At 69.6% G+C, this 56,478-nt stretch carries 52 protein-coding genes and 2 tRNA genes (2 of these 54 only partly in view); 29 read left to right on the forward strand and 25 right to left on the reverse strand.

What is annotated here, in order from left to right:
* Positions 1-366 carry the 5' portion of a response regulator gene (locus tag OK345_RS00495; protein ID WP_265126238.1) on the reverse strand. Its footprint begins 336 nt before the window's first position, so only the first 366 of its 702 coding nucleotides appear in the window; the start codon lies at positions 364-366; the stop codon falls past the left edge of the window.
* A gap of 232 nt (positions 367-598) precedes the next feature.
* Between OK345_RS00495 and OK345_RS00500 the strand changes: the two genes are divergently transcribed.
* From OK345_RS00500 to OK345_RS00510, 3 genes are read left to right on the forward strand one after another with little or no spacing between them, the layout of a single operon-like run.
* Positions 599-1,951 (forward strand): efflux RND transporter periplasmic adaptor subunit, encoded by a 1,353-nt coding sequence (locus OK345_RS00500; protein WP_265125229.1) that lies wholly within the window; start codon positions 599-601, stop codon positions 1,949-1,951.
* Entirely contained in the window at positions 1,948-3,900 is a 1,953-nt protein-coding gene (locus tag OK345_RS00505) for a MacB family efflux pump subunit (protein ID WP_265125231.1), read from the forward strand. Before OK345_RS00500 ends, OK345_RS00505 begins: the two co-directional genes overlap by 4 nt.
* Positions 3,897-5,321, forward strand: coding sequence for an efflux transporter outer membrane subunit (locus OK345_RS00510; protein ID WP_265125233.1), 1,425 nt, complete (start codon positions 3,897-3,899; stop codon positions 5,319-5,321). Before OK345_RS00505 ends, OK345_RS00510 begins: the two co-directional genes overlap by 4 nt.
* Before the next feature lie 203 nt (positions 5,322-5,524).
* On the opposite strand, the gene OK345_RS00515 is transcribed toward OK345_RS00510, so the two are convergent.
* Positions 5,525-6,673, reverse strand: coding sequence for a pyridoxal phosphate-dependent aminotransferase (locus tag OK345_RS00515; protein WP_265125235.1), 1,149 nt, complete (start codon positions 6,671-6,673; stop codon positions 5,525-5,527).
* A 135-nt stretch (positions 6,674-6,808) separates the two neighbouring features.
* Here OK345_RS00515 and ccmA point away from each other — a divergent pair, with 135 nt between their 5' ends.
* From ccmA to metX, 10 genes are all read left to right on the forward strand, one after another.
* A complete protein-coding gene (ccmA, locus tag OK345_RS00520; protein WP_265125237.1) occupies positions 6,809-7,453 on the forward strand; it encodes a heme ABC exporter ATP-binding protein CcmA in 645 nt (214 codons plus the stop codon).
* Positions 7,450-8,145, forward strand: a complete 696-nt coding sequence (ccmB, locus tag OK345_RS00525) for a heme exporter protein CcmB (RefSeq protein WP_265125239.1) — start codon at positions 7,450-7,452, stop codon at positions 8,143-8,145. The genes ccmA and ccmB overlap by 4 nt, the downstream gene beginning before the upstream one ends.
* A gap of 48 nt (positions 8,146-8,193) precedes the next feature.
* On the forward strand, positions 8,194-8,958 hold the full coding sequence (gene ccmC, locus OK345_RS00530) for a heme ABC transporter permease CcmC (RefSeq protein WP_265125241.1): 765 nt from the start codon (positions 8,194-8,196) through the stop codon (positions 8,956-8,958).
* Positions 8,955-9,140, forward strand: coding sequence for a heme exporter protein CcmD (locus tag OK345_RS00535; protein WP_265125243.1), 186 nt, complete (start codon positions 8,955-8,957; stop codon positions 9,138-9,140). Before ccmC ends, OK345_RS00535 begins: the two co-directional genes overlap by 4 nt.
* Positions 9,137-9,601, forward strand: coding sequence for a cytochrome c maturation protein CcmE (gene ccmE, locus OK345_RS00540; protein WP_265125245.1), 465 nt, complete (start codon positions 9,137-9,139; stop codon positions 9,599-9,601). Before OK345_RS00535 ends, ccmE begins: the two co-directional genes overlap by 4 nt.
* On the forward strand, positions 9,602-11,539 hold the full coding sequence (locus tag OK345_RS00545; protein ID WP_265125247.1) for a heme lyase CcmF/NrfE family subunit: 1,938 nt from the start codon (positions 9,602-9,604) through the stop codon (positions 11,537-11,539).
* Positions 11,532-12,146, forward strand: a complete 615-nt coding sequence (locus OK345_RS00550) for a DsbE family thiol:disulfide interchange protein (RefSeq protein WP_265125250.1) — start codon at positions 11,532-11,534, stop codon at positions 12,144-12,146. Before OK345_RS00545 ends, OK345_RS00550 begins: the two co-directional genes overlap by 8 nt.
* Entirely contained in the window at positions 12,143-12,589 is a 447-nt protein-coding gene (locus OK345_RS00555) for a cytochrome c-type biogenesis protein (protein WP_265125252.1), read from the forward strand. The genes OK345_RS00550 and OK345_RS00555 overlap by 4 nt, the downstream gene beginning before the upstream one ends.
* The gene (locus tag OK345_RS00560) at positions 12,583-13,590 is read left to right on the forward strand and encodes a tetratricopeptide repeat protein (RefSeq protein WP_265125254.1); all 1,008 of its coding nucleotides are present in this window, start codon (positions 12,583-12,585) and stop codon (positions 13,588-13,590) included. Before OK345_RS00555 ends, OK345_RS00560 begins: the two co-directional genes overlap by 7 nt.
* A gap of 67 nt (positions 13,591-13,657) precedes the next feature.
* Entirely contained in the window at positions 13,658-14,785 is a 1,128-nt protein-coding gene (gene metX, locus OK345_RS00565; RefSeq protein WP_265125256.1) for a homoserine O-acetyltransferase MetX, read from the forward strand.
* 231 nt (positions 14,786-15,016) lie between these two features.
* On the opposite strand, the gene OK345_RS00570 is transcribed toward metX, so the two are convergent.
* Positions 15,017-15,421, reverse strand: coding sequence for a hypothetical protein (locus tag OK345_RS00570; RefSeq protein ID WP_265125258.1), 405 nt, complete (start codon positions 15,419-15,421; stop codon positions 15,017-15,019).
* Positions 15,422-15,435: 14 nt separating this feature from the next.
* Positions 15,436-15,879 carry a hypothetical protein gene (locus OK345_RS00575; protein ID WP_265125260.1) on the reverse strand — a complete coding sequence of 148 codons (444 nt, stop codon included), beginning with the start codon at positions 15,877-15,879 and terminating at the stop codon, positions 15,436-15,438.
* A 670-nt stretch (positions 15,880-16,549) separates the two neighbouring features.
* On the opposite strand from OK345_RS00575, the gene OK345_RS00580 reads away from it, so the two are divergent.
* Complete coding sequence (locus tag OK345_RS00580; protein ID WP_265125262.1) at positions 16,550-17,410, forward strand: DNA ligase; 861 nt, start codon at positions 16,550-16,552, stop codon at positions 17,408-17,410.
* Positions 17,411-17,493: 83 nt separating this feature from the next.
* Positions 17,494-18,111 (forward strand): DUF1294 domain-containing protein, encoded by a 618-nt coding sequence (locus OK345_RS00585; protein ID WP_265125263.1) that lies wholly within the window; start codon positions 17,494-17,496, stop codon positions 18,109-18,111.
* Positions 18,112-18,628: 517 nt separating this feature from the next.
* On the opposite strand, the gene cydC is transcribed toward OK345_RS00585, so the two are convergent.
* Positions 18,629-20,311, reverse strand: a complete 1,683-nt coding sequence (gene cydC / locus OK345_RS00590; RefSeq protein ID WP_265125265.1) for a thiol reductant ABC exporter subunit CydC — start codon at positions 20,309-20,311, stop codon at positions 18,629-18,631.
* On the reverse strand, positions 20,308-22,020 hold the full coding sequence (gene cydD, locus OK345_RS00595) for a thiol reductant ABC exporter subunit CydD (protein WP_265125267.1): 1,713 nt from the start codon (positions 22,018-22,020) through the stop codon (positions 20,308-20,310). The genes cydC and cydD overlap by 4 nt, the downstream gene beginning before the upstream one ends.
* Before the next feature lie 195 nt (positions 22,021-22,215).
* On the opposite strand from cydD, the gene OK345_RS00600 reads away from it, so the two are divergent.
* The 6 genes from OK345_RS00600 (at position 22,216) to OK345_RS00625 (ending at position 26,963) form a co-directional block, all read left to right on the forward strand.
* Positions 22,216-23,802, forward strand: coding sequence for a cytochrome ubiquinol oxidase subunit I (locus OK345_RS00600; protein WP_265125269.1), 1,587 nt, complete (start codon positions 22,216-22,218; stop codon positions 23,800-23,802).
* Positions 23,803-23,817: 15 nt separating this feature from the next.
* Positions 23,818-24,969: a cytochrome d ubiquinol oxidase subunit II gene (gene cydB, locus OK345_RS00605; protein ID WP_265125271.1), complete on the forward strand. Its 1,152-nt coding sequence runs from the start codon at positions 23,818-23,820 to the stop codon at positions 24,967-24,969.
* 26 nt (positions 24,970-24,995) lie between these two features.
* The gene (cydX, locus tag OK345_RS00610) at positions 24,996-25,106 is read left to right on the forward strand and encodes a cytochrome bd-I oxidase subunit CydX (protein WP_265125273.1); all 111 of its coding nucleotides are present in this window, start codon (positions 24,996-24,998) and stop codon (positions 25,104-25,106) included.
* Between the two features lie 58 nt (positions 25,107-25,164).
* Positions 25,165-25,241, forward strand: a tRNA-Pro gene (locus tag OK345_RS00615).
* Positions 25,242-25,557: 316 nt separating this feature from the next.
* Positions 25,558-25,634, forward strand: a tRNA-Pro gene (locus tag OK345_RS00620).
* Between the two features lie 105 nt (positions 25,635-25,739).
* Positions 25,740-26,963, forward strand: coding sequence for a CynX/NimT family MFS transporter (locus OK345_RS00625; RefSeq protein WP_265125275.1), 1,224 nt, complete (start codon positions 25,740-25,742; stop codon positions 26,961-26,963).
* A 41-nt stretch (positions 26,964-27,004) separates the two neighbouring features.
* Here OK345_RS00625 and OK345_RS00630 read toward each other — a convergent pair whose 3' ends face one another.
* From OK345_RS00630 to OK345_RS00685, 12 genes are all read right to left on the reverse strand, one after another.
* Positions 27,005-28,261, reverse strand: coding sequence for a glutamate-5-semialdehyde dehydrogenase (locus tag OK345_RS00630; RefSeq protein WP_265125277.1), 1,257 nt, complete (start codon positions 28,259-28,261; stop codon positions 27,005-27,007).
* A complete protein-coding gene (gene proB / locus OK345_RS00635) occupies positions 28,258-29,445 on the reverse strand; it encodes a glutamate 5-kinase (protein ID WP_265125279.1) in 1,188 nt (395 codons plus the stop codon). The genes OK345_RS00630 and proB overlap by 4 nt, the downstream gene beginning before the upstream one ends.
* A 4-nt stretch (positions 29,446-29,449) precedes the next feature.
* Positions 29,450-29,686: a YciI family protein gene (locus OK345_RS00640; protein WP_265126239.1), complete on the reverse strand. Its 237-nt coding sequence runs from the start codon at positions 29,684-29,686 to the stop codon at positions 29,450-29,452.
* A 215-nt stretch (positions 29,687-29,901) separates the two neighbouring features.
* Positions 29,902-31,200, reverse strand: a complete 1,299-nt coding sequence (gene argH, locus OK345_RS00645) for an argininosuccinate lyase (RefSeq protein WP_265125281.1) — start codon at positions 31,198-31,200, stop codon at positions 29,902-29,904.
* 109 nt (positions 31,201-31,309) lie between these two features.
* Complete coding sequence (argC, locus tag OK345_RS00650; protein WP_265125282.1) at positions 31,310-32,263, reverse strand: N-acetyl-gamma-glutamyl-phosphate reductase; 954 nt, start codon at positions 32,261-32,263, stop codon at positions 31,310-31,312.
* Positions 32,260-32,868: a GNAT family N-acetyltransferase gene (locus tag OK345_RS00655; RefSeq protein WP_265125284.1), complete on the reverse strand. Its 609-nt coding sequence runs from the start codon at positions 32,866-32,868 to the stop codon at positions 32,260-32,262. Before OK345_RS00655 ends, argC begins: the two co-directional genes overlap by 4 nt.
* Positions 32,869-32,871: 3 nt before the next feature.
* On the reverse strand, positions 32,872-34,200 hold the full coding sequence (locus tag OK345_RS00660) for an acetylglutamate kinase (protein ID WP_265125286.1): 1,329 nt from the start codon (positions 34,198-34,200) through the stop codon (positions 32,872-32,874).
* Between the two features lie 70 nt (positions 34,201-34,270).
* The gene (locus OK345_RS00665) at positions 34,271-35,368 is read right to left on the reverse strand and encodes an acetylornithine deacetylase (RefSeq protein ID WP_265125288.1); all 1,098 of its coding nucleotides are present in this window, start codon (positions 35,366-35,368) and stop codon (positions 34,271-34,273) included.
* A gap of 10 nt (positions 35,369-35,378) precedes the next feature.
* Positions 35,379-35,822 (reverse strand): GNAT family N-acetyltransferase, encoded by a 444-nt coding sequence (locus OK345_RS00670; RefSeq protein ID WP_265125290.1) that lies wholly within the window; start codon positions 35,820-35,822, stop codon positions 35,379-35,381.
* A gap of 60 nt (positions 35,823-35,882) precedes the next feature.
* The gene (locus OK345_RS00675) at positions 35,883-37,076 is read right to left on the reverse strand and encodes an argininosuccinate synthase (protein ID WP_265125292.1); all 1,194 of its coding nucleotides are present in this window, start codon (positions 37,074-37,076) and stop codon (positions 35,883-35,885) included.
* 28 nt (positions 37,077-37,104) lie between these two features.
* Positions 37,105-38,115, reverse strand: coding sequence for an N-acetylornithine carbamoyltransferase (locus OK345_RS00680; RefSeq protein WP_265125294.1), 1,011 nt, complete (start codon positions 38,113-38,115; stop codon positions 37,105-37,107).
* Between the two features lie 305 nt (positions 38,116-38,420).
* Entirely contained in the window at positions 38,421-38,996 is a 576-nt protein-coding gene (locus OK345_RS00685) for a hypothetical protein (protein ID WP_265125296.1), read from the reverse strand.
* Between the two features lie 155 nt (positions 38,997-39,151).
* Between OK345_RS00685 and cysS the strand changes: the two genes are divergently transcribed.
* The 3 genes from cysS (at position 39,152) to OK345_RS00700 (ending at position 42,323) form a co-directional block, all read left to right on the forward strand.
* The gene (gene cysS / locus OK345_RS00690) at positions 39,152-40,525 is read left to right on the forward strand and encodes a cysteine--tRNA ligase (RefSeq protein ID WP_265125298.1); all 1,374 of its coding nucleotides are present in this window, start codon (positions 39,152-39,154) and stop codon (positions 40,523-40,525) included.
* A 116-nt stretch (positions 40,526-40,641) separates the two neighbouring features.
* Entirely contained in the window at positions 40,642-41,079 is a 438-nt protein-coding gene (locus OK345_RS00695) for a SufE family protein (RefSeq protein WP_265125300.1), read from the forward strand.
* Positions 41,076-42,323 carry an MFS transporter gene (locus OK345_RS00700; protein ID WP_265125302.1) on the forward strand — a complete coding sequence of 416 codons (1,248 nt, stop codon included), beginning with the start codon at positions 41,076-41,078 and terminating at the stop codon, positions 42,321-42,323. The genes OK345_RS00695 and OK345_RS00700 overlap by 4 nt, the downstream gene beginning before the upstream one ends.
* A 51-nt stretch (positions 42,324-42,374) precedes the next feature.
* Here OK345_RS00700 and OK345_RS00705 read toward each other — a convergent pair whose 3' ends face one another.
* The 3 genes from OK345_RS00705 to dksA form a co-directional block, all read right to left on the reverse strand.
* Positions 42,375-44,231 (reverse strand): DUF262 domain-containing protein, encoded by a 1,857-nt coding sequence (locus OK345_RS00705; protein ID WP_265125304.1) that lies wholly within the window; start codon positions 44,229-44,231, stop codon positions 42,375-42,377.
* Positions 44,232-44,376: 145 nt separating this feature from the next.
* Complete coding sequence (locus OK345_RS00710; protein WP_265125306.1) at positions 44,377-45,258, reverse strand: DUF72 domain-containing protein; 882 nt, start codon at positions 45,256-45,258, stop codon at positions 44,377-44,379.
* 213 nt (positions 45,259-45,471) lie between these two features.
* Positions 45,472-46,614 (reverse strand): RNA polymerase-binding protein DksA, encoded by a 1,143-nt coding sequence (gene dksA, locus OK345_RS00715; RefSeq protein WP_265125308.1) that lies wholly within the window; start codon positions 46,612-46,614, stop codon positions 45,472-45,474.
* A 260-nt stretch (positions 46,615-46,874) separates the two neighbouring features.
* Between dksA and yidD the strand changes: the two genes are divergently transcribed.
* The 5 genes from yidD (at position 46,875) to OK345_RS00740 (ending at position 53,480) form a co-directional block, all read left to right on the forward strand.
* Positions 46,875-47,144, forward strand: coding sequence for a membrane protein insertion efficiency factor YidD (gene yidD, locus OK345_RS00720; protein ID WP_265126240.1), 270 nt, complete (start codon positions 46,875-46,877; stop codon positions 47,142-47,144).
* A gap of 1 nt (position 47,145) precedes the next feature.
* The gene (locus OK345_RS00725; RefSeq protein ID WP_265125310.1) at positions 47,146-48,492 is read left to right on the forward strand and encodes a dihydroorotase; all 1,347 of its coding nucleotides are present in this window, start codon (positions 47,146-47,148) and stop codon (positions 48,490-48,492) included.
* A complete protein-coding gene (locus tag OK345_RS00730) occupies positions 48,492-49,343 on the forward strand; it encodes a M23 family metallopeptidase (protein WP_265125311.1) in 852 nt (283 codons plus the stop codon). Before OK345_RS00725 ends, OK345_RS00730 begins: the two co-directional genes overlap by 1 nt.
* A 93-nt stretch (positions 49,344-49,436) precedes the next feature.
* Complete coding sequence (locus OK345_RS00735) at positions 49,437-49,844, forward strand: hypothetical protein (RefSeq protein WP_265125313.1); 408 nt, start codon at positions 49,437-49,439, stop codon at positions 49,842-49,844.
* 324 nt (positions 49,845-50,168) lie between these two features.
* A complete protein-coding gene (locus tag OK345_RS00740) occupies positions 50,169-53,480 on the forward strand; it encodes an autotransporter domain-containing protein (RefSeq protein WP_265125315.1) in 3,312 nt (1,103 codons plus the stop codon).
* Positions 53,481-53,810: 330 nt separating this feature from the next.
* Here OK345_RS00740 and OK345_RS00745 read toward each other — a convergent pair whose 3' ends face one another.
* The 4 genes in view from OK345_RS00745 to OK345_RS00760 are tightly spaced (at most 50 nt apart) and all read right to left on the reverse strand, a layout consistent with a single transcriptional unit that may run on beyond the window.
* On the reverse strand, positions 53,811-54,518 hold the full coding sequence (locus OK345_RS00745) for a squalene/phytoene synthase family protein (RefSeq protein ID WP_265125317.1): 708 nt from the start codon (positions 54,516-54,518) through the stop codon (positions 53,811-53,813).
* Positions 54,519-54,533: 15 nt separating this feature from the next.
* Positions 54,534-55,223 carry a phosphoglycolate phosphatase gene (locus OK345_RS00750; RefSeq protein ID WP_265125319.1) on the reverse strand — a complete coding sequence of 230 codons (690 nt, stop codon included), beginning with the start codon at positions 55,221-55,223 and terminating at the stop codon, positions 54,534-54,536.
* Positions 55,216-55,953, reverse strand: a complete 738-nt coding sequence (gene ubiG, locus OK345_RS00755) for a bifunctional 2-polyprenyl-6-hydroxyphenol methylase/3-demethylubiquinol 3-O-methyltransferase UbiG (protein WP_265125321.1) — start codon at positions 55,951-55,953, stop codon at positions 55,216-55,218. Before ubiG ends, OK345_RS00750 begins: the two co-directional genes overlap by 8 nt.
* A gap of 50 nt (positions 55,954-56,003) precedes the next feature.
* On the reverse strand, positions 56,004-56,478 hold the 3' portion of the coding sequence (locus OK345_RS00760; protein ID WP_265125323.1) for a TRZ/ATZ family hydrolase. The gene runs 863 nt beyond the window's last position; only the last 475 of its 1,338 coding nucleotides appear in the window; its start codon lies off the right edge, out of view — the gene reads right to left on this strand; it ends in the stop codon at positions 56,004-56,006.

Consider the following 56,478-nt stretch of genomic DNA (forward strand, 5'->3'; position numbering starts at 1 on the left):
CAGCGCCTCGGTCCGGCGCAGCACGTTGCGGATGCGCGCCAGCAGTTCGCGCGGCTCGAACGGCTTGGCCAGGTAGTCGTCGGCGCCCATCTCCAGCCCCAGCACGCGGTCGATCGGTTCGCTGCGCGCGGTGAGCATGATCACCGGCGTGGCCGAACGCGCGCGCAGGTCGCGGCACAGGGTCAGGCCGTCCTCGCGCGGCAGGTTGAGGTCGAGCACGATCAGGTCGATGTGCTCGCGCTCCAGCACCCGGCGCATTTCGCTGCCGTCGCCGGCGGTGCTGACCTGGTAGCCGGCGCGCCCCAGCTGCTCGGCCAGCAGCGTGCGGATGTCGATGTCGTCGTCGACCACCAACAGGCGGTGCATGGTCTGGATTTCCGTCATGGCTGAATGATCCATCGTATCCGATCGCCCTGCGCGCCCCCTCCTGCGTCGCAAGGTATCGACCACCGCCACCGACACATTGCGACACAATCGGCCAGTCGTCCGATACAGGCCGACACACGCCGTGCATTGAGCCGTGCGCGGCAACTGCCCACACTGAACGCATCGCCGCCGTCGCGGCCAGCCATGAGTCGACCCCAACGTGAAGCTCCCAATGCCCAGGACCCGGCGCGGCCGCATCCTCCTCGCCGCCGCCATCGTGCTGCTGATCGCCGGTATCGCGGCGTGGACGCTGCGCAAGCCCGCCGCTCCGCCCCTGGCGACCTCGCCGGTGACGCGCGGCGACCTGGAGCAGACCGTCGATGCCACCGGCGTGATCGATGCCTACAAGCTGGTCAGCGTCGGTGCGCAGGCCTCGGGCCAGATCAAGTCGTTGAGGGTGCAACTGGGCGACGTGGTCAAGGAGGGCGACCTGATCGCCGAGATCGACTCCACCACCCAGCAGAACAGCCTGCAGAACGCAGAGGCGGCGCTGGAGAACATCCGCGCCCAGCGCGCGGTGCAGCAGGCCACGCTGCGCGAGGCCGAGCTGGCGTTCCAGCGGCAGAAGCAGATGCTGGCCGAAGAAGCCACCTCGCGCGCGGAGTACGAGGGCGCCGAAGCCAAGCTGGCCACCTCGCAGGCGCAGGTGCGCGCGCTCGACGCACAGATCAAGCAGCGCGAGACCGAGCTGGGCACCGCCCGCGCCAACCTGGGCTACACCCGCATCACCGCGCCGATCGACGGCACCGTGGTCGCGGTGGTGGCCGAGGAAGGCCGCACCGTCAACGCCAACCAGTCGGCGCCGACCATCGTCAAGCTGGCGCGGCTGGACCTGGTCACCGTCAACGCCGAGATCTCCGAAGCCGACGTGGTCAAGGTCAAGCCCGGCATGCCGGTGTACTTCACCATCCTCGGCCAGCCCGACCGCAAGTACCACGCCACCCTGCGCACGGTGAACCCGGCGCCGTCCTCCATCGCCAGCGAGAGCACCACCAGCACTTCCTCGTCCAGCTCCAGCACCGCGGTCTACTACAACGCCCTGTTCGACGTGGAGAATCCCGACGGCACCCTGCGCATCGACATGACCGCGCAGGTCTCGGTACTGCTGTCGCAGGCCAAGGACGCGCTGCTGATCCCGGCCGTGGCGCTGGGTGCGAAGATCCCCGCCCGCGGCGAACGCCCCGCCGGCCAGAGCCGTGGCGCAGGTGCCGGACAGGCCGGCGGCGACGGCAGCCGCCCGGCCCGCACGCGCCCGGCCAGCGACGACGGCGCCTCCACCGCTGCGGCCACCGCCGAGGAAAGCGGCGACTGGTACATGGTGCGGGTGGTCGGCAAGGACGGACAGCCGGAACCGCGCCGGATCCGGACCGGCCTCAACAACGGCAGCAGCGTCGAAGTGCTCGAGGGCCTGGCCGAAAGCGACCGGGTCGTGGTCGGCGAGGTGACCGCCGCCGAGCGCGCCGCCGCGGCCGCGCGCGGCAACCGCAGCCCGATGGCGCCGATGATGGGCGGGCCGCGTCGATGAGCATCCCCCTGCTGCGGGTACGCGACCTGCGTCGCGAGTTCCCCGCCGGCGAGGAGACCATCGCCGTGCTCAAGGACATCAACCTGGACATCGCCGCCGGCGAGATGGTCGCCATCGTCGGCCAGTCCGGTTCGGGCAAGTCGACGCTGATGAACATCCTCGGCTGCCTGGACCGGCCCACCACCGGCAGCTACCAGGTGGCCGGCCGCGAGACCGGGAAGATGGAACCGGACGAGCTGGCCGAGCTGCGGCGCGAGCACTTCGGCTTCATCTTCCAGCGCTACCACCTGCTCGGCGACCTGGACGCGCGCGGCAACGTCGAGGTGCCGGCGATCTACGCCGGCGTGCCCGGCGACAAGCGCAACGCCCGCGCCGAACACCTGCTCGAGCGGCTGGGACTGTCCGACCGCATGGGCCACAAGCCCGGGCAGCTGTCCGGCGGCCAGCAGCAGCGCGTGTCCATCGCCCGCGCGCTGATGAACGGCGGCGAGGTGATCCTGGCCGACGAGCCCACCGGCGCGCTGGACACCCACTCCGGCGAGGAAGTGATGAAGATCCTCGGCGAGCTGCATGCCGAGGGCCACACCATCATCATCGTCACCCACGACATGCAGGTGGCCGAGCACGCCCAGCGCATCATCGAGATCCGCGACGGCGAGATCATCGCCGACCGCCGCAACGAAGCCGCGCCCAGCCATCGCGGCGAACGCCGGGCGGCGCCGCTCAAGCCCGGCGGCAACGCCTTCCAGGCCGCGCGCGACCGCTTCTTCGAATCGTTCCGGATGGCCCTGCTGGCGATGAACGCGCACCGCCTGCGCACCTTCCTGACCATGCTCGGCATCATCATCGGCATCGCCTCGGTGGTGTCGGTGGTGGCGATGGGCAACGGTTCGCAGCAGCAGATCCTGCAGAACATCAGCGCGCTGGGCACCAACACCATCGACGTCTACCCCGGCCGCGGCTTCGGCGACATGCGCTCGGGCCGGGTGCAGACGCTCAAGGCCAGCGACGCCGAGGCGCTGGCGCAGCAGAGCTACGTCGACAGCGCCACCCCCAACGTCTCCACCTCGGTGACCGCGCGGGTCGGCAACAAGGCCGCCAGCGCCCAGGTCAGCGGCGTCGGCGAGCAGTACTTCCGGGTCAAGGGCGTGTCGCTGGTGTCCGGGCGCTTCTTCGAGGCCGACGAGGTCAAGTCGCTGGCCCAGGTGGCGCTGATCGACGAGAACACCCGCACCCAGCTGTTCGGCCGCGACGACCCGCTGGGCCAGGTGGTGCTGCTGGGCAACGTGCCGGTGCGCGTGGTCGGCGTGGCCAAGCGCCAGACCATGGGCATGGGCAGCAGCACCAACCTGACCGTGTGGGCGCCGCACACCACGGTGATGTCGCGCATGCTCGGGCAGAGCCACATCTCCGGCATCACCGTGCGGGTCAAGGACGACACGCCGATGGCCGCGGCGCAGTCGGCGATCACCCGGCTGCTGCTGATGCGCCACGGCACCGAGGACTTCTTCCTCAACAACACCGCCGAGATCCGCGAGACCATCGAGTCGACCACCAAGACCATGACCCTGCTGATCGGCGCCATCGCCGCCATCGCGCTGGTGGTGGGCGGCATCGGGGTGATGAACATCATGCTGGTGTCGGTGACCGAGCGTACCCGCGAGATCGGCGTGCGCATGGCCGTGGGCGCGCGCCAGAGCGACATCCGCCAGCAGTTCCTGATCGAGGCGGTGCTGGTGTGCCTGCTCGGCGGCATCCTCGGCATCCTGCTCGCGCTGGCCGTGGGCTGGGCGTTCAAGACCTTCGGCGGCAGCTTCACCCTGCTGTTCTCCACCGCGTCCATCGTGGCCGCATTTGCCTGTTCAACCCTGATCGGCGTCGCGTTCGGCTTCCTGCCGGCGCGCAACGCCGCGCAACTCGATCCCGTGGAGGCGCTGGCGCGCGAATGAAGAAGATCCCGAGCAATTTGCGTCCCCTGCTGCTGTCCTGCGCGCTGGCCGCCGTGGTGGCCGGCTGCGCCACCCCCGGCGCCTCGCCGGTGGCCGACCTGCGCGTCCCGGCCCAGTACGGGCGCGGCGACGCCGTGGCCAACGCCCCGGTGGAACGCATCGACACCGAAGTCACCGCCCCGGCCGGCGACGTGCTCGCCGACAGCTGGTGGCGCGGCTTCGGCGACGCCCGCCTGGATGCGCTGGTCGAGCGCACGCTGGAGGTCAACACTGACCTGGCCGCCGCCGGCCTGCGCCTGCAGCGCGCCCGCGCGCAGGCCGGGCTGGCCTCGGCCGAACTGTGGCCGCAGGCCTCCGGCTCGGTCGGCGCCAGCGGCAGCCGCGCCATCGACAGCAGCGACGACTGGTCGCGCAACCACAGCGCCAGCGTCTCGCTGGGCTGGGAAATCGACCTGTGGGGCAAGCTGCGCACCCAGCGCGACATCGCCCGCTGGGAGGCCGATGCCACCGCGCAGGACCTGCAGAACACCCAGCTGCTGCTGATCGGCCAGGCCTGCGAGCTGTACTGGCAGCTGGGCTACCTCAACCTGTCCATCGCCACCGGCGAGGCCAACCTCGAACGCCTGCAGCGCACCGCCACGCTGGTGCAGGCACAGTTCGACGCCGGCGCGGTGTCGCGGCTGGAAGTGCGCCAGGCGCAGCAGAACATCGAAAGCCAGCGCGCCGCCCAGGCCCAGCTCGAACAGCAGCGGGTGGAAGCGCGCAACGCCCTGACCGTGCTGCTCGATGGCCAGCCCTGGCCGGCCGACGGGGAACCGCAGGGGCTGGACGGCTTCGTGCATCCGGCGGTGAGCGAGGGCCTGCCGGCCGAACTGCTGGCGCGCCGCCCCGACCTGCGCGCGGCCGAACTGCGGCTGCGGCAGTCGCTGGCCAACATCAAGGTCACCGCCACCAGCTACTACCCCAGCCTGAGCCTGACCGGTTCGGTGGGCAGCTCCAGTCCGTCGCTGGGCGACGTGCTGCGCAACCCGGTGGCCAGCCTCGGCGCCGGCCTGAGCCTGCCGTTCCTGCGCTTCCGGCAGATGCAGCTGAACATCGACTCGGCCGACCTGTCCTACCAGATCGCCGCCAACGAGTTCCGCAAGACGCTCTACACCGCGCTGGCCGAGGTGGACAACGCGCTGTCCGCGCGCCAGCGCCTGGCCGAACAGGTGGAGGCCGCCGAGCGTTCGCACGCCGAGGCGGTGGAGATCGAGCGCCTGTACGAAGTGCGCTACCGCGCCGGCGCCACCGACCTGCGCAACTGGCTGGACGCGCAGCAGACCCGGCGCAACGCCGAGCTGTCGCTGGCCCAGGCCCGGCGCAGCCAGCTGGGCAACGACGTCACCCTGGTCAAGGCGCTGGGCGGCGGGGCCGGCTGAGCCGGACTTGTGGCGACAGAAGGCGCTTCACCCATCCGCGGAAGCGCCCTTCCGGATCGATCGTCGCCCCTTTGGCGAGGGTCGCGACTGACGTCGCTCCTACAACGTCTTCCCGCGGTTGTAGGAGCGACGTCAGTCGCGACGGGGACTTCCCGGCAATGCCCCGTCGCGACTGACGTCGCTCCTACAAGGGCATCTGGGCGCTAGAGATTCTTCAACCGCTCGATCGCCGCGTCCAGCGTGGCCTCGTTCTTGGCGAAGCACAGCCGCACCAGGCGCTGGCCGCCCGGCGCGGTTTCGTAGAACGGCGACAGCGGGATCGCCGCCACGCCCTTCTCCACCGTCAGCCACTTCACGAACTCGTGGTCGGGCAGGTCGCTGATCGCCGAGTAGTCCACCAGCTGGAAATAGCCGCCCGGCACCGGCAGCGGCTTCAGGCGGGTGGCCAGCAGCTGCTCGCGGAAGCGGTCGCGCTTGGCCTGGTAGAACGCGCCCAACTGCTCGTGGTGCTCCGGCTCGTCGCGGATCATCGCCGCGAACGCATACTGCGCCGGGCCGAAGCTGGTGAAGGTGTTGTACTGGTGGACCTTGCGGAACTCGGCGCTCATCGCCGGCGGCGCGATCGCGTAGCCGATCTTCCAGCCGGTGCAGTGGTAGGTCTTGCCGAAGCTGGAGATCACGAACGCGCGCTCGCGCAGTTCCGGGTAGCGCAGCGCCGATTCGTGGCGGCGGCCGTCGTAGATGATGTGCTCGTAGACCTCGTCGGAGATCAGGTAGATGCCGGTGCCGCGCAGCACGTCGGCCAGCGCCCGCATGTCGGCCTCGTCCAGCATCGCGCCGGACGGGTTGTGCGGGGTGTTGACCATCAGCAGCCGGGTCCTGGGCGTGATCGCCGCGCGCACCCGGTCCCAGTCCACCGCGAAGGTCTGCGGGTCCAGCGGCACGTGCACCGCGCGCGCGCCGGCCAGGTCGATCGCCGGCTCGTAGCAGTCGTAGGCCGGGTCGAGCACGATCACTTCCTCGCCGGCCCGCACCACCGCGTGGATGGCGTTGAAGATCGCCTCGGTGGCGCCACTGGTGACGGTGATCTCGCTGTCCGGGTCGACCTGCGCGCCGTAGCAGTCCAGCGCCTTGCGCGCGATCGCCTGGCGCAGCGGCGCCACGCCGGTCATCGGCGGGTACTGGTTGAGGCCTTCGGCCATGGCCTTGCCGGCGGCGTCGAGCAGCCGCTGCGGCGCCGGGAAATCGGGGAAACCCTGCCCCAGGTTGACCGCGCCGTGCTCGGCGGCGAGTTGCGACATCACGGTGAAGATGGTGGTACCGACCTTGGGCAGCTTGGTTTGCGGTTGCATGGACACGGGCGTCGGGGAAAAACGCGAGTGTACGCAATGCCGCCGGGCAGGCGGCGACGGCCGGCGCAAAACAGCGTTCCCGACCGCGCCGCATGCCGGCGCGGGCCGATACAATCGCGGGCCATCCCGCATCGCATGGCGACCGCGCCCTTGAACCTTCCCCCGTTGCTGGCCGCCCATGGCCTCGGCTTCACCCGCAACGACGAGCCGGTGTTCGGCCCGCTCGACTTCCACGTCGATGCCGGCGAGGCGTTGCTGGTGCAGGGCGGCAACGGCGTGGGCAAGACCACCCTGCTGCGGGTGCTGGCCGGGCTGCTGCATGCCGAGCGTGGCGAGGTGCGGCTGGACGGCAAGCCGGCCGGCCGCCACGACCGTACCCGCTTCCTCGCCTACCTGGGCCATCTGGCGGCGCTCAAGCACGACCTGGATGCGCTGGAGAACCTGCAGTTCCTGTGCGCCCTGCACGGTCGCCGCGCGCGCCAGATGCCGGCCGACGCGTTGGCCATCGTCGGCCTGGCCGGCTACGAGGACACGCCGGTGCGGCAATTGTCGGCCGGGCAGAAGAAGCGGCTCTCGCTGGCCCGGATCTGGCTGTCGCCGGCCCCGGTGTGGCTGCTGGACGAGCCCTACGCCAATCTCGACCTGGAGGGCATCAACCTGGTCAACCGCATGATTTCGGCCCATCTGCGCGGCGGCGGCGCCGCGCTGGTCACCACCCATGGCGCCTATGCCGCGCCGCCGGTGCGCACGCGGGTGCTGCTGCTGGGGGACGAAGCATGACCGCGACCGTCGCTCCGCCCACCCTGCTGCAGGCGGCCCGGGCACTGGTCGCCCGCGACCTGCGGCTGGTGTGGCGGCGCCGCGGCGATGCGCTGCAGCCGCTGCTGTTCGCGGTACTGGTGGTGGTGCTGTTCGCCCTCGCCCTGGGCCGCGATCCCCAGGCCCTGGCCGGCGTGGCCGCGGCGGTGCTGTGGCTGGCGGTGCTGCTGGCCGGGCAGCTGTCGCTGGATTCGCTGTTCCGTGGCGATGCCGAGGACGGCTCGCTGGAACAATGGCTGCTGGCGCCGGTGCCGCTGGCCTGGCTGGTGCTGGTGCGGGTGCTGGTGCACTGGAGCACCACCGCGTTGCCGCTGATCGTCGCCACCCCGCTGCTGGCCGAATTGCTGCATCTGCCGCGTGACCAGTTGCCGGTGTTGCTGGCATCGTTGCTGCTCGGTACACCGTTGCTCAGCCTGCTTGGCGGCGTGGTGGCGGCGCTGACGGTGGGGATCAGACGCTCTGGTATTCTCGTCGCGCTGCTTGCATTGCCGTTGTATGTCCCGGTATTGGTGTTCGGCGCAGGAAGCGTCGCCGCCACGGTCCGGGGGCAGGATCCGGTGGGGGCGTTGCTGATGCTGGGAGCGGGACTGGTGGCCAGCCTGGTGCTGGCCCCGCTGGCCACCGCCGCGGCGATCCGCATCTCCCTGAGCTGACCACGGGGTCGAGTTCGCCCGCCCGCACACACGCTAGCCCGAGTACGAATGAATCCCATCGTCCGCTGGTTCCACCAACTCGGTTCTCCCCCCGGCTTCGATCGCTTTGCCGCACGCTGGTCCTTCTGGTGCTACCTGGCCGCACTGCCGCTGCTGGGCCTGGGGCTTTGGCAGGCGTTGTTCGTGGTGCCGGCCGACTACCAGCAGGGCGACAGTTTCCGCATCCTCTACATCCATGTGCCCAGCGCCTGGATGAGCCTGTTCGTGTTCGCCCTGATGGCCCTGTATTCGGCCATCGCGCTGATCTGGCGCATCAAGCTGTGCGAGAGCCTGGCCATGGCCTGCGCGCCGATCGGCTTCAGCTTCACCCTGATCACGCTGCTGACCGGCAGCATCTGGGGCAAGCCGATGTGGGGCACCTGGTGGGACTGGGATCCCCGCCTGACCACCGAACTGCTGCTGCTGTTCCTGTACCTGGGAGTGATGGGCCTGTACTACGCCATCGACGACCGCCGCAACGGCGCCCGCGCCGCCGGCCTGCTCGCCATCGTCGGCGTCGTGCTGCTGCCGATAATCCGCTATTCGGTGGAATGGTGGGACACCCTGCACCAGGGCCAGACCATCCGCCTGTTCGGCTCCTCCAGCATGGACGCCAGCATGATGCTGCCGTTGTGGCTGCTGGTGGCGGCCACCAAGTTCTGGTTCGCCGGCTCGCTGCTGCTGCGCGCACGCGTCGACAACCTGCGGCGCGAATCGGGCAAGGCCTGGGTGGCGGAACTTCTGCAGGCGCGGGAACGGGGGGAGCGCTCTTGAGCTATCTGGGATACGTGGTTGCCGCCTATGCGGTGTTCGTGGCGGTCCTGCTGCTGGACCTGCTCGAGGTGCGCTGGCTGCTGTGGCGCGCATTGCACCTGGCGAAGCAGCGCCACCAGCGCCAACAGGCCCAGCAGGCGCGCCGGTCGCGGACGCAGGCCGACACGGAGCTGCTGCGATGAACCCGACCCGGCGCCGCCGGCTGCTGCTGGTACTGCTGCTGCTGCTGGCCTCGGGCCTGACCACCACGCTGGTGGCGATGGCGCTGCAGCGCAACCTGGCCTACCTGTACACCCCGGCCGAGGTGCTGCGCGGCGAAGCCGGCGAACATGCCCGCTTCCGCCTGGGCGGCATGGTCGAGAAGGGCTCGTTCGAACGTGCGCCCGGGTCGCTGGAGGCGCGTTTCCGGGTGACCGACGGCGATGCGCAGCTGGCGGTCAGCTACTCGAAGATGCTGCCCGACCTGTTCCGCGAGGGCCAGGCGGTGGTGGCCACCGGCAGCATGGTCGATGGCGTATTCGTGGCCGACGAGGTGCTGGCCAAGCACGACGAGACCTACATGCCCAAGGAAGTGGCCGACAAGATGGGCATCGCCCACCAGAAGCACGACGTGGCGGTGCCGGCCGCCGGGGACGCACCCTAGGTGCTGCCGGAACTGGGGCAAGTACTGCTGATCCTGGCGCTGCTGGTGTCGTTGCTGCAGGCGCTGCTGCCGCTGGCCGGCGCCCAGCGCGGCAATAACGGCTGGATGGCGCTGGCGCGGCCGGCGGCCTTCGCCCAACTGGCGCTGCTGGCCGGCGCGTTCGCGCTGCTCACTCATGCCTTCGTGGTGCAGGACTTCTCGGTGCGCTACGTCGCCGAGAACTCCAATTCGCTGTTGCCGCTGCTGTACCGCTACTCGGCGGTATGGGGCGCGCACGAAGGCTCGCTGCTGCTGTGGGCGCTGGTGCTGGCGCTGTGGACCGGCGCGGTGGCCGCCTGCTCGCGCGCCCTGCCGCTGCCGGTGCAGGCGCGGGTGCTGGGCACCCTGGCGATCGTCAGCGTCGGCTTTCTCGCCTTCCTGATCTTCACCTCCAATCCGTTCGCGCGGCTGCTGCCGGCGCCGCTGGAGGGCCGCGACCTCAACCCGCTGCTGCAGGACCCGGGGCTGATCATCCACCCGCCGCTGCTCTACCTGGGCTATGTCGGCTTCGCGGTGCCGTTCGCCTTCGCCATCGCCGCGCTGCTGGAAGGCCGCATCGACGCCCGCTGGCTGCGCTGGACGCGGCCCTGGACCAACATCGCCTGGGGCTTCCTGACCATCGGCATCGCGCTGGGCAGCTGGTGGGCCTACTACGAACTGGGCTGGGGCGGCTGGTGGTTCTGGGACCCGGTGGAGAACGCCAGCTTCATGCCGTGGCTGGCCGGCGCGGCGCTGATCCACTCGCAGGCGGTGACCGAGAAGCGCGGCAGCTTCGGCGGCTGGACCCTGCTGCTGGCCATCGCCGCGTTCGCGCTGTCGCTGCTGGGGACGTTCCTGGTGCGCTCGGGGGTGCTGACCAGCGTGCACTCGTTCGCCGCCGATCCCTCGCGCGGCATGTTCATCCTGGTGTTCCTGGCGCTGGTGGTCGGCGGTTCGCTGCTGCTGTATGCGCTGCGCGCGCCGGCGTTGGCCGCGGCCGGCGGCGATCCGCGCCGCGGCTTTGCCGCCAGCTCGCGCGAGACCCTGCTGTTGCTCAACAACCTGCTGCTGGCCTGCGCCTGCGCGATGATCCTGCTCGGCACCCTGTACCCGTTGCTGGCCGACGCGCTGGGGCTGGGCAAGATCTCGGTCGGCCCGCCCTATTTCGGCACCCTGTTCCTGCTGCTGATGGTGCCGCTGGTGGCGCTGGTGCCGTTCGGTCCGTTGACCAAATGGCAGCGCGAACAGCCCTCGCGGCCGCTGGCGCTGCTGCTGCCATGGGCGGCGCTGGCGCTGGTCGCGGGCGCCATCGGCTTCTTCACGGCGCCACAGGGTGCATGGAAGACCGCGCTGGGCGTGGCCGGCGCGGCCTGGGTGGCGCTGGGCACGGCGCGCTTCGTCTGGTCCCGGCTGCGCGGCAACGGCCGCTTCACCGCCGAGATGCTGGGCATGGTGCTGGCCCATGGCGGCGTCGCCGTGTTCCTGGCCGGCGCCTTGCTGGTGGAAGCGCTGAACGTGCAGCGCGAAGTGGCGCTGGCGCCGGGACAGTCGCTGCAGCTGGGCCGGCACGAATTCCGCTTCGAGGGCGTGGACCACCAGCAGGGCCCGAACTACGTCGCCGACCGCGGCCACGTGCGGGTGCTGCGCGACGACCGCGAAGTGGCGCTGCTGCACCCGGAAAAGCGCCAGTACGCCAGCGGCGGCCAGGTGATGACCGAGGCCGGCATCCATCCGCGGCTGTCCGGCGACTTGTACGTGGCGCTGGGCGAACCGCTGGGCAATGATGCCTGGGCGCTGCGCGTGCACATCAAGCCTTTCGTACGCTGGATATGGCTGGGCGCGCTGCTGATGGCGCTGGGCGGCTTCGTCACCGCCGCCGACCGCCGTTTCCGCCGTCCGCCGGAGAACCGCAATGCCTGAACGACCGTCCGCCCCCCCTGCCCGCATCCCGCCGGTGGCCATCGTCATCGGCGTGCTGTTCTTCTTCGGCCTGCTCGGGCTGATGGTGTACGGGGTGATGCGCTCGGGCCAGCCCGACCGCGACGTGCTGCCTTCGGCGCTGATCGGCAAGCCGGCGCCGGCGTTCGCCCTGCCGGTGCTGCACGACGCCGCGTACGTCGTGCGCAACGAGGACCTGCGCGGTGCCCCCTACGTGCTCAACGTCTGGGGCAGCTGGTGCCCGGCCTGCCGCGAGGAACACCCGGTGCTGACCCGCTTCGCGCTGAGCAAGCGGGTGCGGGTGATCGGCTACAACTGGAAGGACGAGCCGGCCGACGCCCTGCGCTGGCTGGAACAGCTGGGCAATCCCTACATGATGGTGATGGCCGACTACGAAGGCCGTACCGCGATCGACTGGGGCATCACCGCCGCACCGGAAACCTTCCTGATCGACGCCAGCGGCATCGTGCGCTGGAAACACAGCGGCGCACTGACCCAGGCGGTGATCGACCAGCAGTTGCTGCCGGCGCTGGAACAGGCCGAAAGCGCCGCCACCGCCCCCGGCGACCTGCTGCAGGCCACCCAATGACAGCGCGCTGGCTGTTGTTGCCGCTGCTGCTGTGGCTGGCGATGGCGGCGACCGCGCAGCCGGCCGGCGACCCCGCGCCGCTGCAGTACCGCGACGCCGCCGAGGAAGCGCGCTTCCACGCATTGGCCGCCGAGCTGCGCTGCGTGCAGTGCCAGAACCAGTCGCTGGCCGACTCCAATGCGCAGATCGCCCACGACCTGCGCCGCGAGGTACTGGCGCTGATGCAGCAGGGCCACAGCGACGCGCAGATCAAACAGTTCCTGGTGGAACGCTACGGCGAATTCGTGCTGTATCGCCCGCAGCTGCAATCGGGCACCTGGCTGCTGTGGTTCGGCCCGGGCCTGCTGCTGGTCGCCGGCGCCGTGGTCCTGGCGCTGGTGGTGCGCCGTCGCAGCCAGCAGTTGCCCCCGCTGGACAAGGAAGAGGACGAACAGGAATGGTGAGCGCATTCCCCCTGCTGGCTGCCGCGCTGGGCGCCGCGGTCGCTGCCGCGGTGGCATGGCCGCTGTGGCGCGCCGGCGCGCGCGCCGGCTTCGTCGCCAGCGTGCTGGCAGTGGCGCTGGCCACGCCCGCGCTCTACCTGTGGGTGGGCGCGCCGGCCGCACTGGAACCGCAGGCGCGCAACGCTCCGCGCGACCTGGACGAAGGCATCGCGCGGTTGCAGGAGGCGCTGCGCCAGGACCCGCAGCGCGCAGACGGCTGGGCACTGCTGGGCCGTTCGCAGCTGGAGCTGGGCCGCAACGCGGAAGCCACCGCCGCCTATGCGCAGGCGGTGAAGCTGGCCCCGGACGAACCGACGCTGCTGGTCGAAGCCGCCCAGGCCCGCGCCCAGGCCGACCCGCAACGCCGCTTCGACGACCAGGCCTTGGCCTGGCTGGAACATGCACGCGCGCTTTCGCCCGATGCCGAGCGCGCCAGCTGGCTGGTCGGCATCGCCCAGCGCCAGCGCGGCCAGGACGCGGAGGCGGCACGCACCTGGGAAACGCTGCTGCCGCGCATCGACCCGGCCGCGGCCGGCGCGCTGCGCGAGCAGATCGACATCGCCCGCCAGGCCGCCGGCCTGCCGCCGCTGGCGGACGAAGCGACAACCGCTGCGGCCGCGACCCTGACCGTCAAGGTCGCGCTGCAACCGGATTTCGCCGAGCGCGTGCGCCTGCGCGGCGACGCCAGCGTGTTCGTGATCGCGCGCATTCCCGGCGGCCCGCCGATGCCGGTCGCGGTCGAGAAGCACACGCTGCAGGACCTGCCGTTGACGGTCGTGCTGGACGACGGCGACAGCCCGATGCCGACGCAGAAGCTCTCGGCGCTGGCGGAAGTGGAAGTGCTGGCGCGGCTGTCGGCCAGCGGCAACGCCATGCCGCAGGAAGGCGACCTGGCCTCGAAGCCGGTGCGCGTGCGCCTGCCCGCCGAGGCGCCGGTGGAACTGTGGATCGGCCCGCCGTGAACCGGCCGGGATGCAGCGTGCCGCCAGCGGAAACGGTCGTCGGCGGGGCAAACGCTAGAATTCCGGCATGACCGAATTCATCCCGCCCGGCACCCTCTACCACGCCCTGTCCTCCCCGTTCCCGATGAAGCGCGGCGGCGTGCTGCACGGCGCCCGGGTGGCCTACGAGACCTGGGGGACGCTCGACGCCGAGGCCGGCAACGCCATCCTGATCGTCACCGGGCTGTCGCCCGACGCGCATGCCGCGGCCAATCCTGGCAACCCGGCCAGCGGCTGGTGGGAGCCGATGCTGGGCCCGGGCAAGCCGATCGACACCGACCGCTGGTTCGTGGTCTGCGTCAACTCGCTGGGCAGCTGCAAGGGCTCCACCGGGCCGGCCTCGACCAACCCCGCCACCGGGCAGCCGTACCGCCTGGAGTTCCCGGAACTGTCGATCGAGGACGTGGCCAATGCCGCGGTCGAGGTGGTGCGGGCGCTGGGCATCGAGCGGCTGGCCTGCCTGATCGGCAACTCGATGGGCGGCATGACCGCGCTGGCCGCGCTGCTGCTGCACCCAGGCATCGCCCGCGCGCACATCAACATCTCCGGCAGCGCCCAGGCCCTGCCCTTCTCCATCGCCATCCGCTCGCTGCAGCGCGAGGCGATCCGGCTGGACCCGAACTGGAACGGCGGCCACTACGACGACACGGTCTACCCCGAGTCGGGCATGCGCATGGCGCGCAAGCTGGGCGTCATCACCTACCGCTCGGCGCTGGAGTGGGACGGCCGCTTCGGCCGCGTGCGACTGGATTCGGAACAGAACGGCGACGACCCGTTCGGCCTCGAGTTCCAGGTGGAAAGCTACCTGGAAGGCCACGCCCGCCGCTTCGTGCGCCACTTCGACCCCAACTGCTACCTGTACCTGGGACGGTCGATGGACTGGTTCGACCTGGCCGAGTACGCCGGTGGGGAACACGCCGACGGCGACGTCATCGCCGGGCTGGCGAAGATCCGCGTGGACAGGGCGCTGGCCATCGGCGCCAACACCGACATCCTGTTCCCGGTGCAGCAACAGGAACAGATCGCCGACGGCCTGCGCGCCGGCGGCGCCGACGCACGCTTCATCGGCCTGGATTCGCCACAGGGCCACGACGCCTTCCTGGTCGACTTCGACCGCTTCGGCCCGGCGGTGCGGGGCTTTCTCGACACGTTGTAGCGCCCCATCGCAATCATCGGTTCAGAGCGATGGCGCTCCCGCCAGGAGTCGTCCATGAAACCCGCATGCTGAATCCGTGACGTGACCGGCACCGAGATCGCGTGCACGGCGAACCGCAACACCCGCTGGCGGCTGCGGTGGATCGTGTCTTCACTGGATTGAACCCGGAAGCTCTTCGCAACCGCGACGCTCGCTGGCCGGCCGCGCATGATGCAACGGCTGCGTGCGTCCCTATGACGGACAGGGGAATCTTGTCTTTCTGGCCACTGCGCAGTCCTCACACCCGATGCCGCGCAAGGTTGAGATACCCATCACCGTCCGGCCTTGATCCGAGCGTTTCACCAGCAAGTGAACCCTCATTGGCGCGCCCCTGGCATAGGACGCGAGGACTTCCGGATTCTTCTTGGTCGGCGAGATGCGCAGCATATGCCTGGACAAGGCAAATGCCTCCACAGAGGAGAGATAGGCCTCCATGTCCTCCACACCAGCGGCGGCGCAAGCGTTCGTGTAACCGAACTCGAACTCGACCGGCTTGTCGCCATCAGCTTTCGGAAAGTGCTCCGTATAAGCGTCATTGCCGACCGAGCATGAGGATCCGGAGACAGCAACGAGAATACACATCACCACACAGCGCATGACTGCAGGATCCATCAGTTGAGACGCAAGGACGTCCCGGTCCTGCTGCAGGCCACATGAACGACTCTTTCTCCCACGACAAATTCAGCACGGACCGACACCAGCATGACCTCTTCACCAACTACGCTGCCGCCCGGGGCACGATGAGCGATCGGCAGTGAAAATTCGCTCAGACAAACGAAACCCCCACCCTCGCCAGTCGTATCGCACTTATCGAATCCCATATCGAGGGCGCAAATGGCACCTTTCTCCCAGCATCCGGTGCGTTCCATTTCACCCAGCATGAACCCAGCCAATCGCTCCTGAATCTGGCGTCTGCCAACGACAAAGTTACTCATCACCACCTCAACCAGCGGCGTTTCATCCACGTTCGCCTTGTCGATGCTGATCGATGGCGCGCATGCAGACAACAAGCACGCCTGCGAAAGCACCAGGATTGCCGTCAAGAACACTCTCATGGAACCGCCTCCTCTCGCTTCCATCACCGATCACCTTATCGGTATCCGCACACAATTTTCCGGAAAATCGACGGGGAATGACTGATGGCCCCTGGTCCAGGTCGTGGACGGCTCCATCTTTCCAGCCAGGATGAAAGCACGCGGCTACTTGGCTCTGCGCCTGCCGGTCAACTTGCCGACATCATCGTCGATGCCATGTCACGGGGCCAGACAGGATCTGGCGCCCGCACAGTGAATCTGCGTCCCATGACACTGCATGCCCTCCGCCTGCGGGCACCGCAGTCCCGAAGTCCCCCTTGCGTCACCCTGGCATGGACGTCATAGCTTTTCTCCGGCCACTTCCCACACGGCTATCCCGGCAGCGGGTCAAGCGTTCCATGTCGCCCGGAAGCCGCCGCAATCCACCCGCACTTTTCATGCATCCAGGGCCCCAGCCATCGGGCATGGCGTTGCCTCCTGGCGCACTGGCTCACCTCGGGAGCACGATGCCATTCTGGCCGGCCTCGACCGTTCCGGCCCGGCGACACGTGATTTTCCCGACGCGCTGTAACCGTGCGCTCCATTGCCGCCAGGGGCTTTCCCTACGCCACCATCAGCCACGGACCGATGGCACGCCGTGCCCGGCGGCGCGAAGGTAATCGCAACCCCACAATCGTCCAGGGATGGGACCATGCGTGCACTGATCGCACTGCTGCTGTCGTTGCTGCTGCTCGCGCCGTCGCTGCCGGCCCGGGCGGCGGATCCGCCACCGCTGATGCTGGCCTCCAGCTGGCAGGACGGCGGCAACGTCGCCGACTACTGGGTCAGCGAGAAGCTGGACGGCGTCCGCGCACGCTGGGATGGCCGGGCCCTGTGGACCCGCGGCGGCCACCGTATCGCCGTGCCGGACTGGTTCACCGCCGGCTGGCCCTCGCTGGCGATGGATGGCGAACTGTGGATCGGTCGCCAGCGTTTCGATGAAGCCAGTGCCATCGTGCGGGCTCTGCAGGTCGACGAAAGCGCCTGGCGACGCATGCGTTTCATGGCGTTCGACCTGCCCGGCCATCCGGGCCCGTTCTCGGAACGGTTGCAGGCCCTGCGCGCACGGATCGCAACCGCCGACAGCGACTGGCTGCAGGCGATACCGCAACGGCAACACGCGGACGAGGCCGCGCTGCGGAACCACCTGCGGGAAGTGGTGGCCGCCGGCGGCGAAGGCCTCATGCTGCACCATCGCGATGGACGCTACCGGCCCGGCCGCAGCCCGGACCTGCTCAAGCTCAAGCCCTGGGAAGATGCCGAGGCGCGCGTCGTCGGCCACGTGCCGGGCCAGGGCAAGTACCGCGGCCTGCTCGGGGCGCTGGTCGTGGAGCGGGCCGACGGCCTGCGCTTCCGCCTGGGCAGCGGCTTCAAGGATGCGCAACGGGCCGATCCACCGCCCGTCGGCAGCCATGTCACCTACCGCTACAACGGCCTTACCGGCAATGGCGTGCCACGCTTCGCGCGCTTCCTGCGCGTGCGCGACGAGCTGCCGCCGCCAGACCCGCGCTGATGGCATGGGCACCGCGGCCGGGGGCTTCAAGCACGAGCGCAAATGCCGTCCAATGGACACCTGCTCTTCGGGTTATCGAATGCATGCGCTACCAGGGCCGCCTCAGCGACTGGAACGATGAAAAGGGCTTCGGCTTCGTGACCCCCAACGGCGGCGGCGAGCGTGCGTTCGTGCACATCAAGGCGTTCGAGCGTGCGCCGCGACGCCCGCGCGATGGCGAACTGATCAGTTACCTGCCGCAGCGCGACGGAAGGGGGCGCTGCAACGCCACCCGGATCCGCTTCGCCACCCATCCGGGCAATGCGCCACGTGCCACGACGCGCCACCGGTTCCCGCGCGCGGGGCTGGGACTGGCGGCGCTGGCCGTTGCCGCAATCGGCTGGCGGCTCGGCGCCTGGCCGGCGCTGCTGCCGCTGGCCTACGCCGGCATGAGCGTGCTGGCATTGCTGCTGTACGGCCGCGACAAGTCCGCCGCGCGCACCGGCCGCTGGCGCACCCCGGAAAGCACGCTGCACCTGGTGGGCCTGCTGTGCGGCTGGCCGGGCGCGCTGATCGCGCAATCGCTGTTCCGCCACAAGTCCAGCAAGGCCGGGTTCCAGTTCGTGTTCTGGATCACCGTGGCGGCGAACCTGGCGGTCGTGGCCTGGCTGGTCGGCAGCGGCCAGACCGCGGGCATCGGCCGCGCCCTGTCCGGTGCCTGAGCGCCGGGGCTACCTCCCCTTGTTGCCTACCGTACGATGCATTCCTCCCCGCTTCCGGCCGGAAGCGAGTGCCGGCGACGGTCGCCATCGCCGTCTTCGGAACAGGACGGCCGGCGCTGCGTCGAGCGCCTTCGCGATCCGCACCGTTGCGGCTGTTGCAGGAGCGACGTAAGTCGCGAAGCCACAGATGCATCCGGAGCCATTGAAGCGCCCGATCCATCCGAACGCACCACAGCGGCGCTCGATGGCTTCGGTGCCGCGACTTACGTCGCTCCTACAAAGGCCGCTGTCTCTGTTCCTGCATCCACACGCGCTGCGGGCAGGATGGCGATGCGTTGCGGCGCCTGCTGGCCATGCGCGACCACACGGTTGCACCGACACCGCTCGCGAAAACGCGCCGGACCGCTGACCGCGGACTGTCCGGCCATGCCAGCAGCGACATGGCCCTGCACGACAACGCCCGCACGCCCCTGCCATCACCACCAACCACCGGTCGTTGCTTGCGCCGGCTCCCGCTTCACCGGCACGGCAGCAACCGTCCCTGCTGCAGCCGGTAGCTGCGATGGACCACGCCCTCGGGCAGTTCGCCGTGGGTGATCATCAACAGGCTGCGCGGCCCGAGCGCGGCGGCCAGGTCCAGCAGCAGCGCATCGGCGGTGTCCACGTCCAGCCCTTCGGTCGGCTCGTCCAGCACCATGACCGGGGCGTTGCGCAGCAGCGCGCGCGCCAGCGCCAGCCGGCGTGCCTGGCCGGCGGACATGGTGGCGCCGTTCTCGCCCACCCACGCCTGCAACCCGCCCAGCCGCTCGGCCCATTCGCGCAGGCGCACATCGGCCAGTACCTGCCACAGCGCCTCGTCGCCGGCCTCCGGATCGCCCAGCCGCAGGTTGTCGGCAATGCTGCCGGCGAACACCGGCGCGCCCTGCGGCAGCCAGGCCAGGTGCCGATGCCACTGTTCCTGGTCGACCTCGCGCAGGTCCACGCCGCCGTAGCTCACGCTACCCCGCTGCGGGTCCCACAACCGCAGCAGCAGCGAAGACAGCGTGGTCTTGCCGCAACCGCTGTCGCCGCGGATGGCGATGCGTTCGCCCGGCGAAAGGGCCAGGTCCACTCCGTCGAGCAGTTGCCGGCGTTCGCCGGGCCAGGCGAACGCCACCTGGTCGAAGCGCACGGCGGCCGCACCTTCCGGCAACGCCTGCGGCTGCGCCGGGTCGGCCACCGCCGGCTCCTGCCCCGCCACCTGCCGCAGCCGCTGCGCGGCCACCTGGCCCGATTGCAGCGACTGCCAGGCCATGCCGATGCCGGCCGCCACCTCCAGCAGCGCCACGGTGAGGAACACCAGTGCCGCCGCCATCGGCGCTTCGACCTGCCCGCGCTGGAACGCCCACAACGCCAGCCCCAGCATGCCGAGCAGGCCGGCGCCGGCACTGGCCGAATGCAGTACGTTGCCGGCGATCAGCCGGCGGCGGCGGCGGCGGTCGCATGCCGCCACCTGCGTCGCTTCGGCATCCACCCGCCGCATCCACTCCTCGCGCGCGTGCAGTGCGGTCAGGTCGGCCGCGCCCTCCAGCCCCTCGAAGGCCAGGGTGCGCAACCGTGCGCGATGGGCGGCGCGCTCGTCCTCGCCGGCACGGCCGCCGCGTACCGCCAGCAGCGGTACGCCGACACCGACCAGCACCGCCAGCAGCGCCAGCCACAGCGCCGCCGGCCAGTGGATCAGCGCCGCGGCGACCAGCGCCGCCATGGCGCTGCCGGCCAGCGCCGCCAGCGGCCCCAGCGCCCGCACCAGCAGCCCGTCGACCTCGCCGATGTCGGACATCAGCCGCGCCAGCAGTTCGCCGGTACGGGTGCCGGACAACCGCGCCGGCGCCAGCGGCAGCGCACGGCGGAAGAACCACACCCGCAGGTCGCGGGCGATGCGCAGAGTCGCGTCGTGGCCGACCAGTTTCTCGAAATAGCGCGAGACGATGCGCGCCATGGTCAGCGCGCGGATACCGGCCGAGGGCGAGAAGAAGTTGAAGCCGCTGCCCAGCCCGGCCGCCCCGGCCAGCGCGGCGGCGGTGAGGAAGCCGCCGGACAACCCCAGCAGGCCCACGCCGGCCAGCATCGTGGTCAGCAGCAGCGCCGTCGCCAGCAGCAGGCGCCTGCGGTGGCGCAGGAATACCTGGCGCAGGCCGTCGCCGCCGGTGGCCCTGCTCATGCCGCCCTGCCCCTGGCCAGCGGCGCCGGCAGTTCCAGCACGCTGTCGGCCCAGCGCACCACCGCCGCGCTGTGGGTGGCGACGACGACGCAGCGCCCGCGCGCGAACGCGGCCAGCGTGCGCAGCAGTTCGGCCTCGGTCTGCGGGTCGAGGAAGGCGGTGGGTTCGTCCAGCAGCAGCAGTTCCGGATCGCGCAGCAGCAGCCGCGCCAAGCCGATCCGGCGCGCCTCGCCGCCGGACAGGCCGAAGCCGCGCTCGCCGATCACCGTATCCAGCCCCTGCGGCAGCTCCGCGGCGAAACGCATCACCTGCGCGGCCTCGGCCACCGCGCGCAGGCGGGTATCGCTGGCGACGGGGTCGGCCAGGCGCAGGTTGTCGGCGATCGAACCATGGAACAGGTAGGGCCGCTGCCCGGCGTAGCCGACGCTGAGCCCGGGCCGCAGGACGATGCGGCCCTCGCGCGGCGGCAGCCAGCCGGCCAATGCTTCCAGCAGGGTGCTCTTGCCGCTGCCGCTGGGGCCGACCAGCGCCAGCCGCTGGCCGGGCTCGAGCCGCAGCGACAGGTCCTGCACGGCATCGTGGGCCGCCCCCTGCGGCCGCAGCGACAGCGACTCGGCCAGCACCGGCGGCGCATGCAGTTCGGCCGGCTCCGGCATCCGTGCGGGCGCCTCGGCGACCGTGGCTGTCCCGTCCGGCAGTTCGCCCAGCAGCCGCTCCACTTCGGCCGCCGCGGCCAGCGCATTGGCGCGGTCGTGGTAGTGCGCGGCCAGCCGTCGCAGCGGCGCATAGAACTCCGGCGCCAGCAGCAGGCAGAAGATGCCCGTCCCCAGGGTCGGCGCGGCGGACGACAGCGACAACAGGCCCAGGTAGCTCAGTCCGAAATACAGCGCGACCATCGCCACGCTGACCGAGGCGAAGAATTCCAGCACGGTGGAAGACAGGAATGCGATCCGCAGCACCTTCATGCTGCGCACGCGCACACCCTCGGCCGCGGCCTCGACTCCCTGCAGCTCGGCCTCGCCGCGGCCGTACAGGCGCAGCAGGCCCAGGCCCTTGATGCGGTCGGCGAAGTGGCCGCCCATGCGCGCCAGCTCGCCCAACTGCTGGCGCCCGGCCGCCTCGGCGCCCCAGCCCACCAGCATCATGAAGAACGGCACCAGCGGCGCGGTGAGGACCAGGATCAGCGCCACCACCCAGTCCACGGACACCACCGCGACCGCGATCAGCAACGGCACCACCACCACTTCCGTGCGTACCGGCTGGTAGCCGGCGTAATAGCCCTCGATGGCATCGCCGTGGGCCAGCAGCAGTTCCCCCAGCTCGCCGGTGCGCTGTTGCCGCAGCCACAACGGTCCGCGGCCCAGCAGCCGGCGGTACACGCGCCGGCGCAATGCCAGCCGTGCCGCATCGGCGACGTCGCCGGCCGCGCCCTGGGCGATGCCGCCCAGCAGGCTGCGCACCAGCAGCAATGCCGCCAGCGCGGCGAACACGGGGACCGTCGCCGCCAGCGGCACGCGCTCGACCAGCACTTTCTGCACCAGCCAGGCGATGGCGCCGGCCTGTGCGACCAGCAGCGCCCCGGAAAGGCACACCGCCGAGGCCGCCAGGCGCTGGCGCGAGCGGGCTTCCGCCGCCAGCGACGCCAGCCAATGCAGGCGTTGCCGCCGTTGCGATGGCGACTCGGCGGGCGGGTCGGAAATGGCGCTCAAGATCGGGCAGACTCGGCAACGGGACGGGATCGATTGTAAGCAAGCCACCTGCTCGCCGCCTGCCTACCTTCGCCCGCTGCGGCATCCGGTCACATTGATCTCGATCAAGGCTTGGTACACCTTCCGGTCCGATCATTCATCTCCACACAACAACCCGCCACCCAAGATGCACATACCCAACGAGGTAGCCTGGCCATGATCGACTCCACAGTCGTAGAGCTGTCGCGGCTGCAATTCGCGCTGACCGCGATGTACCACTTCCTGTTCGTACCCTTGACCCTGGGCCTGTCCTTCATGATCGCGATCATGGAGAGCGTCTACGTCATGACCGGCAAGGAGGTCTGGCGCCGCATGACCCTGTTCTGGGGCGTGCTGTTCGGCATCAACTTCGCCATGGGCGTGGGCACCGGCATCGTCATGGAATTCCAGTTCGGCATGAACTGGTCCTACTACAGCCACTACGTCGGCGACATCTTCGGTGCGCCGCTGGCGATCGAAGGGCTGATGGCGTTCTTCCTGGAAGCCACCTTCATCGGCCTGTTCTTCTTCGGCTGGAACCGCCTGTCCAAGGTGCAGCACCTGACGGTGACCTGGCTGATGGCGCTGGGCACCAACCTGTCGGCGCTGTGGATCCTGATCGCCAACGGCTGGATGCAGTACCCGGTGGGCGCGGTGTTCAATCCGGAAACGATGCGCATGGAGGTGGTCGATTTCGTCGCCGTGCTGTTCAACCCGGTGGCGCAGGCCAAGTTCGTGCACACCGTCAGCGCCGGCTACGTCACCGGTGCAGTGTTCGTGATGTCGATCAGCGCCTTCTTCCTGCTGCGCAACAAGCACCGCGAGGTGGCCCGCCGCTCGTTCGCGGTGGCCGCCGCCTTCGGCCTGCTGTCCTCGCTGTCGGTGGTGGTGCTGGGCGACGAGAGCGGCTACGCCGCCTCCGAGCACCAGAAGATGAAGCTGGCCGCGATCGAGGCGATGTGGGAGACCGAGCGCGCCCCGGCCGACTTCACCGCCTTCGGCATCCCCAACCAGCAGACCCACCAGAACGACTACGCGATCAAGATCCCGTACCTGATGGGCCTGATCGCCACCCGCTCGCTGAACCAGCCGATTCCCGGCATCCTGGAACTGGTGGAACGCGCCGAGCACCGCATCCGCGGCGGCCAGCTGGCCTACGGTGCGCTGGAACGCGTGCGCGCCAACAAGGACGACACCGAGGCGCGCGAGATGTTCGACCGCCACTGGCAGGACCTGGGCCACGGCCTGCTGCTCAAGCGCTACCGCGAGGACATCCTCAACGCCACGCCGCAGGAGATCTCGCAGGCGGCGATGGATACCGTGCCGCGGGTGATGCCGCTGTTCTGGACCTTCCGCGTCATGGCCGGCCTGGGCTTCTACCTGATCGCGTTCTTCGCCGTGGCGTTCTACTACTCGTGCCGCCACAACTTCGAGGACAAGCGCACCTTCCTGAAGGTCGCGCTGTGGACGCTGCCGGCGCCGTGGATCGCGATCGAGTGCGGCTGGTTCGTCGCCGAGTACGGCCGCCAGCCGTGGGCGGTGGACGGCGTGCTGCCGACCTTCTACGCCGCCTCGGGCCTGGCCCTGCACCAGATCCTGATCACCCTGGCCGGCTTCACCGCGCTGTACACGGTACTGATGGTCATCGAGATCAAGCTGATGCTGAAGGCGATCCGCAAGGGTCCGGACGACATCCTGCCCTCGCTGCAGGAACCGGCCGCCGCTTCCCCACAGGCCCGCGCACCGGCCCCCGGCCAGGCATAAGGCAGGAGAACACTCATGGATTTCATTCTTCTGGACTACACCACGCTGCGCGTGATCTGGTGGCTGCTGCTGGGCGTGCTGCTGATCGGCTTCGCGGTGATGGACGGCTTCGACCTGGGCGTGGGCGCGCTGCTGCCGTTCGTCGCCCGCACCGACGAGGAACGCCGGCTGGTGATCAACACCATCGGCCCGGTATGGGAAGGCAACCAAGTGTGGCTGATCCTGGGCGGCGGCGCCATCTTCGCCGCCTGGCCGCCGCTGTACGCGGTCAGCTTCTCCGGGTTCTACCTGGCGATGTTCGTGATCCTGTTCGCCCTGATCCTGCGCCCGGTCGGCTTCAAGTACCGCGGCAAGATGCCCAGCCAGCGCTGGCGCAACAACTGGGACTGGGCGCTGTTCGTCGGCGGCTTCGTGCCGGCGCTGATCATGGGCGTGGCGGTGGGCAACGTGCTGCTGGGCGTGCCGTTCCACTTCGACGACAGCCAGCGCGTGTTCTACACCGGCGGCTTCTTCGGCCTGCTGACCCCGTTCGCGCTGCTGGCCGGACTGCTCAGCGTGGCGATGCTGGTCGCGCACGGCGCAGCGATGCTGGTGCTCAAGACCGACGGCCCGGTGGCCGAACGCGCGGCCCGCTACGGCAGCATCGCCGCCGTCGTCTCGTTCGTGCTGTTCGCCCTCGGCGGCGCCTGGGTCGCGCTGGGCCTGCCGGGCTACCAGGTCACCTCGCAGGTGGTCAGCGACGGCGCCAGCAACCCGCTGCTGAAGACCGTCGAGATCGGTGCGGCCGGCGGCTGGATGCGCAACTACAGCACCATGTCGGCCACCCTGCTGGCACCGGTGGCCGGCCTGCTCGGCGCGCTGGCCAGCGCGGCATTGCTGCGGCGCCGCCGTGGCGGCCTGGCGTTCCTCGCCTCGGGCGCGTCCATCGCCGGCATCATCCTCACCGTCGGTTTCGCGATCTTCCCGTTCCTGCTGCCGTCCTCCACCCAGCCCGGCTCCAGCCTGACGGTGTGGGACGCCTCGTCCAGCCACCTGACGCTGTGGATCATGCTGCTGGCCACGGTGATCTTCCTGCCGATCATCATCGCCTACACCACCTGGGTGTACCGCGTGCTGAAGGGCAAGACCACGGCATCGGAAATGGGTGAGAACCCGAACGCCTACTGACCCCGGAACAACGAAGGAGACGACTCATGTGGTATTTCGCCTGGATCCTGGGTGCCGGCCTGGCCTCCACCGCCGCCATCCTCAACGGCATGTGGTTCGAGGCCCGCGAACAGCGGCGCCTCGAGGAGGAGAAGTAGGAAGTCGCAAAATCCAGTTGCCGAACACCGAAACAGGCAGTATCGTGTCCGGCTTCTTCGGGGTGTAGCTCAGTCTGGTAGAGCGCTACGTTCGGGACGTAGAGGTCGCAGGTTCGAATCCTGTCTCCCCGACCAGCAGGTCCAACAAAGCCTGGAAAACGATCATCGTTTTCCGGGCTTTTTTGCGGCCGTTCCACGGGCCCCGGGAAGGCGGCCCGCCACGGGTCGTGTGCCGGCATCGCCTGGGAGGTATCGGCCTCCTGGTCGCGACTCGCGTCGCTCCTGCAACGGCCCACGATCTGCAGGAGCGACGTGAGCCGCGGGCTTTTCAGCAACGTGCCCCATTGCCAGTCCTCGGGTACAGGCGGCCAGGCCAGCGGAGCGGATGCCGCAAGCGCCATCGAAACCTCTTGCCCGGGCGCAGACGGGCCGCTATCATAGGCGGCTCCTTCGGGGTGTAGCTCAGTCTGGTAGAGCGCTACGTTCGGGACGTAGAGGTCGCAGGTTCGAATCCTGTCTCCCCGACCAGATATTCAAAGGCGTCATCTGCAAAAGCCGGCCATGCGCCGGCTTTTGCTTTTGCTTTTCCGGCCCGCGCAACGCGAGGCCGTCATTCAGTCATGGAGCCAGTACATGTCCAGCCCCTCCCCCGTGGGCAGCCCGTCCGCCGCTCGTCCGCTGCTGCGGGGCCGGGTCCTCGCGTTCGCGGCCATCCTGCTGGCGGCCTTCAACCTGCGCACCGCGGTGACCTCGCTGACCCCGCTGCTGGAGCAGCTGGGCCAGACGTTCGGCTTCGGCGCCACCATGACCGGCATCCTCGGCATGGTCCCCACCGCGGCCTTCGCCCTGTTCGGCGTGTCGACGCCGGCGCTGGCGCGGCGGATCGGGCTGGAACGCACCGCGCTGCTGGCCATGGCGCTGGCGACCGCCGGCCTGCTGCTGCGCTCGGCCGCCGGCGGCGTCGGCGTGCTGCTGCTGGGTTCGGCCGTCGCCCTGGCCGGCATGGGCATCGGCAACGTGGTGGTGCCGCCGATGGTGAAGCGCTACTTCCCCGACCGCGTCGGCACCGTCAGCACGCTCTACATCACCGTGCTGCAGGTCGGCACGATGCTGCCCGCGCTGATGGCGGTACCGCTGGCCGATGCCGCCGGCTGGCGCGTGTCGCTCGGCATCTGGTCGTTGATCTCGGTCGCCGCGATGCTGCCGCTGTTCCTGTTGAAGCCCGCGAAACCCGGCGATGCCGGCGCGGCTGCCGCTCCGGTCCATGCACCGGGCAAGGTCTGGCGCACGCCGCTGGGCTGGGGACTGGCGCTGATGTTCGGCATGACCTCGCTGGTGTCGTACTCGATGTTCACCTGGCTGCCGCGGCTGCTGGTGGAAGCCGGCGCCACGCCGGCCTTCGGCGGCACCATGGTGGCGCTGTTCTCCGGGCTGGGCCTGGTCAGCGCGCTGACCATGCCGGCGATCGCGGTGCGCATGCGCAACCCGTTCCCGATCGTGCTGTTCTGCATGGCCTGCCTGCTGTGCGCGTTCGCCGGCCTGCTGTGGGCACCGCTGAAGGCGCCGGTGCTGTGGGTGTCGCTGCTGGGGCTGGGCCCGAGCACCTTCCCGCTGGCGCTGACCCTGATCAACCTGCGCACCCGCACGCCGGCCGGTTCCTCGGCACTGTCCGGCTTCATGCAGGGCGTGGGCTACAGCTTCAGCTGCCTGGGGCCGCTGATGTTCGGCCTGCTGCATTCGTGGTCCGGCAACTGGTACGGGCCGTTCGTGTTCCTGGCCCTGTGCTGCGTGGTGCTGCTGCTCGCCTCCTGGCAGGCCTGCAAGCCGCAGCACCTGGAAGACGCCTGGAACCGCTGAGCGGCAGGTAGCCGGCGACGCCCCGGCGTCGCTTTCCCCAGTCAGACAGCGGCGCGGGTCTGGCCTTCGCCGCGGACCACGAAGCGCTCCACGGTGAGCGCCTCCAGCCCCATCGGGCCGTAGGCGTGCAGGCGCGTGGTGGAAATGCCGATCTCCGCGCCCAGCCCCAGTTCGCCGCCATCGGAGAAACGCGAGGACGCGTTGACCATCACCACCGCCGAGCGCAGCGCCTGCACGAAGGCCTCGGCGTGGGCCGGATCGCCGGTGGCGATGACCTCGGTATGGTCGGAGCTGTACTGGCGGACGTGGGCGATGGCCGCGTCCAGGTCCGGCACCACGCGGATGGCGATGACCAGGTCCAGGTACTCGGCGGCATAGTCGTCGTCGCCGGCCGGCGATACCCCGTCCAGCAGCTGCCGCGTCGCGGCGTCGCCGCGCAGCTCGACGCCGCGCCCGCGCAATGCCGCGGCGGCCATCGGCAGGAACCGCGGCGCGATGGCGGCATGCACCAGCAGGGTCTCCAGCGAATTGCAGGCGGCCGGGCGCGATGCCTTGCCGTCGACCAGCAGCCGTACCGCCAGTTCCAGGTCCGCCGACTCGTCGACGAACAGGTGGCACACGCCTTTGTAGTGCTTGATGACCGGTACCCGCGCGTGCTCGGCGACGAAGCGGATCAGGCCCTCGCCGCCGCGCGGGATCGCCAGGTCGACGATGTCGTTGAGCTGCAGCAGCTCCAGCATGGTTTCCCGGCGCAGGTCCTCGACCAGGGTCAGCGCGGCGTCGGGCACGCCGGCTTCGCGCAGCGCCCGCTTCAGCGACGCGGCGATGGCGCTGTTGGAACGGATCGCCTCCGACCCGCCGCGCAGGATCACGCCGTTGCCGGCCTTGATGCACAGCGCCGCGGCATCGGCGGTCACGTTCGGCCGCGCCTCGTAGATCATCGCGATCACGCCCAGCGGCACGCGCACCTTCTGCACGCGGATGCCATTGGGCCGCACGTCGTCGCGCGTCACCTGCCCCACCGGGTCCGGCAGCGCCGCCACCTCGCGCAGCGCCGTGGCGATGCCCGCCAAGCGCTGCCGATCCAGCGCCAGGCGATCGAGCATGGCACTGCCCACGCCCTTGTCGCGTGCGGCCTGCAGGTCGGCGGCGTTGGCGGCGAGGATGGCGTCGGCATCGGCCTCCAGCGCGGCGGCCATCGCTTCCAGCAATGCGCGCTTGGCCGCGGCGGGCAGCTGCGCCAGCACCTGCGCGGCGTCGCGGCATTGCAGGGCAAGGGTCTTGATGTCGTCGGTCATGGCGTTGGCTCGTCAGGAATATGCAGGGGACCCCGTAGGAGCAGGACCAGATCATCGCGGTGGATCACGTTCTCGCCGTAGCTGTAGCCCAGCGCGGCTTCGATCTCGCGCGAATGGCGCCCGCCGATGCGGCGCACATCCACTGCCGAATACTGGCTGATGCCGCGCGCGATGCAATGCGCTCCGGCACCGTCGCGTACCTGCACCTCGACCATGTCGCCGCGGCGGAAGTCGCCCTCGGCGCCGGTCACCCCGCCGGGCAGCAGCGAGGCGCCCTTCTCCCGCAGCGCCCGCGCCGCGCCGGCATCGACCAGGATCGCGCCCGCTTCCACCGGCGCATGCCGCAGCCAGTACTTGCGCGCGGCCACCCGCGTGCGCCCGGCGTGCAGGCGGGTACCGCGCAGCCGCCCCTGCGCCAGGCCGCGCACCACCTCGCCGCTGCGGCCGTTGAACAGGAAGGTGTCGATGCCGGCCGAGGCGGCCTTGGCCGCCGCCTGCAGCTTGGTGTGCATGCCGCCGGTGCCGGCCGCGCTGCCGCTGCCGCCAGCCATCGCCAGCACCTGCGGCGTCAGCTCGCGCACCTCGTCCACCGGCCGCGCCAGCGGGTCGCGGCGCGGGTCGGCGGTATACAGCCCGTCGATGTCGGTGGCGATGAACAGCGCATCGGCATCGACCAGCGCGGCGACGATGGCGGCGAGGTTGTCGTTGTCGCCGAGCTTGAGCTCGTCCACCGACACGGTGTCGTTCTCGTTGACCACCGGCAGCGCGCCCAGCGCCAGCAATTCGTTCAGGGTGGCGCGGGCGTTGAGGTAGCGGCGGCGGTTGCGCAGGTCGTCGTGGGTCAGCAGCACCTGTGCCACCGGACGTTCGAAGAAGCGCTGCCACAGTGCGATCAGCTGCGCCTGCCCCAGCGCCGCCAGCGCCTGCCGCGCAGCGATGGCGGCGCCGGCTTCCGGCGTCTTCGGCACGATGGCGCGGCCGGCAGCCACCGCGCCGGAGGACACGACCACGATCTGGCGCCCGGCGAGCAGGTTGGCCGAGACGAACTGCGCCAGGCCCAGCGCGAAACGCGGCGTCAGGCCGCCGCCGTCGGCGGCCAGCAGGCTGCTGCCGACCTTCAGCACCGCGCGCCGCCACGGCGGCAGCGGCTGCTCGGCGAACGACGGGGGCGAGGTATCGGTCATGGGATCAGCGCGTGTTCCATTCGTGCACGGTCAGCTCGGAACTGCCGAAGGCCAGCGGATCGCGGGCGACGATGGCCCGGGCCTCGGCCAGGTCGGCCACGTTCTTCAGCACATAGGCGCCGCCGCTGCCATCGGCGAAACCGCCGGTCAGGTGCAGCAGCCCGCGTTCGCGCAGGTCGTCGAGGAAAGCCTTGTGCGGGGCGATGACCGACGTGTCGAACGCCGGTTTGCGCATGGCCATGACCAGATACAGCTTCACCGTTCGTTCTCCACAACATGCAAGTTTGCCAACGCGGATGTTGCACTGCCGCGCGGCGCGTGTGGGCGATATTTTCGTTTCCAACCAATGCCACGGCATCTGCCCGCCTTTGCAGGAGCGCCGTGAGTCGCGACCGGGCTTTCCCGGGAAAGGCCCGGTCGCGACTCACGGCGCTCCTGCGAAAGCGGTGCCGGGCGCTACCGGCTCAGCGCCGCCCAGCGTGCCTGCAGTTCTTCCAGCCGCAGGTCGGCAGCCGCACCCGGCGACACCCGCGCGGCGAGGCTGCCTTCCGGCGTGCGCCCCTGCCCCGCCGTGTCGGCGGACGCGGCGGCGGCCTTGTAGGCCTCGCGGAACGGCACCCCGGCGACGGCCGCCTCGACCGCGACGTCGGTGGCGTACATGCCCGAGTCGATGGCCGCGCGCAGCCGGTCTTCGCGCCATTCCAGGTTGGCCAGCAGCGCCGGCAGCAGTTCCAGCGCCGCCAGGCCGCGGCCGAAGCCGTGGAAGATCGCGCCCTTGCTGGCCTGCAGGTCGCGGTGGTAGCCCGACGGCAGCGACAGCAGCTGCTCGATCTCGGTGCGCGCGGCAGCCACGCTGGCATGGGTGGCGCGCATCAGTTCGATCACGTCGGGGTTGCGCTTGTTGGGCATGATCGAGCTGCCGGTGGTGTACTGCGCCGGCAGCGCGACGAAGGCGAACTCGCCGCTGGTGAACAGCGACAGGTCCCAGGCGATGCGGCGCAGGTCCAGCGTCGCGCCGCCCAGCGCCTCCAGTGCGGCCATCTCGAACTTGCCGCGCGAAAGCTGGGCGTAGATCGGGCTGACCTGCATCCGCGCGAAGCCCAGCGCCTGCGTGGTGTGCTCGCGGTCCAGCGGCAGGTTGACGCCATAGCCGGCGGCGGTGCCCAGCGGGTTGGCATCGACCAGCGCGCGGGTGTCGGCAGCGCGCACCGCGTTGTCGATGAAGGCCTCGGCCCAGCCGGCCCACCACATCCCGGCCGAGGACACCACGGCGCGCTGGATGTGGGTGTAACCGGGCACCGGCAGGCCCGATTCGGCCGCGGCGCGGTCGAGCGCGACGCGGGCGATCTGGCGGCTCAGTTCGGCCACGCGCGCCAGCTTGTCCTTCAACCACAGCCGGGTGGCGACCAGGATCTGGTCGTTGCGGCTGCGGCCGGTGTGGATCTTGCGCCCGGCATCGCCCAGGCGTTCGGTCAGCCGCGCCTCGATCGCCGAGTGGCAATCCTCGTAGCGTTCGTCGAGCACGAAGGCGCCGCTGCGGAAGTCGTCGGCCAGCAGCGCAAGTTCGCGCTTCAGGCCGGCCAGCTCCTCGCCGGAGAGGATGCCGATGTGCTGCAGGCCCTCGGCGTGGGCGCCACTGGCGGCGATGTCGTACAGGAAGAACTCGCGGTCCAGGATCACGTCGTCGCCGGCGAGGAAGGTCTGGATCTTGGCGTCTACCGCGACGCCGGGTTTCTGCCACAGCAAGTTGGTCATGGGAGTCTCGATATTCTGGTTGTCCTGGTAGGAGCGACGTAAGTCGCGACGGGCTTTACCGGTAAAGCTTCGTCGCGACTTACGTCGCTCCTACAGAAGCAGGCTTGGGTCAGTACGGGATGGCGGTCAGCTCCGGCAGGCCGAGGGCGATGTTGAGGTTCTGCAATGCCTGCGTGGCCGCGCCCTTGAGCAGGTTGTCGAGGGTCGCCACCACCACCACCCGCTTGTTGCCCGCGGCCATGGCGAAGCCGCCGATCCGTACCCCGTGCCTGCCGGCGATGTGGCTGACCCAGGGCGCCTCGTCCACCACCTCCAGCAGCGGCTCGCCGGCATACGCCTGCCGGTAGCGGGCGATGACGTCCTCGCGCTTGAGCGGCTGCTGCAGCCACAGGTTCACGGTCATGGTGATGCCGCGGAAGTGCGGCGCCACGTGCGGCATGAACTCCACCGGCACGCCCAGCTGCACCGATACTTCGCGCTCGTGCACGTGGCCGGTCAGCGCGTACGGCATCAGGTTGTCGCGCAGCTTGTCGGGGTCGTTCTTGTCCGAGGGCGTGGTGCCGGCGCCGGAATAACCGGAGACACCGAAGCACTGCGGCGGCCCGGCCAGCTGCTCGAGCAGCGGGTGGATCGCCAGCTGCATCGCGGTGGCGTAGCACCCCGGATTGCTGATCCGCTTCTGCCCGGCATAACGCCCGCGGGTCAGTTCCGGCAGGCCGTAGTACCAGCCGTTGTCGAAGCGGTAGTCGGCGGAAAGATCGACGATCACCGTGTCCGGCCTGGCCGCCTCCAGCGCGGCGACATAGGGAGCGGCCTTGCCGTTGGGCAGCGCCAGCACCACCGCATCGACGCCCTTGGCGGCCACCGCGTCGGCATCGAGGTTCTCGTAGCGCAGCTCGCCCTGCCAGGCGTCGTTGTGGTCGGCCAGGCGCTGGCCGGCCAGCTCGCGCGAGGACACGAAGGCCAGTTCGATGTGCGGATGGCCGGCAATCAGCCGGATCAGTTCGGCGCCGGTGTGGCCGCGGGCACCGACGATGCCCAGCGTGTACGTCTTGTCGTTCATGGGTGCGAATCCAGGCGGAACTGCAGGTGGCGCTTCACCGCCGGCCATTCCGCATCGGTGATGGAGAACACGACGGTATCGCGCGGCGAGCCGTCGGCGTGGCGTTTGTGGTTGCGCAGCACGCCGTCCTGCCTGGCGCCGAGCCGGGCGATGGCCGCGCGCGAGGCATGGTTGAACCAGCTGGTCTCGAAGAACACGCCGATGCAGCCGAGCGTCTCGAACGCATGCGCCAGCAGCATCCGCTTGGCGTCGGTGTTGACGCCGGTGCGCTGCGCGCCGGGCGCATACCAGGTGTAGCCGATGCTCAGCTTCGGCACGTCCGGCTCCAGAGCGTAGAAACGGGTGCTGCCGACGATCGTACCGGTTGCATCGCGCACCACGAACGGCAACGCACGCCCTTCGGCCCGCGCCCTCAATGCATCATCGACGTAGCCGGCAATCGCCTCCGGAGCCGGCACGTTGCTGAACCATTGCCGCGCCAGTTCGCCCCCGCCCAGCGCCTGCCGCAGGCCTTCCACATGCGCGGCCTGCAGCGGTTCGAGCACGGCATGGCGACCGGCCAGGGTCGGCACTTCGTTCCAGTCCGGCGACAGGGGGATGCCCATGGTTCAGCCCACCAGGCTCGGCTGGCGCGCGCCGCAATGGCGCACGTAGCCCTGGATGCCGTCGAAGCCGTCGGCGCCGTACCAGAACACCTTCCAGTCATCGAGCTTGTAGCAGCCGTCGGATTCGGCGTAGTAGAAATGGTTGACCGGGTTGCCGTTGCGCGAACGCCAGAACAGCTGCGGGGTTTCCTCCCGCATCACGTTCCATACCGCGCGGCCCAGGCCCTCGCCCTGCGCGTCGTCGAGCACCGCGAACTTGTCCAGGTACACGCCCTCGGCTTCCCGCGTCAGGATCACCGCGGTGCGGTAGTTCTCGCTGATGTAGGCACGCAGCAGCTGCGTCTTTTCGAAGTAGTCCGGCACCAGGGTGCGGCCGAAGCTGGATTCGATCAGGCCCTTGAGCCGCGGCAGGTCCAGCTGCTCCCACGACGTGGCCTTGAGCACCCGCTCGCCGCGGCGCACCAGCGTGCCCGAGCCCTTGTGGGTGAACAGCTCCTTGGCCAGGTCCGCCGGCCGGGTGATCGACACCGACGACTCCAGCGGCAGCCGGTCCAGCAAATCCTTGATCTGCTCGATCTTGACCCGCATGCCGCCGTTGATCCACGGCTGCTGCATCAGGTGCTCGTACTCGGTGGACAGGTTGATCGAGTCGATCACCTTGCCGTCCTCGCCCAGCAGGCCGCCGGTGCCGGTGAGGAAGATGATCTTGTACGGTTGCAGTTCCTGCACCAGCTCGTTGGCGGCGAAGTCGGCGTTGACGTTGAGGATCTGCCCGCTGGGGGTCTCGCCCAGGCTGGTGATGACCGGGATCGAGCCGGCGCGCAGGCTGGCCTCGATCGGCGCCAGGTTGACCTTGCGCACCTCGCCGACCAGGCCGTAGACGGACTGGTCCAGGTAACCGGCCTCGAACACGCCGCCGGTGATCGAGGTCGCGCGCGCGCCGTTCTGCTGCAGCGCCTCGACCAGCCGCAGGTTGGAAGCCTGGAATACCCGGCGCACGATCGCCAGCGCCTCGGGCGTGGTCACGCGCAGGCCGTCGACGGTCTGCTTCTCGATGCCGGCGGCCGACAGCTCGGCGTCCAGCTGCGGGCCGGCGCCGTGCAGCACGATCGGGGTCAGGCCGACTTCCTGCAGGAACGACAGCGAGGAGGTCAGCGCATCGAGGTCGTCGCGCAGCACCGCGCCGCCGACCTTGACCACGGCGAAGCGCTTGGCGTCCAGCTGCGAGAAGCGCTTGAGGTACTGGCTGATCTCCTTCGCGCTGGCCATGCTCGAAAGCAGGCGCACGATGGTCTGGCGGGTCTGGCGGTGGGGTTGCATGGCAGGGGACATTGCGTGCGTCTTTCGGTGCGAGGGAGGTCGCGGTGGGTAAGGTCCGGCGGCGGGCGCCGGCGGTGTCGGCTCAGGCGCCGTGTTGCAGGATGCGGTGGACCGATGCGGCATAGCGCTGCAGCTGCTCCAGCGTCACGAACTCGTCGGCGGTGTGTGCCTGGGCGATGTCGCCCGGACCATAGACCAGCGCGGTGTAGCCGCCGGCCGAGAACAGCGAGGCCTCGGTCCAGAAGTCCACCGCGTTGCCGATCGGCAGGTCCAGCGCGTCGGCCGCGTCGCGCGCGGCCAGGCGCCGTTCCTCGGCGCGGGCGATGTCGCCCGAGGGCAGGCTCGGGCCACGGAAGGTCTCCTCGAAATGCGCGGCGGCCGGCTCGGCAAAACCGGCGAAGGTGGCCAGCAGCTGGTCCACGTCCATCGACGGCAGCGGGCGGAAGCCGAAGCGCAGCTCGGCCGCCGGCGCGATCATGTTGGCCTTGATGCCGCCTTCGACCCGGCCGATGTTGAAACGCAGCCCGGTCAGGCCGCCGAAGCGCGCGTGCGCCAGCGACTCGACGTGATCCAGCGCGCGGCCACCCCAGCGCATCGCCTGGTGCAGCGCACTGGCCGCCGCATCCTGCCTGCCCGAGGCATGGCCGGCGCGGCCGGCGAAGCGCATCAGCACCGAGGAGATGCCGCGGTGCGCGAGCACCGCCTCGCCCATCGTCGGCTCGGCCACCAGCACCGCCTCGTACGGGATGCCGCGGGCAAGGAACGCGGCGATGCAGCGCGGGTCGTTCGCCTCTTCGTCGGAGGAGAACAGGAACGCCGCATCGCCCCCGCTGGCGTTGGCCGCGGCCACCAGCGCGGCGGCGGCGCCCTTGATGTCGCACACGCCCAGCCCGACCACGCGGTCGTCCAGCCGCCGCATCGCGTGCGGGTCGGCGCTCCAGTGCGGCGAATCGGGCACCGTGTCCAGGTGCACGTTGAACAGGTACTTCGGCGTGCCGCGCACCGCGTACAGGCTCACCGCGCCGGCGCCATGGTCGATCACCTCGACGGCGAAGCCCGGCAGGTGGGCGCGCAGGTAGTCGAAGATGCCGCCGGTGGTGATGGCGCGCGGCGGGTTGCGGGTGTCGAAGGACACCAGCTTTTCCAGGTGCGTGAGGGTGGATTCGAGCAGGTCGGTCATGGGAATCGGATCAGGCGGCCGTCGCCGCGGCCTGGTAGATGTCGGGACGCAGGATTTCCATCAGCGACTGCGGCGCGGCGGGCGCGGCGAAGCCGTACTGCGCGTACAGCCCGTGCGCGTCGGAAGTCGCCAGCATGAAGCGGCGCAGGCCCTGCAGCCGTGGATCGGCGAGGACCGCCTCGACCAGTCGCTTGCCGTAGCCATGCCCGCGATGCTCCGGCAGCACGAACACGTCGGCCAGATAGCCGAAGGTCGCGCCGTCGGTGACCACCCGGGCGAACGCCACCTGCCCGGCGCCCTCGACGTGGCCGCCGAAGCACAGCGAACCGGCGATCGCCCGCTCCACGGTGTCGCGCGGGACGCCGCCGCTCCAGTAGGCCTCGGTCGCGAGGAAACGGTGGATCAGGTCCACGTCCAGCTCATGCTTGTCGGTGCTGATGCGCAGTGTGTTCATGGCTATCCGGCTAGCGAACCAACGTCGCCCCCGCGCGGGCGGGGACGACGGCTTCGGGTCTCAGCGGTTGACCTGCGCGTACAGCGTCGAGCTCATCCCGAACAGCTTGATGAAGCCCTCGGCCTCCTCCACGCCCCAGTCGGCCGACTGCGCGTAGGTCGCGCCCTTGGCGTTGAGCAGGTGCGGCGACTTCACCGCCACCGCGTCGACGCGGCCGCCGCGGGTCTCCAGCACCACCTCGCCGTTGACCTTGGCCTGCGAGGATTTCAGGAACGCCTCGATGTCGGTCTTCAGCGGGTCGTGGTAGAAGCCCTCGTACACCAGCTCCACCCACTTGCGCGCCACGTCCGGCTTGAAGCGGTTCTGCTGCTTGGTCAGCACCGCGTCCTCCAGCGCGCGGTGCGCGGCCAGCAGCGAGACCAGCCCCGGCGCCTCGAACACGATGCGGCCCTTCAGACCGATCACGGTGTCGCCGGTGTAGACGCCGCGACCGACGCCGTACGGGGCGAACAGCTTGTTGAGCCTGGCCAGGATCTGCTCGCCCGGCAGCGCCTTGCCGTCCAGTTCGACGGCTTCGCCCTCGACGAACTTCAGGGTCACGGTCAGCGGCTCCAGCGGCCACGCGCTGCGCGGCGCGCACCAGCCGCGCGCGCCCTCGCCCGGGGTTTCCCAGCGGTCGATCTCGCCGCCGGACATGGTCACGCCCAGCAGGTTCTCGTTGATGGTGTAGGCCTTCTGCTTGGCGCGCACGCCGAAACCGCGCTCTTCCAGGTACTTCTGCTCGTAGGCGCGGGTCTGGGTGTGTTCCTTCTGGATCTCGCGGATCGGGGCGACGATCTGGTAATCGCCCAGTGCCTTCACCGCCAGGTCGAAGCGCACCTGGTCGTTGCCCATGCCGGTGCAGCCGTGGGCGATGGCGTTGGTGCCCAGCTCGGCGGCGCGCTTGATCGCGGCGTCGACGATCAGGTAGCGGTCGGACACCAGCAGTGGGTACTGGCCCTGGTAGCCCTCGCCGGCCCACACGAAGGGCTTGACGAAGCCTTCCCAGATCGCCGGGCCGCCGTCGACGGTGACGTGGCTGGCCACGCCCAGTTCGGCGGCGCGCTTCTCGATGATGTCGCGCTCCTCGGCGTCCACGCCGCCGGTGTCGGCGAATACGGTATGCACGTTCCAGCCGCGCTCCTGCAGGTAGGGCACGCAGAAGCTGGTGTCGAGTCCGCCGGAAAAGGCCAGCACGATGTCTTTGTTGCTCATGGGGGATGTCCGATGTGAAGTGGGGGAATTACTGCGAGGCCAGCGCGGCCATGATCGCCTTCTGCACGTGCAGGCGGTTCTCGGCCTCGTCGATGGCGATGCATTGCGGCGAATCCATCACCCCGTCGTTGGCCTTGACGTTGCGGCGCAGCGGCAGGCAGTGGCTGAACACGCCGTTGTTGGTCAGCGCCATCTTGGCCTCGTCGACCATGAAGTGCCTGTACTGGTCGCGGATCGGCTTCTCCGGCTCCCAGTTGCCGAAGAACGGCAGCGCGCCCCAGCTCTTGGCGTAGACCACGTCGGCACCGGCGTAGGCGCTTTCGATATCGTGGCTGACGGTCAGCGAGCCGCCGCTCTCGGCGACGTTCTGCGCAGCCCAGCCCATGTAGCGCTCGTCGAGGAGGTACTGCTCGGTCGGGCACAGCAGGGTCACGTCCATGCCCATGCGGGTGGCGATGGTCAGCGCCGAATTGGCCACCGCGGTATTGAGCGGCTTGGGGTGGTAGGTCCAGGTCAGCACGTATTTCTTGCCGCGCAGATCGCTGGTGCCGAAGTGCTCCTGCAGCGCCAGGATGTGCGCCAGCTCCTGGCACGGATGGGTGATGGTCTCCATGTTGATGACCGGCACCGGCGAATACCTGGCGAACGACTTCAGCACGATGTCCTGGCGGTCGTAGGCCCAGTCCACGAACTTCGGGAAGGCGCGCACGCCGATCAGGTCGACGTAGCGGCCGAGCACGCGCGCCACCTCGGCGATGTGCTCCTCGGTGTCGCCGTCCATCACCGTGCCCAGGTTGAATTCGATCGGCCACGCATCCTTGCCCGGCTGCAGCACCACCGCATGCCCGCCCAGCTGGAACGCGCCCAGCTCGAAGCTGGTGCGGGTGCGCATGGACGGATTGAAGAACACCAGCGCGATCGACTTGCCCTTGAGCTCGTCGCCCAGCTTGTTGCGCTTGAACAGCGCCGCCTGGGTCAGCAGGGCATCCAGGTCGGTACGGCTCCAGTCCTGGGTGTTCAGGAAGTGCTTCAGGGACATCGATCGATCCTTTGCTGCGTGGGGGGCCGCCGTTGCCGGCGGGGAATGCGCGGATGCGCGGGGGCTACCTTGGAAAACGTTCAGATGAAACTTTTTCGGAAAGCGGAAACGAAAAAACCCAGCCTGGGCTGGGTTTTCCGAACAGACAGCACGAAGCTCCGGTTACCCAGCGAGGATGTGGGGTTCCGGTCGGCGGGCACGGGACGTCATGCCGGAAGCCATCCGGGCGGCGCTGGTACCAAGCTGGAAGCTGTTCGATTTCATGGCCGGCGATGGTCGCATGCGCAAGGGACGCGCGCAAGCGGTCAGGGCGTGATCGCCGCGGCTTCGCCGTCGTCGTCGGTCAGGTCGGGGGTCACCGACACCCGCAGCCGCAGCCGGTTGCCGGGGTCCTCGGGCAGCCGCGAGCGGTACTTGGTGCCCTTGTAGACGTAGTCCACGTCGTAGGCGATGGGCCGGCGGAACTCGCGCCCGACCTCGACGACCCGGCAGTCGGGCGTCAGCAGCGTGGTGTTGCCGGGACTCACCGCCAATGCCGCGGCTTCCCGCTCGGCCAGCACCTCGTCCTCGACACGGCGGCCGAAGATGCTCTTGACCGAGTCCATGAAGCGGCTGAAGCGCCCCTTCTCCTCCTCGGCCGTCACCCGCACCGGGGCCAGCGTGCGCGTGGACACCGGCTCGCAGTGCTCCTCGGTGCGCGTGGCGCGCAACACCTGGAACACCGGCTCGACGTTGAGCACCTGCGCGTAGTCGAAGCGGACGTTCTCGACGATGACGACCCGGTTGCGCAGGTCCGGCTCCTGGTGCTGGTCCTGGGCCGCGGTCGGCGATGCAACGCATGCAAGCAGGCAAGCCAGCAACAACAGCAGAACGGGATTCATCGGCACCAGACAGTCTGACAATGGCGGGTAGTGTAGGCATCCGTGCCCGCAAGCGGCTGAACATTACCCTTCCGGCGGCCCCCTGCCCAGCCCGGGCGTGCCGGCGGGCGGCCGGGCCGGTAGAATCCCGAGGTTCGCCATCCCCCCGACCGACGATGACCCTGCGCCTGCACAACAACCTGACGCGGCAGCTCGAGCCGTTCGCCCCGCTCGACCCGGCCAGCCCCACCATGTACGTGTGCGGACCCACGGTCTACAACTACGTCCACATCGGCAACGCCCGCGGCCCGGTGGTGTTCGGGGTGCTGGCGGCGCTGCTGCGGCGGCGCTACGGCGCCCTGCGCTACGCCCGCAACATCACCGACGTGGACGACAAGATCAACGCCGCCGCCGCCGAGCAGGGCGTGCCGATCTCGGCCATCACCGACCGCTTCGCCGCCGCCTATCGCGAGGACATGGCGGCGCTGGGCGTGGCCCCGCCGGACATCGAGCCGGAAGCCACCGCGCACATCCCGCAGATCGTCGCCATGATCGGGCGGCTGATCGAAAGCGGCCACGCCTATGCCGCCGAAGGCCACGTGCTGTTCTCGGTGGCCAGCTTCGGCGACTACGGCAAGCTTTCGCGGCGCGATCCGGAGGAGATGCTGGCCGGCGCGCGGGTGGAAGTGGCGCCGTACAAGCGCGATGCCGGCGATTTCGTGCTGTGGAAGCCCTCCTCCGACGACCTGCCGGGCTGGGATTCGCCCTGGGGCCGCGGCCGCCCGGGCTGGCACATCGAGTGCTCGGCGATGGCCGCCGCGCACCTGGGCGAGACCATCGACATCCACGCCGGCGGCGTCGACCTGCAGTTCCCGCACCACGAGAACGAGATCGCGCAGAGCGAATGCGCCCACGGCGGGCGGACCTTCGCCCGGTTCTGGCTGCACAACGGCATGCTCAACTTCGGCGGCGCCAAGATGAGCAAGTCGATCGGCAACATCGAACGCGTGCACGACCTGGTGCGCAAGCACCCGCCGGAGGCGCTGCGCTACGCGCTGCTGTCGGCGCACTACCGGCAGCCGCTGGACTGGTCCGACGCGCTGATCGAGCAGTCGGTGCGCACCCTGGACCGGCTCTACGGCACGCTGCGCGAGCTGGCGGACATCGAGGCCGTCGCCACGATTCCGGCCGAAATCGAGAACGCGCTGGACGACGACCTCAACACCCCGCAGGCGCTGGCCGAGCTGGCCCGCATCGCCGGCGAGGCGCGCAAGGCGGAAACCGCCGCCGACAAGGCGCGGCTGAAGGCCGGGCTGCTCGGCGCCGGCCTGGCGCTGGGCCTGCTGCAGCAGGCGCCCGCCGACTGGTTCAACCGCGGCGCCAGCAGCGACGACGATGCCCGCATCCAGGGCCTGATCGACGAGCGCGCCGCGGCCAAGAAATCGCGCGACTTCGCGCGGGCCGACGCCATCCGCGATCAGCTGGACGCCGAGGGCATCGTGCTCGAGGACACGCCGCAGGGCGTACGCTGGGTGAGGAAACGCGCCTAGCACGCCCCCAACCGGCCCTCCGCTGCGCTGACTGCCCCGGCCGTGGATGGCCGGACGCACGATCCGGAGTCGCCACGCTCCCCTGGGGCGGCTTCCACGAAACAACCGAGAACGACGTGACCGACTCCCCCTTCCCGCTCGAACCCACCGCCGCCGAGGCCCAGGCCGCGATCGCCGAGGAATTCTCGTTCTTCGGCGACTGGTCCGAGCGCTACCAGTACCTGATCGACCTCGGCCGCAAGCTGCCCGCCTTCCCCGAGGAGTGGAAGACCGAGGAGCACCGCCTGCACGGCTGCCAGTCGATGGTGTGGATCGTCCCGGAAGGCAACGCCGACCAGCTCACCTTCCATGCGATCAGCGACTCGGCCATCGTCTCCGGGCTGATCTTCCTGGCGCTGCGCGTCTATTCCGGGCGCCCGGCCGCCGAGATCCTGGCCACCGCGCCCGACTACGTCGCCGCCATCGGCCTGTCCAGGCACCTGTCGCCGACCCGCAGCAACGGACTGGCGTCGATGCTGGCCTTCATCCGGGACACCGCGCAGTCGCAGCAGTGACCGCCACTCCCGCCAGCACCGACGCACCGGGCCCGCTGCTGGCCCAGCCCGGCTTCGTGAAGCTGCTGCTGTACCGCATCAGCGCGATGCTGTCCTACCAGATCGTCGCGGTCACGGTGGGCTGGCACATCTACGAGATCACCCGCAACCCGTTCTCGCTGGGCCTGATCGGCCTGGCCGAGGTACTGCCGTACTTCTGCGTGGCGCCGTTCGCCGGCTACCTGGTCGACCACCTGCCGCGCCGCCGCCTGGGCATGGTCGCCTGCCTGGGGCTGGCGGCCACCGCCGGCATCCTGGTGGGCGTGGCGGCCGGCTGGCTGCCAGTCCACGGGGTGTGGCCGATCTATGCCGCCATCGCCCTGACCGGCATGGTGCGGGCGTTCCTGGCGCCGATCTACAACGCGCTGTTCGCGCGGGTACTGGCGCGCGGCCAGTTCGCCCGTGGCGCCGGCTTCGGCAGCGTGGTGTTCCAGACCGGCATGGTCGCCGGCCCGGCCCTGGGCGGCGTACTGGTGGCCTGGGGCGGCAAGAGCCTGTCCTATGCCGTGGCCGCCGGCGCCGCGCTGGTGGCGCTGGCGGCACTGGCGACGCTGCGGGTGGCGGAACCGGCACCGCCGGCCACCCGCGCGCCGATCTTCTCCAGCATCGCCGAGGGCGCCCGCTTCGTGCTGTCCAACCAGATCATGCTCGGGGCCATGGCGCTGGACATGTTCTCGGTGCTGCTGGGCGGCGTGGTGGCGATGCTGCCGGCCTTCATCAAGGAAATCCTGCATTACGGCCCGGAAGGCCTGGGCATCCTGCGCGCGGCGCCGGCACTGGGCTCGGTATGCGTCGGCCTGTGGCTGGCGCGGCGGCCGCTGCAGCGCAACGCCGGGCGGGTGCTGCTGTTCGCGGTGGCCGGCTTCGGGTTGTGCGTGATCGGCTTCGGGCTGTCGCAGAGCTTCTGGCTGTCGGCGGCGATCCTGCTGTTCTACGGCGCGTTCGACGGCGTCTCGGTGGTGGTGCGCTCCACCATCCTGCAGTTGGCCACGCCGGACGAGATGCGCGGCCGGGTGTCGTCGATCAACGGCATCTTCATCAGCTCCTCCAACGAACTGGGCGCGTTCTACGCCGGCACCATGGCACGGCTGCTGGGGCTGGTGCCGGCCGTGGTGATCGGCGGCTGCGCGGTACTGGGCGTGGCCGCCGTCACCGCCTGGAAGAACCCCACGCTGCGACGGCTGAACCTGCGCGACCTGCAATGATCGCGCCTGCGCGCGGGTTTCCTGCGGGCGCTTCCCGCGCCGTCGTCCCCCTTACGCTTCCGCCGCCAGTCTTGCCGGATCCCATACCCGGTCGGCGAGCTGCCGGTACAGGGCGTGGCGCTCGTCCAGGTCGGCCTTGCGGAATTCCTCCAACGACCTGAACGGCAGGTCTTCCCGCTTGATGTAGGCCAGGAAACCCGGATTGCGTTCGTAGCACTGCTCATGCAGCGACCAGGCCAGCAGGTTCTGGCTGACATAGTGCCGGCGCTTCTTTGCATACGGCAGATCGCCATAGCTGGCATTGAAGCTCTTGGGCAACAGCAACAGGTCGCCGAACCGGTTGCGGTAGTCGGAGAAGTCGGCCTGCGAAGCGAACTCGTCCCTGTGGCGCGAGTAATGGTCGGCCCAGATGTGCTCGATCTCGTAGCGCCCGCGCCCTTCGACCAGGTACTTGGCCGCGTGGCTGTCCATGCCCGAAGCCGCCTCCAGGTGGGCGGTCATCCGCGCCAGCAGCACCTTGATGTAGCGTTTGGACCACTGGTTGAGGCCGAAGCCATCGAAACCGTTGCGGCGGCCGTCCGCGGTGCCGTCGAAGGTGCATCCCTGTTCTTCCAGGCGCCTGGCCAGGACTTCCACCAACGCCACCGGCTCCAGCCCACGGATATCGCGCATGATCAGGAACGCGGCATAGGACATCGCGCCGTAGGTCATGCTCAGGTAGTTGACCGCGCGGCGCGCCAGCAGGATATCAAGGAACACCGCCACCGCCCGGATCTTGCGGGCAACGACCTCGGGCGCGTCGGTGATCCGCAGCGGCGCCAGCAGCAGCGGATACTGCAGGCTGAAGTTGAAGGCCGCGACGTGGTACACCGGCTCCAGCCCTTCCACCGGCGCCAGCGATGCCTTGCGGATGCACTCGTACTGCCGCGTGTAGAACACCATGTCCTCGCTGACGAAGCGGAAGAAATCCGCGCCATTTTTCAATCCCAGCTGCTCGGCGTGGTCGCCCAGCCAGCGGTGGAACTCGGTGCCGATGCGTTCGAAATCCTTGTTTTCCGAACCGCTGCGCCGCTCGCGCACGCTGTCGGCATAGCGCGCGCGCAGCCAGGCCTTGACCGCATCGGTGTCCTCGTCCTTGCCCAGCTTGCGCAGCGCCTCGATACGTTCGCGCCACAGTCGCGCCGCCTCGTTGCGCTGGCCGATGTCGCCGATGTTGGCCAGCAGATAGCCCTTGAGCATGTCCAGCGGCGTCAGCGACAGGCCACGATCATTCATGGTCTCGAAGATGGTGTAGGCATCCTCGTCGGAAGCGGCGCTGATCTCGATCAGGTACACCTTCTCGGTCAGCCAGTCGCAGAAGTACGGCAGCGCCGCTTCGTCGATCTCCTCGGCCTGCTCCTGCAGCAACTCTTCCAGGTCCTGGTACCGGGCGACGATGGTCTGCACCGATTCCGACGCCGCGCTGGTGTCGGGCAACTCGCCGCTGAACAACGCCGACATGATCGTGCGCCGATCCTCCACCGCGATATTGAAGGCCTTCTCCCCGAAGCGCTCGGAGTAGATCAGCTCTTCCAGCGCCACCCGGTCCCTGCGCTCGCCCTGCCGACGGTGCAGCAGAAGCAGCAGCAGGGTGATGGTGGTCAAGCGCTGCTGGCCATCGACGATGTACTTCTGCCCATCGCGCTCGCTGAGGATGATCGAACCCAGGAAATAGTTGCCGTACTTCTCCACCGCACCACGCGGGTTGCCGGGCCGGTGCCACTGCAGGAACTGGTCGGTCAGATCGTCGATCAGCTCCTTGGCCTGCTTGCGTTGCCAGCGGTATTCGCGCTGGTAGTAATCGATACCGTAGCGTTTGCCCTTGAGGATCTCGCTGATGGTGCGCGCCTTGCCGTCGATCGTCTTCATCGCTCCCCCTGAATCCGGATGTCGTCCCGTCCGCTGCCCGGCGGCATGCCGGACCAGCCGACACTCACGCCGGTTTCCAACCTGCAGGTCACAGGTACGAAGACCGGAAAGTATCCGCTAAAACCCGTCTTGGCGGCGGCACCGCTCAGAACAGATCCGGCTGCACCGCTGCCGGCAACGGCGCCCGCAATTCCGGCAGCCCGGGCAGGCGCGCCCGCAGCAGGGCGTGGAAGCGCAATGCCTGTTCGGCAGCCAGTCGGTTGTCCGGGGTATGCAGGAAGACATGCGGCGTGCGTCCCTCCTCGATCCAGGCGACGACCTTGTCCCGCCAGGGTTCGAGCCAGGCCTGGTTGGCGTCCAGGTCGGGGCCGCCGATGAAACGCACCTGCGGGCTGCGACTGAACGCGGCCGCGCGCACCGGCAGGCGGGGCTTCTTCGCCTGCGCGTGCGCCACCGCCGGATCGTCCGCGGCGCAGGCGAACAGCGCGCGCGAATCCAGGCAGATGCGCTCGACCCCGCGCGCGTGCAGCAGGCGGTTGAGCGCCCGCTCCTCCTCGCCGCGGGCGAAGAAGGCCGGATGCCGCACCTCCACCGCCAGCTCGCGCGCGGCGAAACGATCCAGCCACGCCGACAGTTCGCCAAGGCGCTCCGGGCCGAAACCGGCCGGCAACTGCAGCCACAGCGGCGCCAGCCGCGTGCCGAGCGGTGCCAGCAGGTCGAGAAAGGCCTCGGTGGCGTCCACCCGCTCGCGCAGGTCGCCCTCGTGGCTGATGTCGCGCGGCAGCTTGGCGCAGAAGCGGAAGCCTTCCGGCATCGTTCCGGCCCAGCGCTGCACGGTGGCCGGCGCCGGGCGCGCGTGGAAGGTGGTGTTGCCCTCCACCGCGTTGAACACCTGCACGTAGTGGCCGAGGCTGTCGGCCGGGCGCAGGCCGGCGGGATAGAAACCGCCGCGCCAGGCCGGCTCGTTCCACGACGGGCAGCCGAGACGATAAGGCAGGCTGTCGACGGCGGAGTTCAAATCGGGCATGCGGGTAAAGACCGGAGACCGCGAGTCTATGATTTCGGCTGCATGCGCGGGAACCGTTCGGCCGCCTTGCCGGATGTCGCGGCGATGAGGGCCGGCTCCCCGGCCTGCGGGGGAGGTTCCGTTCCCGTCGCGCCGACCGCTCCACACAGTCGCCAAGAAAAAACCCCGCGCCTGGGCGCGGGGTTTCGCATCGGGCCGGAAGCTGCGCGGGCTTCAGTCGCCCTGCTGCTTCTGCAGGTGTTCCCAGCGTTCCTGCGCATCGATGGTGCGCTCGGCGGTCAGGCGCGCTTCCAGGCGCTCCAGGCCGATCTCCTCGCCGGTGTCCACGCAGTAGCCATAGTCGCCGGCGTCCAGGCGCTTGAGCGTGCTGTCGATCTTGCCGATCAGCTTGCGGTAGCGGTCGCGGGTGCGCAGTTCCAGCGAGTTCTCGGTCTCGCGGGTGGCGCGCTCGGCCTCGTCGCCGATGTCACGCACTTCGTCGCGCAGGTTCTCGATGGTCTGCTTCGACTCCTCGACCAGGTCGGCACGCCACTGCAACAGGCGCTGGCGGAAGTACTCCTGCTGCAGCACGCTCATGTACTCCTCGTCCGCGCTGGGCTTGTAGCCAACGGGCAGGATCGGGCGGCCGGTGGCCTCATCGGTCTTGTATTCCACCACCTTGTACTTGCTGCGCGGCGCGGGAGCGGTCGAACGGGCGGTCACGGCGACGGCGACCTTGCCGACCGGCCGCGACACGGCCTTCGGAATGACGGCGGCGGGGGTTTTTGCGTGGGATTTCGAAACAGGCACGGGATTCTTGAGTTGCGGGGCCTTGGACGCGGTCGTCGGTTTGGCGGCAGCCGGCCTGGTGGCCGGTGCTGCGACTGACGGGGCGGCCTTGGCCGGGACAGACTTGGCCGGCGCCGGCTTGGACGCCGGTTTCGGTGCGGACTTGACTACGGGCTTGGCGGCAGGCTGCTTGGTTGCCTTGGCGACGGCCGGCTTGCCGGCGGCCTTCTTGGCGACAGGTTTGGCGACCTGCTTGACCACCTTCTTGGCGACAGGCTTGGCGGCCTGCTTGACCACTTTCTTGACGGCGGGCTTGGCGACCTTCTTCGGTGCGGACTTGGCTACCGGTTTGGCCGCCTTTTTCACGGGCTTCTTCACTGCCGGCGCGGCCTTCTTCGCGGCCGTTTTGCCGACAGGCGTCTTCTTTGCGGGCACCTTCTTGGCAACCGGTTGCTTGGCCACCGCCTTCTTCGCCGGCTTGGCGACCGGCTTCTTGGCGACGGACTTGGCCGCAGCCTTCTTCGCAACAGGCTTGGCGGTTTTCTTGGCGGCCTTGACGGCCTTCTTTGCAGGTTTTTTAGCAGCCACGAAACGCTCTTCCTTGGTTCCCCCGGGGCCCGGGAAAGCGGGCCTTTATAGCCTACCCGACCAGCAGCAGCAACCGCGTCGACCGCCCCGTATGAACGGAAGCCGGATCGGCGCGGAATCGGTCCAATGGCGTCGCCGGACCGTCATGCGCAGTTCGGAACGTAACCAGGGGCACGCACTGCCCCTGGCCGGGCCGGGGATTGTCGCCAATCGGCCGGCGCCGTCCAGCCATCCTGCGCCAAATACAGCCGCGATGCCAACTGGCTTATGATTCGGGGGTGATCGGCCGCCTCCTCATCGCCGCGCTGCGCCTGTACAAGCGCTTCATCAGCCCCCTGCTGGGGCCGCGGTGCCGCTTCGTGCCCAGCTGCTCTGAATACGCGATGGAAGCCATCGGCCGCCATGGGCCGCTGCGCGGCAGCTGGTTGGCCGCGCGCCGCCTGGGACGCTGCCATCCGCTGCACCCCGGCGGCTTCGACCCGGTGCCCGATCCCTCCTCTCCCTCTTGCCGCTGCACAGGAAAACACTGAGATGTCCTCCACGCTTATCGTCAACGCCCGGCTGGTCAACGAGGGGCGCGAGGTCGAAGCCGACCTTCGGATCGAGGACGGCCGCATCGGCCAGATCGCCTCCCGTCTCGAAGGTCGCGCCGGCGAGCCGGTGGTGGACGCCGGCGGCCGCTGGCTGCTGCCCGGGATGATCGACGACCAGGTGCATTTCCGCGAACCCGGGCTGACCCACAAGGGCGACATCGCCAGCGAATCGGCCGCCGCCGTGGCCGGCGGCCTGACCAGCTTCATGGACATGCCCAACACCAACCCGCCCACCCTGAACGCCGAGGCGCTGCAGGCCAAGTACGACCTCGCCGCCGGCCGCGCGCGCGCCAACTACGGCTTCTACATGGGCGCCAGCAACGACAACCTGGCGCACATCCAGAAACTGGACCCGAAGACCGCGCCGGGCATCAAGGTGTTCATGGGCGCGTCCACCGGCAACATGCTGGTGGACAACCCGGCCACGCTGGACGCGATCTTCCGCGACGCGCCGACGCCGATCATCACCCACTGCGAAGACACGCCGATGATCGACGCCAACATGAAGGCATTCGTCGAGAAGTACGGCGATGCCCTCAGCGCCGAACAGCATCCGGACATCCGCTCGCGCCAGGCCTGCCTGAAATCGTCGGAACTGGCGGTATCGCTGGCGAAGAAGCACGGCACCCGGCTGCACGTGCTGCACATCTCCACCGCCGACGAGCTGGCGCTGTTCGAGCGCGGCCCGCTGGTCCGCGCCGACGGCAGCCGCAAGCAGATCACCGCCGAGACCTGCATCCACTTCCTGCGCTTCGACCGCGGCGACTATGCGCGGCTGGGCAACCTGATCAAGTGCAACCCGGCGATCAAGGACGCCAGCGACCGCGAGGCGCTGACCCGCGCCCTGGCCGAGGACGTGATCGACGTGCTGGCCACCGACCACGCCCCGCATACCTGGGAAGAGAAGCAGAAGCCCTACGCACAGGCCCCGTCCGGCCTGCCGCTGGTGCAGTACGCACTGGTCGCCGCGCTGGAACTGGTGCACGAGGGCAAGCTGGGCATGGCGCAGGTGGTGCAGAAGTTCGCGCATGCGCCGGCGCAGCTGTTCGACGTCAGCCAGCGCGGCTTCCTGCGCGAGGGCTACTGGGCCGACCTGGTGCTGGTGGAGGACGTGCCGTTCACGGTCAGGCGCGAGGACGTGCTGTCCAAGTGCGGCTGGTCGCCGTTCGAAGGCACCACCTTCCGCTCACGCATCGCCTCGACCTGGATCAATGGCCAGCTGGCCTGGGACGGCAGCCAACTGCTCGGCCCCGCCAACGGCCAGCGCCTGACCTTCGATCGCTGATGCCACGCGCCCTGGTCTTCGGCATGCTGCTGGCCATGGCCGGTGGCGCGCCCCTGGCAGCGGCCGCCGCGCAGGATCCGATCGGCGACCTGGTCGACAACCGCATCGTGTTTCCGGCCAGCGCCTCGCAGGGCGCGATGGTGGTCGGCAAGGTGCCGCCGGGCAGCACCGTCCGCCATGCCAACCGGTCGCTGCGCGTGAGCGGCTATGGCAGTGTCGTGTTCGGTGTCGGCCGCGACGAGAAAGGCCCGCTGCAGGTCCAGGTGCAACGGCCCGATGGCGGCAGCGAAACGGTCCGCATCGCGGTGACTCCGCGCGACTGGCCGGTGGAGCGCGTCAACGGCGTGCCGCCCAAGACCGTGAACCCGCCACCGGCGATCGCCGAGCGGGTCAAGCGCGAACAGGCCCAGGTCACCGCCGCGCGCCTCCGCGACGATGCCCGTACCGACTTCGCCCAGACCTTCATCTGGCCGGTGCAGGGCCGCATCAGCGGCCGCTTCGGCAATGCCCGCGTCTACAACGGCCAACCCGGCGCCGGCCACTCCGGCATGGATATCGCCGTGCCCACCGGCACCCCGGTCAAGGCACCGGCCGCCGGCGTGGTGACCTTCGCCAACCCGGACCTGTACCTGACCGGCGGCACCCTGCTGCTCGACCACGGCTTCGGCATCAGCTCCAACTTCCTGCACCTGTCGCGGATCGACGTGAAGGTCGGCGACCGCGTGGAACAGGGCCAGGTGATCGCCGCGGTCGGCGCCACCGGCCGCGCGACCGGGCCGCACCTGCACTGGGGGATGAACTGGTTCGACGTGCGCATCGACCCGCTGCTGGTACTGGAGCGGGGGCGATGACACATGCCTGTCGCCGTCCACGCCCGCAGCTGCCGGATTCCCGCCCGGTGCAGGCATGACGCGTGCGCCGGTATCCGCTCGGGAAAGACTCGGGTGAACAGGCTCGGCCATGCATTGTTGCTGCTGGTGGCGATGCCATACGGCTGCGCCACGCATGGCAGCCAGACGGAGCGGATTCCGCCTCCCCCGCAACCCCATCGCCCCGCAGCACCCGACATGCACGATGACGCCCCGCCCGGGCGGGGCTCGCCCGGGGAGATGCAACCGGGCAGCCAGATACGGATTCCGCTGCAGGTGGAAGCCGGCCTGCCGCTGGACGGACACGTCCCCGGCAACAGCATCGTCGAAGCGTTCGGACAACGGTTCGCGACCGGCCCCGATGGACACTTCCGGCTCCAGGCTCCTGCCGCAGCTGGCGAGTATCGGCTGCTGGTCCATCGGCCTACGCATACCGCGCCGTTCGTACTTCGCATCACGGTGCTCCCGCCCGTCGGCGAATAAAGGCATCACCGGCAATCCACTCTCGAGGTGCACCGCGCCTCCGCGGCAAGCGCATGCGAAAACTGCCCGGAAATACCGGACGCATCGCGAGCGCCGCTCTTACCTGTGTTGTCCGTGGCGGGGAATACCGCGCCCTTGTTAAGGGCTCGCGGTTAAGGTTACGTTTATCTGCTCGGCATGGCACGCATGCCAGTGCCGAACGTTCCCATTCCATCGACATCAGGATCCTGCATGAAAGAATCGCTTCGTCCTACCGCTTTGCGCCGTCGCCGTGTTTCCCCTCGCTCTCCCATGGCGACCGCCATCGCAAGCGGGTTGTTGGCCTTGATCGCAGCGCCTGTCGCGCTGGCCCTGGACAATGGAGTCGATGACGAGATCCGCCGGGCCGTCGCCACGGCATTCGAATCGCAGGAAGAAGTTCCCGCCGCCCGCCCGTCGTTCGACCCGGTGCGCGGCTATGGTTTCAGCCACCGCTGGCAGCCCGTCGCCCGTGCTGGGCAGACCACTCTCCCAAGCGCTTCCGCCGCCGATACCCCGGCTTCGCCCAACGATCCCTCGGCGTGGATCACCGAGGAGTTCCAGGCCGACTGGGGGCTGGAAGTCATCAACGCCCACCACGCCTATGCCCGCGGCCTGAGCGGTGCCGGCATCCGTCTGAGCCTGCTGGACTCCGGTGCCGCCCTCGACCACCCGGAATTCGCCGGCAAGGACCATCGCAGCCTCACCATGGCCGAACTGCTGGCCGACGGCAGCCGCTGCGCCGACAGCTCGGTGCTCGCCGGTCCGGACGCCTGTTTCTATTCGGAAGGCGACAAGGCCGCGCTCGACGGCGAGTACTACGATCCCTCGCTGGCGGCGTATTTCCCCAATCCGGCCAACGACCATCTGTGGGGCAACACCTTCTTCGACTTCAACAGCCACGGCACCCACGTGGCCGGCACCATCGCCGCCAACCGCGATGGCAGCGGCATGCATGGCGTGGCCTTCGGCGCGGACCTGAGTTCGGCGCGGCTGTTCAACGACAGCCTGACGATCGTCGACGCCCCCTGCATCTTCAACAACCAGTGCGACAGCTACGGCACCTCGGCCGACAGCACCGCCTTCGCCCACATGTACGACCAGGCGATCGCCCAGGGCGTGCGCGCGATGAACCACAGCTGGGGCTACACCTATACCGCCAATTCGCCTGAAATCGCCGAGATGTACCACGACTTGCTGATGGGCATCCCGGATATCGCCGCGACCTTCACCGCGATGGCCGACGCCTCGCGCAACTCCGGGATGATCCAGGTGGTCGCCGCCGGCAACACCGCTTCCGTCATCCCCACGCCCTCGGCCAGTCCGCAGCCCACCGCGCCGGCCACGCTGCCGTCGATTTTCCCCGACATCGAGCAGTACTGGGTCAGCGTGGTCAACCTCGACGAGAACCTGACGCTGAGCAACCGCTCGATGAAGTGCGGCATCAGCGCGCAGTGGTGCATCGCCGCGCCGGGCAGCAACATCACCTCCAGCGTGCTGGAGGTCGGCGACAACCTGCAGGGCACGCTGGTCGTCGACGACAACGGCAACCTGCGCTACGAATTCGAGGGTCGCGAGGGCATCCCCGCCTATGCGGACTATTCCGGCACCTCGATGGCCACCCCGCACGTCACCGGCGCGCTGGGCCTGCTGTTCGAGCGCTTCCCGTACCTGACCGGCGCCCAGGTCCGCGACGTGATGCTGACCACCGCCACCGACATCGGCGCACCCGGGGTGGACGACATCTACGGCTGGGGCCTGCTGAACCTCGAGAAGGCCATCGAAGGCTACGGCCAGCTGCGGGTCGATACCGAAGTGGTGATGAACAGCGCCGCCGGCGGCAACAAGGTCTGGCAGGGCGATGCCTGGGACGATTGGAGCAACGACATCGGCGGCCCCGGCCGGCTGACCAAGTCCGGGGCCGGCTGGTTGCTGCTGTCGGGCGACAACAGCTTCGGCGGCGCCACCGTCACCCAGGGCCTGCTGGAATTCGCCGGCAGCAATACGCTCGCCGGCGACGTCGACGTGGAAGGCGGAACCTTGCTGGTCAACGGCAGCCTGGCGGGCAGCGCCCTCACCGTGTCCGGCGGCCTGGCCGTGGTCAATGGCCGGGTATCCGGGGCATCGACCAGGGTCGAGGCCAATGGCGTCCTCGGCGGCAGCGGCACCCTCGGCGACACCTGGGTGGCCGGCACCATCGCTCCGGGCAATTCGATCGGTACGCTGACCATCGACGGCGACTACACCCAGACCGCCGACGCCCGCCTGGTCGCCGAATTGCTGCCACCGGACCAGGCCGACCTGCTGCATGTCACCGGCACCGCCACCCTGCTCGGCGGCACCCTGGTGGCCAGCAGCCTGGGCGACAGCTACGTCCTCGGCCAGCAGTACCGCATCCTTTCGGCCGACGGTGGCGTGACCGGCGCGTTCTCGTCGATCGATAGCAGCGGGCTGTCGCCGTTCCTGTCGCTGTCGCTGCTCGGCTCGGCCAACGCGATCGACGTGCAGGTGGCCCGTGGCGCCGCGCTCGCCAGCGCTGCCCAGAGCGCGAACCAGCTCGCCACGGCGGCGGCGCTGGATGGCCTGACCGACGACAGCGCCCTGCTGGCCCAGCTGACCCAGCTGAGCGCGACGCAGGCCCAGGAGGCGTTCGACCAGCTTTCCGGCGAAGCCCATGCCAGCGCCCAGCAGGTCCTGCTCGACAGCAGCCGCCTGGTCCGCGATGCGGCGCTGGCACGTGCCGGCAATGGCCACGATGCCTTCACCGGCCAGCACGATCCGGATGCCGCCACCGGTGCGTGGATCGAAGTCCACCACCAGGGCGGACGCATCGCCGGCGACGGCAATGCCGCCCGTACCAGCCACGACGGGCATGCGACGCTGCTCGGCGTCGACCGCCAGTTCGACGGCGGCTGGCGGGTCGGTGCGTTCGGCGGCATCGGTCGCACCGACTTCCGGACCAACGAACGCGGCACCAAGGGCGACAGCGACACCCGTCACCTGGGCATCCATGCCGGCCAGAGCTGGGGTGGATTCGGTGTGCGCACCGGCTACGCCCATACCTGGCACCAGGTGGATGTCGAGCGCACGGCCGCGTTCACCGGCTACAGCGCCCAGCACCGCAGCCGCTACGACGCCACCGCATGGCAGGCCTTCGCCGACCTCGGCTACCGCTTCGGCGGCCAGGCCTGGGCACTGGAGCCGTACCTCCAGTACGCCCACGTCCGGCTCGACAGCGACGGTTTCCGCGAAAGCGGTGCGCTGACCGCACTGGAAGGCCGCGCTGCCGAGGCCCGCACCGACCTGTTCACCGCCGGCGTGCGAGCCAATGTCGATCTCCGCGGCTCGAGCCAGGAGCAGACCTGGCTGAGCCTGCGCGGCAACCTCGGCTACCGCCATGCCGGCGGCGACCAGGTCCGCTCGGCGCGGCTCTCGCTGGACGGCAGCCCGGACTTCACCGTGACCAGTCCGGCGATCACCGACGAAGGCGTACTGGCCGAACTCGGAATCGCCGCACGCACCTCGGCCAACAGCCTGCTGGAAATCAACTACAGCGGCGTGCTGTCGGACCAGAGCCGCGACCATGGTCTCGGCGCCCGGTTCTCCCTGAGGTTCTGACGACGACGCTGCGGGCGGGCACAGCCCCGCCCGCAGCCATCGGGGAACGCAATCCCACCGTACGACATGCGATCGCGCTGCGGAGCCGCCAAGCCGGTTCCGCGGCATCGGCTTCGCGCCTGCGGCGCGCGGTCGTCACCAGCAAGGCACCGCCCACGTACACGCACGATGGTCGACTGCCGGCAATGGGCGCATTGCAACAGTCCGGCGGCCAGCCGTTGCTGGAAGGGCCGGCACCGGATGCCTTTCCCCCTGCGTAACCGCTGCCGGAGATTCCGGGCGAATCGCCCGCGCCGCAGCGGCTGTCGACTCCATTGGAGTTCTTTCCCGTTAGCCGCGCCCGGCCCACCACACCTGCCAAAGCGTACGCAGCGGCGTCGGCTTCAGGCTGCGCCCTTGCGCCAGCGCCCGCTGGCGCGTGCGGGCCAGCGCCGACCAGATCCGGCGCGGGCGCGGGCCGGCGACGCGCGCCGGCCAGTTCGCCAGCAGTTCACGGCGCCAATCCTGCGCAGCGACGGCCGGGTCGGTTGCCGCCAGCGAGCGCGGAATCGCGGCGATGCCGCTGTCTTCCAGCCGCTGCGCCAGCGTCTGCACCAGCACCGCGGATGCGGCATCGCCACGTCCATGCCAGTCGAACATGGCCGCCTCCACCGCCGCCACCGCCTGCGCGTACGCCGACAGCGCCTGCCGTGCCCCGGCCGGGTCGACAGCCACCGTGCGCGCCTCGACCAGGTCCGGGAGGGTCGCCGCCAGTTCCGCCCACGGTGCGCGCACCGGCTCCAGGACGCGGCCCAGCGGGTGCCGGGAACGCCGCCCGGCCCAGCTGCGCAGCTCTTCGCCCCACCAGGCCAGCTTGGCATCGGCCGGCAAGGGGTCGCCGGCGACGTTGAGGATGTCGTCGAATTCCTGCAGCAGTGCGAACCATGCCACCGTCAGGTGGCGCTGCGATTCGGGAACGAACGGTTCGGCCACCTGCCATTCCGGCCAGCGGGTCCGCCACTTGTCCAGGAAACTGTCCAGGGCGCTGGAAGTACTCACGGGAAATCCTTGGTGCTAGGTGGCGACTGCGCGGACCAGGGGCCACGCAGCCGCCTGCTGCAACTGTTCGGGGTGGTCGGCCACTGCCTCGGCGCCCCACGCCAGCGGGTCGTCGGCGTCGAGCCGGTAGCCCCACAGCGCGGCCACCGAGGCCATGCCGGCGGCCTTGGCCGCCACGATGTCGCGCTCGTCGTCGCCGACGTAGACGCAGTGGTCCGGATCGATGCCGATATGCCGCGCGGCAGTCAGCAACGGCAGTGGATGCGGCTTGCGCTGGGCCAGGGTATCGCCGCCGATCAGCACCCGGCAACGGTCCTGCCAGCCGAGCTGCGGCACGATGATGCGCGCCAGGTACTCGGGCTTGTTGGTGACGATGCCCCACACGCTGCCGGCGGCCTCGAGCGCGTCGAGCATGCCGGCGATGCCGTCGAACAGCAGCGCATGGCGGCCGATCAGGCTTTCGTAGCGCTCCAGGAACTCGGGCACCAGCGCATCGCGTGCGTCGGCGGCCAGTTCCGGGAATGCGACCGAGAGCATCGCCCGCGAACCCTTGGACACCACCGGCCGCAACTGCTCCAGCGCCACCGCCGCGCGGCCGCGGGCGGCCAGCATGGCGTTGGCGGTGGCCAGCATGTCCGGCGCGCTGTCGAGCAGGGTGCCGTCCAGGTCGAACAGCGCCGCCTTCGGGAACCGCGGCTCAGCCACCGGCCGCGTGTTCCGGCTTGGTGGCCCAGGCCAGGTAGTTGATGTCGGTGCGCGAGCTCAGGCGCGCGCGGTTGCGCCACGGTTCGTAGGCCATGCCGCTGACGTCGCGCAGGTCCAGCCCGGCATCGCGCAGCCAGCGGCCGAGTTCGGCCGGCTTGATGAAGTCCTGGTAGTGGTGGGTGCCCCTGGGCAGCAGGCGCGCCACGTACTCGGCGCCGACGATGGCCACCGCGAACGCCGCGGCGGTGCGGTTGAGCGTGGACAGGAACAGCTGCCCGCCCGGCCTGAGCAGGCGCCGACAGGCCTCGATGATCGCGCCCGGGTCGGGCACGTGCTCCAGCATCTCCATGCAGGTGACCGCATCGAAGCTGCCCGGCTGTTCGGCTGCCAGGTCCTCGGCCGACTGCACCCGGTAGTCGACCTGCACGCCCGATTCCAGCCCGTGCAGACGCGCCACCTTGACCAGCTCCGGCGCCAGGTCGATGGCGGTGACCTGCGCGCCCTCCTTCGCCAGCGCCTCGCTGAGCAGGCCGCCGCCGCAGCCGATGTCCAGCACCCGCGCGCCGCGCAGGGCGACGCGGTCGGCGACGTACTTCAGCCGCACCGGATTGAGCGCATGCAGCGGCTTCTGCGGGCCGTCTGCGTCCCACCAGCGGTTGGCCAGCGCCGCGAACTTGTCCAGTTCGGCCTGATCGTAGTTGGAGGAAACGTTGTCGCTGGACGCATTCATGTCGTGGTTCCTTCTGCGGGCGCGCCTTGGCGGCGCGCCCCGGGAGTGTCTCAGGCGCGGACGCTGCGGATGCGGTCGCGCCATTGGCGGGCATTGGCCACCAGCGCGGCGGTATCCATGCCGACCAGCTCGCGCCGCACCAGCTTGGGCTGCCCGGCGATCCACACGTCGCTGACCTGGTGGCGGCCGGCGGCGTAGACCAGCTGCGACAGCACGTGGTGCAGCGGCTGGGTTTCCAGCGCCGACAGGTCCACGCACACCAGGTCGGCCTGCTTGCCCGGCTCGATCGAGCCGATCTTGTCGCCGAAGCCCAGCGCGCGCGCGCCGCCCAGGGTGGCCGCGCGCAGCGTGCTGGCCGCATCCAGCGCGGTGGCGTCGTTGGCCACCGCCTTGGCCAGGATCGCCGCGGTGCGGTTCTCGCTGAACATGTCCAGGTCGTTGTTGCTGGCGCAGCCGTCGGTGCCGATGGCCAGGTTGACCCCGGCCCGCTGCAGCGCGCAGGCCGGGCAGAAGCCGGAGGCCAGC

It is taken from the genome of Xanthomonas chitinilytica, assembly GCF_026107455.2.
Classification (GTDB): domain Bacteria; phylum Pseudomonadota; class Gammaproteobacteria; order Xanthomonadales; family Xanthomonadaceae; genus Stenotrophomonas; species Stenotrophomonas chitinilytica.

Excerpts from the sequence above, each read along its gene's own strand:
- OK345_RS00500 (WP_265125229.1), top strand. The coding sequence starts at position 599 with ATGCCCAGGACCCGGCGCGGCCGCATCCTCCTCGCCGCCGCCATCGTG.
- OK345_RS00505 (WP_265125231.1), top strand. The coding sequence starts at position 1,948 with ATGAGCATCCCCCTGCTGCGGGTACGCGACCTGCGTCGCGAGTTCCCC.
- OK345_RS00510 (WP_265125233.1), top strand. The coding sequence starts at position 3,897 with ATGAAGAAGATCCCGAGCAATTTGCGTCCCCTGCTGCTGTCCTGCGCG.
- OK345_RS00515 (WP_265125235.1), bottom strand. The coding sequence starts at position 6,673 with ATGCAACCGCAAACCAAGCTGCCCAAGGTCGGTACCACCATCTTCACC.
- ccmA (WP_265125237.1), top strand. The coding sequence starts at position 6,809 with ATGGCGACCGCGCCCTTGAACCTTCCCCCGTTGCTGGCCGCCCATGGC.
- ccmB (WP_265125239.1), top strand. The coding sequence starts at position 7,450 with ATGACCGCGACCGTCGCTCCGCCCACCCTGCTGCAGGCGGCCCGGGCA.
- ccmC (WP_265125241.1), top strand. The coding sequence starts at position 8,194 with ATGAATCCCATCGTCCGCTGGTTCCACCAACTCGGTTCTCCCCCCGGC.
- ccmE (WP_265125245.1), top strand. The coding sequence starts at position 9,137 with ATGAACCCGACCCGGCGCCGCCGGCTGCTGCTGGTACTGCTGCTGCTG.
- OK345_RS00550 (WP_265125250.1), top strand. The coding sequence starts at position 11,532 with ATGCCTGAACGACCGTCCGCCCCCCCTGCCCGCATCCCGCCGGTGGCC.
- OK345_RS00555 (WP_265125252.1), top strand. The coding sequence starts at position 12,143 with ATGACAGCGCGCTGGCTGTTGTTGCCGCTGCTGCTGTGGCTGGCGATG.
- OK345_RS00560 (WP_265125254.1), top strand. The coding sequence starts at position 12,583 with ATGGTGAGCGCATTCCCCCTGCTGGCTGCCGCGCTGGGCGCCGCGGTC.
- metX (WP_265125256.1), top strand. The coding sequence starts at position 13,658 with ATGACCGAATTCATCCCGCCCGGCACCCTCTACCACGCCCTGTCCTCC.
- OK345_RS00570 (WP_265125258.1), bottom strand. The coding sequence starts at position 15,421 with ATGCGCTGTGTGGTGATGTGTATTCTCGTTGCTGTCTCCGGATCCTCA.
- OK345_RS00575 (WP_265125260.1), bottom strand. The coding sequence starts at position 15,879 with ATGAGAGTGTTCTTGACGGCAATCCTGGTGCTTTCGCAGGCGTGCTTG.
- OK345_RS00580 (WP_265125262.1), top strand. The coding sequence starts at position 16,550 with ATGCGTGCACTGATCGCACTGCTGCTGTCGTTGCTGCTGCTCGCGCCG.
- OK345_RS00585 (WP_265125263.1), top strand. The coding sequence starts at position 17,494 with ATGCGCTACCAGGGCCGCCTCAGCGACTGGAACGATGAAAAGGGCTTC.
- cydC (WP_265125265.1), bottom strand. The coding sequence starts at position 20,311 with ATGAGCAGGGCCACCGGCGGCGACGGCCTGCGCCAGGTATTCCTGCGC.
- OK345_RS00600 (WP_265125269.1), top strand. The coding sequence starts at position 22,216 with ATGATCGACTCCACAGTCGTAGAGCTGTCGCGGCTGCAATTCGCGCTG.
- cydB (WP_265125271.1), top strand. The coding sequence starts at position 23,818 with ATGGATTTCATTCTTCTGGACTACACCACGCTGCGCGTGATCTGGTGG.
- cydX (WP_265125273.1), top strand. The coding sequence starts at position 24,996 with ATGTGGTATTTCGCCTGGATCCTGGGTGCCGGCCTGGCCTCCACCGCC.
- OK345_RS00625 (WP_265125275.1), top strand. The coding sequence starts at position 25,740 with ATGTCCAGCCCCTCCCCCGTGGGCAGCCCGTCCGCCGCTCGTCCGCTG.
- OK345_RS00630 (WP_265125277.1), bottom strand. The coding sequence starts at position 28,261 with ATGACCGACGACATCAAGACCCTTGCCCTGCAATGCCGCGACGCCGCG.
- proB (WP_265125279.1), bottom strand. The coding sequence starts at position 29,445 with ATGACCGATACCTCGCCCCCGTCGTTCGCCGAGCAGCCGCTGCCGCCG.
- OK345_RS00640 (WP_265126239.1), bottom strand. The coding sequence starts at position 29,686 with ATGGCCATGCGCAAACCGGCGTTCGACACGTCGGTCATCGCCCCGCAC.
- argH (WP_265125281.1), bottom strand. The coding sequence starts at position 31,200 with ATGACCAACTTGCTGTGGCAGAAACCCGGCGTCGCGGTAGACGCCAAG.
- argC (WP_265125282.1), bottom strand. The coding sequence starts at position 32,263 with ATGAACGACAAGACGTACACGCTGGGCATCGTCGGTGCCCGCGGCCAC.
- OK345_RS00655 (WP_265125284.1), bottom strand. The coding sequence starts at position 32,868 with ATGGGCATCCCCCTGTCGCCGGACTGGAACGAAGTGCCGACCCTGGCC.
- OK345_RS00660 (WP_265125286.1), bottom strand. The coding sequence starts at position 34,200 with ATGTCCCCTGCCATGCAACCCCACCGCCAGACCCGCCAGACCATCGTG.
- OK345_RS00665 (WP_265125288.1), bottom strand. The coding sequence starts at position 35,368 with ATGACCGACCTGCTCGAATCCACCCTCACGCACCTGGAAAAGCTGGTG.
- OK345_RS00670 (WP_265125290.1), bottom strand. The coding sequence starts at position 35,822 with ATGAACACACTGCGCATCAGCACCGACAAGCATGAGCTGGACGTGGAC.
- OK345_RS00675 (WP_265125292.1), bottom strand. The coding sequence starts at position 37,076 with ATGAGCAACAAAGACATCGTGCTGGCCTTTTCCGGCGGACTCGACACC.
- OK345_RS00680 (WP_265125294.1), bottom strand. The coding sequence starts at position 38,115 with ATGTCCCTGAAGCACTTCCTGAACACCCAGGACTGGAGCCGTACCGAC.
- OK345_RS00685 (WP_265125296.1), bottom strand. The coding sequence starts at position 38,996 with ATGAATCCCGTTCTGCTGTTGTTGCTGGCTTGCCTGCTTGCATGCGTT.
- cysS (WP_265125298.1), top strand. The coding sequence starts at position 39,152 with ATGACCCTGCGCCTGCACAACAACCTGACGCGGCAGCTCGAGCCGTTC.
- OK345_RS00705 (WP_265125304.1), bottom strand. The coding sequence starts at position 44,231 with ATGAAGACGATCGACGGCAAGGCGCGCACCATCAGCGAGATCCTCAAG.
- OK345_RS00710 (WP_265125306.1), bottom strand. The coding sequence starts at position 45,258 with ATGCCCGATTTGAACTCCGCCGTCGACAGCCTGCCTTATCGTCTCGGC.
- OK345_RS00725 (WP_265125310.1), top strand. The coding sequence starts at position 47,146 with ATGTCCTCCACGCTTATCGTCAACGCCCGGCTGGTCAACGAGGGGCGC.
- OK345_RS00730 (WP_265125311.1), top strand. The coding sequence starts at position 48,492 with ATGCCACGCGCCCTGGTCTTCGGCATGCTGCTGGCCATGGCCGGTGGC.
- ubiG (WP_265125321.1), bottom strand. The coding sequence starts at position 55,953 with ATGAATGCGTCCAGCGACAACGTTTCCTCCAACTACGATCAGGCCGAA.